55 protein-coding genes, 2 pseudogenes and 1 CRISPR repeat array (2 of these 58 cut by a window edge) are annotated in these 57,671 nt (G+C 40.2%); of the genes and pseudogenes, 32 read left to right on the top strand and 25 right to left on the bottom strand.

Features of this window, described 5'->3' with window-relative positions; translation table 11 throughout:
• On the top strand, positions 1–2,566 hold the 3' portion of the coding sequence (locus H6G75_RS14075) for a type I restriction endonuclease subunit R (protein WP_190980671.1). It extends 647 nt beyond the left edge of the window; 2,566 of the gene's 3,213 nt are visible here — the last part of the coding sequence; the start codon falls outside the window, past its left edge; it ends in the stop codon at positions 2,564–2,566.
• A gap of 12 nt (positions 2,567–2,578) precedes the next feature.
• On the opposite strand, the gene H6G75_RS14070 is transcribed toward H6G75_RS14075, so the two are convergent.
• The gene (locus H6G75_RS14070) at positions 2,579–3,031 is read right to left on the bottom strand and encodes a MerR family transcriptional regulator (RefSeq protein ID WP_190980670.1); all 453 of its coding nucleotides are present in this window, start codon (positions 3,029–3,031) and stop codon (positions 2,579–2,581) included.
• A gap of 81 nt (positions 3,032–3,112) precedes the next feature.
• On the opposite strand from H6G75_RS14070, the gene cas12k reads away from it, so the two are divergent.
• The 5 genes from cas12k to H6G75_RS14045 all read left to right on the top strand — a co-directional run bounded on the left by cas12k (position 3,113) and on the right by H6G75_RS14045 (position 9,517).
• Positions 3,113–5,032 carry a type V CRISPR-associated protein Cas12k gene (gene cas12k / locus H6G75_RS14065; RefSeq protein ID WP_190980669.1) on the top strand — a complete coding sequence of 640 codons (1,920 nt, stop codon included), beginning with the start codon at positions 3,113–3,115 and terminating at the stop codon, positions 5,030–5,032.
• Between the two features lie 452 nt (positions 5,033–5,484).
• Positions 5,485–6,098: a CRISPR direct-repeat array (repeat unit 37 nt; unit sequence GTTGCAACCGTCCTCTCAGCAATGGGAGGGTTGAAAG).
• A gap of 950 nt (positions 6,099–7,048) precedes the next feature.
• On the top strand, positions 7,049–7,261 hold the full coding sequence (gene ndhL, locus H6G75_RS14060; protein ID WP_190980668.1) for an NAD(P)H-quinone oxidoreductase subunit L: 213 nt from the start codon (positions 7,049–7,051) through the stop codon (positions 7,259–7,261).
• Positions 7,262–7,285: 24 nt separating this feature from the next.
• Positions 7,286–7,600: a DUF3007 family protein gene (locus H6G75_RS14055; protein WP_190968382.1), complete on the top strand. Its 315-nt coding sequence runs from the start codon at positions 7,286–7,288 to the stop codon at positions 7,598–7,600.
• A gap of 180 nt (positions 7,601–7,780) precedes the next feature.
• On the top strand, positions 7,781–8,578 hold the full coding sequence (gene trpA, locus H6G75_RS14050; RefSeq protein WP_190980667.1) for a tryptophan synthase subunit alpha: 798 nt from the start codon (positions 7,781–7,783) through the stop codon (positions 8,576–8,578).
• 300 nt (positions 8,579–8,878) lie between these two features.
• Positions 8,879–9,517, top strand: coding sequence for a heterocyst differentiation related protein (locus tag H6G75_RS14045; RefSeq protein WP_190980666.1), 639 nt, complete (start codon positions 8,879–8,881; stop codon positions 9,515–9,517).
• A 273-nt stretch (positions 9,518–9,790) separates the two neighbouring features.
• Here H6G75_RS14045 and H6G75_RS14040 read toward each other — a convergent pair whose 3' ends face one another.
• Positions 9,791–10,159, bottom strand: coding sequence for a hypothetical protein (locus H6G75_RS14040; protein WP_190980665.1), 369 nt, complete (start codon positions 10,157–10,159; stop codon positions 9,791–9,793).
• Between the two features lie 246 nt (positions 10,160–10,405).
• On the opposite strand from H6G75_RS14040, the gene H6G75_RS14035 reads away from it, so the two are divergent.
• The 6 genes from H6G75_RS14035 to H6G75_RS14010 all read left to right on the top strand — a co-directional run bounded on the left by H6G75_RS14035 (position 10,406) and on the right by H6G75_RS14010 (position 18,775).
• Entirely contained in the window at positions 10,406–10,570 is a 165-nt protein-coding gene (locus tag H6G75_RS14035; protein WP_190980664.1) for a hypothetical protein, read from the top strand.
• Positions 10,571–10,781: 211 nt separating this feature from the next.
• On the top strand, positions 10,782–12,110 hold the full coding sequence (locus H6G75_RS14030) for a tetratricopeptide repeat protein (protein ID WP_190980663.1): 1,329 nt from the start codon (positions 10,782–10,784) through the stop codon (positions 12,108–12,110).
• A gap of 208 nt (positions 12,111–12,318) precedes the next feature.
• Entirely contained in the window at positions 12,319–13,068 is a 750-nt protein-coding gene (locus H6G75_RS14025) for a peptidylprolyl isomerase (RefSeq protein ID WP_190980662.1), read from the top strand.
• Between the two features lie 670 nt (positions 13,069–13,738).
• A complete protein-coding gene (locus H6G75_RS14020; RefSeq protein WP_190591688.1) occupies positions 13,739–14,368 on the top strand; it encodes a helix-turn-helix domain-containing protein in 630 nt (209 codons plus the stop codon).
• A complete protein-coding gene (locus H6G75_RS14015; protein ID WP_190980661.1) occupies positions 14,358–17,087 on the top strand; it encodes a peptidase domain-containing ABC transporter in 2,730 nt (909 codons plus the stop codon). The genes H6G75_RS14020 and H6G75_RS14015 overlap by 11 nt, the downstream gene beginning before the upstream one ends.
• 173 nt (positions 17,088–17,260) lie before the next feature.
• Complete coding sequence (locus H6G75_RS14010) at positions 17,261–18,775, top strand: HlyD family efflux transporter periplasmic adaptor subunit (protein ID WP_190980660.1); 1,515 nt, start codon at positions 17,261–17,263, stop codon at positions 18,773–18,775.
• 415 nt (positions 18,776–19,190) lie between these two features.
• Here the strand turns inward: H6G75_RS14010 and trmB are convergent, their stop codons facing one another.
• Complete coding sequence (trmB, locus tag H6G75_RS14005) at positions 19,191–19,829, bottom strand: tRNA (guanosine(46)-N7)-methyltransferase TrmB (protein WP_190980659.1); 639 nt, start codon at positions 19,827–19,829, stop codon at positions 19,191–19,193.
• A gap of 417 nt (positions 19,830–20,246) precedes the next feature.
• Here trmB and H6G75_RS14000 point away from each other — a divergent pair, with 417 nt between their 5' ends.
• Complete coding sequence (locus H6G75_RS14000) at positions 20,247–21,353, top strand: metallophosphoesterase (RefSeq protein WP_190980658.1); 1,107 nt, start codon at positions 20,247–20,249, stop codon at positions 21,351–21,353.
• Between the two features lie 195 nt (positions 21,354–21,548).
• On the opposite strand, the gene H6G75_RS13995 is transcribed toward H6G75_RS14000, so the two are convergent.
• On the bottom strand, positions 21,549–22,763 hold the full coding sequence (locus tag H6G75_RS13995; protein WP_190980657.1) for an FIST N-terminal domain-containing protein: 1,215 nt from the start codon (positions 22,761–22,763) through the stop codon (positions 21,549–21,551).
• Between the two features lie 385 nt (positions 22,764–23,148).
• On the opposite strand from H6G75_RS13995, the gene H6G75_RS13990 reads away from it, so the two are divergent.
• The 7 genes from H6G75_RS13990 (at position 23,149) to H6G75_RS32790 (ending at position 30,010) form a co-directional block, all read left to right on the top strand.
• Positions 23,149–23,388, top strand: a complete 240-nt coding sequence (locus H6G75_RS13990) for a Calvin cycle protein CP12 (protein ID WP_190980656.1) — start codon at positions 23,149–23,151, stop codon at positions 23,386–23,388.
• Between the two features lie 480 nt (positions 23,389–23,868).
• Positions 23,869–24,462 carry a DUF3177 family protein gene (locus H6G75_RS13985; protein WP_190980655.1) on the top strand — a complete coding sequence of 198 codons (594 nt, stop codon included), beginning with the start codon at positions 23,869–23,871 and terminating at the stop codon, positions 24,460–24,462.
• Between the two features lie 27 nt (positions 24,463–24,489).
• Entirely contained in the window at positions 24,490–24,789 is a 300-nt protein-coding gene (locus H6G75_RS13980) for a hypothetical protein (RefSeq protein ID WP_190980654.1), read from the top strand.
• Between the two features lie 71 nt (positions 24,790–24,860).
• On the top strand, positions 24,861–25,976 hold the full coding sequence (cbiD, locus tag H6G75_RS13975; RefSeq protein WP_190980653.1) for a cobalt-precorrin-5B (C(1))-methyltransferase CbiD: 1,116 nt from the start codon (positions 24,861–24,863) through the stop codon (positions 25,974–25,976).
• Positions 25,977–26,299: 323 nt separating this feature from the next.
• On the top strand, positions 26,300–27,922 hold the full coding sequence (gene guaA / locus H6G75_RS13970; protein ID WP_190980652.1) for a glutamine-hydrolyzing GMP synthase: 1,623 nt from the start codon (positions 26,300–26,302) through the stop codon (positions 27,920–27,922).
• A gap of 445 nt (positions 27,923–28,367) precedes the next feature.
• Positions 28,368–29,846 (top strand): caspase, EACC1-associated type, encoded by a 1,479-nt coding sequence (locus H6G75_RS13965; RefSeq protein WP_190980651.1) that lies wholly within the window; start codon positions 28,368–28,370, stop codon positions 29,844–29,846.
• A complete protein-coding gene (locus tag H6G75_RS32790; protein ID WP_206757374.1) occupies positions 29,843–30,010 on the top strand; it encodes a hypothetical protein in 168 nt (55 codons plus the stop codon). Before H6G75_RS13965 ends, H6G75_RS32790 begins: the two co-directional genes overlap by 4 nt.
• A gap of 344 nt (positions 30,011–30,354) precedes the next feature.
• Here the strand turns inward: H6G75_RS32790 and H6G75_RS13955 are convergent, their stop codons facing one another.
• A complete protein-coding gene (locus H6G75_RS13955; RefSeq protein WP_190980649.1) occupies positions 30,355–30,975 on the bottom strand; it encodes a hypothetical protein in 621 nt (206 codons plus the stop codon).
• Positions 30,976–31,341: 366 nt separating this feature from the next.
• Between H6G75_RS13955 and H6G75_RS13950 the strand changes: the two genes are divergently transcribed.
• Together H6G75_RS13950 and H6G75_RS13945 are read left to right on the top strand one after the other, a co-directional pair.
• Positions 31,342–31,824: a hypothetical protein gene (locus tag H6G75_RS13950; protein WP_190980648.1), complete on the top strand. Its 483-nt coding sequence runs from the start codon at positions 31,342–31,344 to the stop codon at positions 31,822–31,824.
• Positions 31,825–32,057: 233 nt separating this feature from the next.
• On the top strand, positions 32,058–32,513 hold the full coding sequence (locus H6G75_RS13945; RefSeq protein ID WP_190980647.1) for a hypothetical protein: 456 nt from the start codon (positions 32,058–32,060) through the stop codon (positions 32,511–32,513).
• 375 nt (positions 32,514–32,888) lie between these two features.
• On the opposite strand, the gene H6G75_RS13940 is transcribed toward H6G75_RS13945, so the two are convergent.
• The 8 genes from H6G75_RS13940 to H6G75_RS13905 all read right to left on the bottom strand — a co-directional run bounded on the left by H6G75_RS13940 (position 32,889) and on the right by H6G75_RS13905 (position 37,784).
• Positions 32,889–33,551 (bottom strand): Na(+)/H(+) antiporter subunit B, encoded by a 663-nt coding sequence (locus tag H6G75_RS13940; RefSeq protein ID WP_190980699.1) that lies wholly within the window; start codon positions 33,549–33,551, stop codon positions 32,889–32,891.
• Positions 33,551–34,141, bottom strand: coding sequence for a DUF4040 domain-containing protein (locus tag H6G75_RS13935; protein ID WP_190980646.1), 591 nt, complete (start codon positions 34,139–34,141; stop codon positions 33,551–33,553). The genes H6G75_RS13940 and H6G75_RS13935 overlap by 1 nt, the downstream gene beginning before the upstream one ends.
• Positions 34,134–34,412, bottom strand: coding sequence for a monovalent cation/H(+) antiporter subunit G (locus tag H6G75_RS13930; protein WP_190593107.1), 279 nt, complete (start codon positions 34,410–34,412; stop codon positions 34,134–34,136). Before H6G75_RS13930 ends, H6G75_RS13935 begins: the two co-directional genes overlap by 8 nt.
• 3 nt (positions 34,413–34,415) lie before the next feature.
• Complete coding sequence (locus tag H6G75_RS13925; protein ID WP_190980645.1) at positions 34,416–34,682, bottom strand: hypothetical protein; 267 nt, start codon at positions 34,680–34,682, stop codon at positions 34,416–34,418.
• Entirely contained in the window at positions 34,679–35,068 is a 390-nt protein-coding gene (locus H6G75_RS13920) for a Na+/H+ antiporter subunit E (protein WP_190980644.1), read from the bottom strand. Before H6G75_RS13920 ends, H6G75_RS13925 begins: the two co-directional genes overlap by 4 nt.
• Entirely contained in the window at positions 35,053–36,489 is a 1,437-nt protein-coding gene (locus tag H6G75_RS13915; protein WP_190980643.1) for a cation:proton antiporter, read from the bottom strand. Before H6G75_RS13915 ends, H6G75_RS13920 begins: the two co-directional genes overlap by 16 nt.
• Positions 36,486–36,821, bottom strand: coding sequence for an NADH-quinone oxidoreductase subunit K (locus H6G75_RS13910; protein WP_190593086.1), 336 nt, complete (start codon positions 36,819–36,821; stop codon positions 36,486–36,488). The genes H6G75_RS13915 and H6G75_RS13910 overlap by 4 nt, the downstream gene beginning before the upstream one ends.
• 486 nt (positions 36,822–37,307) lie before the next feature.
• A complete protein-coding gene (locus tag H6G75_RS13905; protein ID WP_190980642.1) occupies positions 37,308–37,784 on the bottom strand; it encodes a hypothetical protein in 477 nt (158 codons plus the stop codon).
• Between the two features lie 235 nt (positions 37,785–38,019).
• Here H6G75_RS13905 and psb34 point away from each other — a divergent pair, with 235 nt between their 5' ends.
• Positions 38,020–38,190, top strand: a complete 171-nt coding sequence (gene psb34 / locus H6G75_RS13900; RefSeq protein WP_190980641.1) for a photosystem II assembly protein Psb34 — start codon at positions 38,020–38,022, stop codon at positions 38,188–38,190.
• A 203-nt stretch (positions 38,191–38,393) separates the two neighbouring features.
• On the opposite strand, the pseudogene H6G75_RS13895 reads toward psb34, so the two are convergent.
• Together H6G75_RS13895 and H6G75_RS13890 are read right to left on the bottom strand one after the other, a co-directional pair.
• Positions 38,394–38,960 (bottom strand): annotated as a pseudogene (locus H6G75_RS13895) (Uma2 family endonuclease); the annotation flags it as partial.
• A 42-nt stretch (positions 38,961–39,002) separates the two neighbouring features.
• Positions 39,003–40,184: an AGE family epimerase/isomerase gene (locus tag H6G75_RS13890; protein ID WP_190980640.1), complete on the bottom strand. Its 1,182-nt coding sequence runs from the start codon at positions 40,182–40,184 to the stop codon at positions 39,003–39,005.
• Between the two features lie 635 nt (positions 40,185–40,819).
• Between H6G75_RS13890 and H6G75_RS13885 the strand changes: the two genes are divergently transcribed.
• Entirely contained in the window at positions 40,820–41,296 is a 477-nt protein-coding gene (locus tag H6G75_RS13885) for a GNAT family N-acetyltransferase (RefSeq protein ID WP_190980639.1), read from the top strand.
• Positions 41,297–41,394: 98 nt separating this feature from the next.
• Here H6G75_RS13885 and H6G75_RS33780 read toward each other — a convergent pair whose 3' ends face one another.
• Positions 41,395–41,559, bottom strand: coding sequence for a hypothetical protein (locus H6G75_RS33780; RefSeq protein WP_313934846.1), 165 nt, complete (start codon positions 41,557–41,559; stop codon positions 41,395–41,397).
• On the opposite strand from H6G75_RS33780, the gene H6G75_RS33775 reads away from it, so the two are divergent.
• Both H6G75_RS33775 and H6G75_RS13875 read left to right on the top strand, forming a co-directional pair.
• Entirely contained in the window at positions 41,485–41,727 is a 243-nt protein-coding gene (locus H6G75_RS33775) for a GIY-YIG nuclease family protein (protein ID WP_313934845.1), read from the top strand. The genes H6G75_RS33780 and H6G75_RS33775 overlap by 75 nt on opposite strands.
• A gap of 4 nt (positions 41,728–41,731) precedes the next feature.
• Positions 41,732–41,938, top strand: coding sequence for a hypothetical protein (locus tag H6G75_RS13875; protein WP_190980637.1), 207 nt, complete (start codon positions 41,732–41,734; stop codon positions 41,936–41,938).
• A 146-nt stretch (positions 41,939–42,084) separates the two neighbouring features.
• On the opposite strand, the pseudogene H6G75_RS13870 reads toward H6G75_RS13875, so the two are convergent.
• Positions 42,085–42,171 (bottom strand): annotated as a pseudogene (locus tag H6G75_RS13870) (DUF4346 domain-containing protein); the annotation flags it as partial.
• Between the two features lie 72 nt (positions 42,172–42,243).
• Here H6G75_RS13870 and H6G75_RS13865 point away from each other — a divergent pair.
• Positions 42,244–42,426 carry a hypothetical protein gene (locus tag H6G75_RS13865; protein ID WP_190980636.1) on the top strand — a complete coding sequence of 61 codons (183 nt, stop codon included), beginning with the start codon at positions 42,244–42,246 and terminating at the stop codon, positions 42,424–42,426.
• A 169-nt stretch (positions 42,427–42,595) separates the two neighbouring features.
• Here the strand turns inward: H6G75_RS13865 and H6G75_RS13860 are convergent, their stop codons facing one another.
• The 4 genes from H6G75_RS13860 to H6G75_RS13845 all read right to left on the bottom strand — a co-directional run bounded on the left by H6G75_RS13860 (position 42,596) and on the right by H6G75_RS13845 (position 47,904).
• Entirely contained in the window at positions 42,596–43,234 is a 639-nt protein-coding gene (locus H6G75_RS13860) for a hypothetical protein (RefSeq protein WP_206757373.1), read from the bottom strand.
• Positions 43,235–43,246: 12 nt separating this feature from the next.
• On the bottom strand, positions 43,247–44,386 hold the full coding sequence (locus H6G75_RS13855) for a glycosyltransferase family 4 protein (RefSeq protein WP_190980634.1): 1,140 nt from the start codon (positions 44,384–44,386) through the stop codon (positions 43,247–43,249).
• A 126-nt stretch (positions 44,387–44,512) separates the two neighbouring features.
• Positions 44,513–45,298: a PIG-L deacetylase family protein gene (locus H6G75_RS13850; RefSeq protein ID WP_190980633.1), complete on the bottom strand. Its 786-nt coding sequence runs from the start codon at positions 45,296–45,298 to the stop codon at positions 44,513–44,515.
• Between the two features lie 392 nt (positions 45,299–45,690).
• Entirely contained in the window at positions 45,691–47,904 is a 2,214-nt protein-coding gene (locus tag H6G75_RS13845; RefSeq protein WP_190980632.1) for a hypothetical protein, read from the bottom strand.
• Positions 47,905–48,693: 789 nt separating this feature from the next.
• On the opposite strand from H6G75_RS13845, the gene H6G75_RS13840 reads away from it, so the two are divergent.
• The 3 genes from H6G75_RS13840 (at position 48,694) to H6G75_RS13830 (ending at position 51,760) form a co-directional block, all read left to right on the top strand.
• Positions 48,694–49,863: a glycosyltransferase family 4 protein gene (locus H6G75_RS13840; RefSeq protein ID WP_190980631.1), complete on the top strand. Its 1,170-nt coding sequence runs from the start codon at positions 48,694–48,696 to the stop codon at positions 49,861–49,863.
• Between the two features lie 30 nt (positions 49,864–49,893).
• On the top strand, positions 49,894–51,081 hold the full coding sequence (locus tag H6G75_RS13835) for a glycosyltransferase family 4 protein (RefSeq protein WP_190980630.1): 1,188 nt from the start codon (positions 49,894–49,896) through the stop codon (positions 51,079–51,081).
• Positions 51,082–51,178: 97 nt separating this feature from the next.
• Positions 51,179–51,760 (top strand): HdeD family acid-resistance protein, encoded by a 582-nt coding sequence (locus H6G75_RS13830; protein WP_190980629.1) that lies wholly within the window; start codon positions 51,179–51,181, stop codon positions 51,758–51,760.
• A gap of 44 nt (positions 51,761–51,804) precedes the next feature.
• Here H6G75_RS13830 and H6G75_RS13825 read toward each other — a convergent pair whose 3' ends face one another.
• Positions 51,805–52,176 carry a hypothetical protein gene (locus H6G75_RS13825; protein WP_190980628.1) on the bottom strand — a complete coding sequence of 124 codons (372 nt, stop codon included), beginning with the start codon at positions 52,174–52,176 and terminating at the stop codon, positions 51,805–51,807.
• A gap of 588 nt (positions 52,177–52,764) precedes the next feature.
• Between H6G75_RS13825 and H6G75_RS13820 the strand changes: the two genes are divergently transcribed.
• The gene (locus H6G75_RS13820; RefSeq protein ID WP_190980627.1) at positions 52,765–55,296 is read left to right on the top strand and encodes a choice-of-anchor Q domain-containing protein; all 2,532 of its coding nucleotides are present in this window, start codon (positions 52,765–52,767) and stop codon (positions 55,294–55,296) included.
• Here the strand turns inward: H6G75_RS13820 and H6G75_RS13815 are convergent.
• Entirely contained in the window at positions 55,293–56,210 is a 918-nt protein-coding gene (locus H6G75_RS13815; protein WP_190980626.1) for a LysR family transcriptional regulator, read from the bottom strand. The genes H6G75_RS13820 and H6G75_RS13815 overlap by 4 nt on opposite strands.
• An 85-nt stretch (positions 56,211–56,295) precedes the next feature.
• Here H6G75_RS13815 and H6G75_RS13810 point away from each other — a divergent pair, with 85 nt between their 5' ends.
• Positions 56,296–57,042 carry an SDR family oxidoreductase gene (locus H6G75_RS13810; RefSeq protein ID WP_190980625.1) on the top strand — a complete coding sequence of 249 codons (747 nt, stop codon included), beginning with the start codon at positions 56,296–56,298 and terminating at the stop codon, positions 57,040–57,042.
• A 15-nt stretch (positions 57,043–57,057) separates the two neighbouring features.
• On the opposite strand, the gene H6G75_RS13805 is transcribed toward H6G75_RS13810, so the two are convergent.
• A complete protein-coding gene (locus H6G75_RS13805; protein WP_190980624.1) occupies positions 57,058–57,321 on the bottom strand; it encodes a hypothetical protein in 264 nt (87 codons plus the stop codon).
• A 127-nt stretch (positions 57,322–57,448) separates the two neighbouring features.
• Positions 57,449–57,671, bottom strand: the end of a protein-coding gene (locus H6G75_RS13800) for a mechanosensitive ion channel family protein (protein ID WP_190980623.1). 1,400 nt of this gene lie beyond the right edge of the window; the window shows 223 of its 1,623 coding nt (coding positions 1,401–1,623); its start codon lies off the right edge, out of view — the gene reads right to left on this strand; its stop codon occupies positions 57,449–57,451.

Below are 57,671 nucleotides of genomic sequence, written 5' to 3'. Positions count from 1 at the left end.
CCACTTCCAAGAATGGAAACGTCTAGAGGAAGAGGAAAAAGGCAAAGTTGACTACCAAACAATGGTAATGGGGATGTGCCGTAAAGACAATTTCCTCGACATCATTGAAAACTTCATTCTCTTTGATGACAGTAGCGGTAAAACTATCAAAATTCTAGCTCGTAATCACCAATTTCTTGGTGTCAACCGCGCATTTACCGCCGTTCAACAAAGGGAAGTTCGAGAAGGTAAACTTGGTGTTTTTTGGCATACTCAAGGTAGCGGTAAATCTTACTCAATGGCATTTCTCACTCGCAAAGCCCACCGCCAATTACCAGGTAATTTTACCTTTGTCATCGTCACAGACCGCCAAGAATTAGATAATCAAATCGTAAAAACCTTCGCTGGCATTGGTGCTATCAAAGAGACTAATACTCAAGCGGCTAGTGGTGAACAATTAGCTGAATTACTCAAAGACAACCATCGCTACGTTTTCACGCTTATTCACAAATTCAACAAACCAGGTGAGACTTACTCCCTCCGTCCCGATATTATAGTCATCTCCGACGAAGCGCACCGTACCCAATACGGTAAACTTGCGGAAAATATGCGCCAAGCCTTACCCAATGCGTCTTTCATCGGCTTTACTGGTACACCCTTGATGGAGTCGGAAGAAGACCAACTTACCCGTCGAGTTTTCGGTGGCTACGTTTCCACCTACGATTTCCAACGTGCTGTTGAAGATGGTGCAACTGTTCCCCTCTACTACGACAATCGAGGCGAAGAATTATATTATGACGACAAAGGTAGTCAACGCCAGGTTGCAGCTTCCGAGGAACTAAATCAACGCCTCGCTACTGCTATTGAACAATTTGAACTCGACGCTGAACAGGAAGAAGCTGTCCGTCGTCGCTTGGGAGGAGAATATCTCATCCTCACCGCCGAAAAACGTTTAGATCGAATCGCCCAAGACTTAGTAGCTCACTATACCCAACGTTGGCAAACAGGAAAAGCCATGCTTGTTTGTCTAGATAAAATTACCTCCGTGCGAATGCACGGACTTATCGATAAATACTGGAAACAAGCAATACAAGCACACAAACAATTAGTCAAACAAGCTGCTGATGAACAAGAGGAAGTGGAACACCAGCAACATCTGCAATGGCTGGAGTCAACCGAATATTTAGTTGTAATTAGCGAAGCCCAAAACGAAGTTAAAACTTTCAAAGATTGGGGTTTAGATATAATTCCCCATCGCCAAATTATCAAAAGTCGCAATCTAGAAGAAGAATTTAAGAACGAAAAACACCCTTTCCGCTTTGCGATTGTCTGCGCCATGTGGTTAACAGGCTTTGATGTCCCCAGCCTTGCCACATTATATATAGATAAACCCTTACAAGGACATACTCTCATGCAAGCGATCGCCCGTGCAAACCGCGTCCATGAAGGTAAAAATAACGGTTTATTAATTGATTACAACGGTATTTTAACAAGTCTCCGTGCCGCCCTTGCAAGATACTCTCGTGCAGAAGTAGGAAGCGAAGATGAAAGTATAACACCTTACAATGATTTGAACAAATTACAAGAAGATTATGCGATCGCACTTCAAAGTTGTATTGACCACATCGCCAATCTGGGGTTTGACTTGCAAGAATTGGTAGAAACAGAAGGATTTGATAAAATTGCTGCTTTGTCTAGTGCAGTTAATACAGTTTGTACTAATGATGAATCTCGCGCCCGCTTTGAAGTATTAGCAAGGGAAGTGTTTAAGAAGAAACAGGCGCTAATTACTGAACCGAAATTAACTGCACCTTACCAAGGAAGATATAACGCCATTGAGCAAATTTACAAACACTTACACGAACAACACAAAATATCTCTCGATATCAACGCTGTTCTCCGTTCCTTACAAGGTATTGTTAGCGAGTTTATCAACGTTGATACTTCCCGTCTTCCAGGTTCAGAGTCAGGCAAAACTTACAATATCAGCAATATAGACTTTGAGTTATTAAAAGCAGAATTTGCCAATTCTCCAACTAAAAATACCTCAGTTCAAACTTTGAAAGAAGCCGTCGAACGCCAACTTCAGCGAATGATACAACAAAACCCATCTCGCATTGACTACTACACGCGCTATCAACAAGTTATGCAAAACTATAACCGCGAAACCGACCGAGTAGCCATTGAGCAAACTTTTGAGGAACTGCTGCAACTTGTCAAAGACCTGTCCGAAGAAGATACTCGTGCTGTCCGCGAAGGTTTAAGTGAAGAACACCTTGCCGTTTTTGACTTGCTTTGCTCATCTAAAGATAATTTGGATACCAGAATTAGAAACCGCCTCAAACAAGTTGCTCAGTCTTTAATTGAAGCCGTGAAATCACAATTACAGCAACTAGAAAACTGGCGAGATAAGGAATCTACAAGAGCCACAATTAAGAGTTTTATTTACGATTATTTATACAGCGAAGACACGGGTTTACCTGTAGATGCCTACGATGATAGGGATGTAGATAACCTTAGTAATATAGTATTTCTCCATATTTATCAGCAGTATAAAAGTGCTAATAAACATCCTTATGCAGCGTAATATTACTTAATATTACTTGCTAAAGCGTTTGAGATTTTGGTGTAAGAGTTCGTGAATGCGATCGCACCAAAAGGGAATCACAGTTTGTCCTTGACAAAGTGCTTCTAGGGCAGCTTGTTTATCAAACTCTGCCATTTGCAAAGGTTGTTCATGCGATCGCGTGGGTAATAACATGAGTCGCTTCATCTTTTCTTCTGGGACAGACTCATCAAATAGCCAAGGTTCCTTTTCCCGCAGTGTTTCTAATGCTGCATGGCAAACCTCAAAATTTAACCCGATTGATAGCAACTGTTCCATTACCGTTAACGCCAACAGATCAGCTTTGGAGTAGTAAACATTACGACCTTTGCCACTACTGTTAACAGTAGGTACTATAACTCCCTTCTCTCGCCAATACTGCAACTGGCGGCGAGAGCAATGAGTAATTTCTGCTGCTTCTGTGCTTGTGTAGAACTTTCCTTCCATAAGATTCATCCTATAGAAGCATCTCTTAAAACACATTAGTTTTCTGTACAACATAATGTGTTTTTATGGTATTTTATTTTTATGAGCCAGATTACTATTCAATGTCGCCTAATTGCCAGTGAATCTACCCGCCAACAACTCTGGAAGTTAATGGCAGAATTGAACACACCCCTAATTAACGAACTGCTTCAACAACTTAGTAAACATCCAGATTTTGAGAAATGGCGAAAAAATGGCAAACTGCCCTCAACAGTTGTTCACCAGCTTTGCCAATCACTGAAAACTGACCTTAGCTTTACAGGTCAGCCCAGCCGTTTGTATTTATCAGCAATTCATGTTGTGGATTACATTTACAAATCTTGGTTAACCATTCAAAAACGTTTACAGCAACAGCTTGACGGCAAAATACGCTGGCTAGAAATGCTCAACAGCGATGCTGAATTAGTAGAAATTAGTGGTTGCAGCTTAGAGGCTATTCGTACTAAAGCTGCTGAAATTCAGGCAATAGCTACACCAGAATCTGACTCTAATATTCCTGTAACTAAAAGAAGAAAGACAAAGAAATCAAAAAAAATATCTGCTTCCAATCCTGACAGGAGTTTATCTCATAAATTATTTGATGCTTATCAACAAACTGACGACATACTCAGTCGTAGCGCCATTAGCTACCTACTGAAAAATGGCTGCAAACTCAATAATAAAGAAGAAGACCCTGAAAAATTTGCTAAACGTCGCCGTAAACTAGAAATCCAAATTCAAAGACTCACAGAAAAACTAACAAGTCGAATTCCTAAAGGTCGGGACTTAACCAATGCTAAATGGTTAGAAACACTTTTCACTGCTAAAACTACTGTTCCAGAAGATAATGCCGAAGCCAAACGCTGGCAAGATATTTTGTTAACCCGCTCAAGTTCTCTTCCTTTTCCCTTAATTTTTGAAACGAACGAAGACCTAGTTTGGTCAAAAAATGAAAAAGGTAGGCTCTGTGTTCACTTCAATGGCTTGAGTGATTTAACTTTTGAAGTGTATTGCGATCGCCGTCAACTACATTGGTTTAAACGCTTCTTAGAAGACCAACAAACTAAACGCAAAAGCAAGAATCAACATTCTAGCGGTTTGTTCACTCTCAGAAATGGTCGTTTAGCTTGGCAAGAAGGTGAAGGTAAAGGTGAACCTTGGCAAATTAATCGATTGACCCTTTATTGCTGTGTAGACAATCGCCTGTGGAGTGCTGAAGGAACAGAACAAGTTCGCCAAGAGAAAGCACACGAGATTACCAAATTCATCACCAAGATGAAAGAAAAGACAGACCTGAGTAATACTCAGCAAGCTTTTATTCAGCGTAAACAATCTACACTAACTCGCATAAATAATTCCTTCGAGCGTCCTAGTAAACCCCTGTACCAAGGTCAATCACACATATTGGTTGGAGTAAGCTTAGGGTTAGAAAAACCTGCAACTATAGCCGTAGTCGATGCGATCGCAAACAAAGTTTTAGCTTACCGCAGCATCAGGCAATTACTAGGGGAAAATTACGAACTCCTAAATCGTCAGCGAAGACAACAGCGATCACTATCCCACGAACGCCACAAAGCACAAAAAAGTTTCTCTCCCAATCAGTTTGGCACATCTGAGTTAGGGCAGTATGTAGACAGATTATTAGCTAAAGAAATTGTAGCGATCGCGCAAACTTATAAAGCGGGTAGTATAGTTTTGCCTAAATTAGGAGATATGCGAGAGATTCTCCAAAGTGAAATTCAAGCCATAGCTGAAACAAAATGTCCTGGCTCCGTAGAAATCCAGCAAAAATACGCCAAACAGTATCGAGTCAATGTTCATTCCTGGAGCTACGGCAGATTAATCCAAAGCATTCAAAGTAAAGCTGCTCAGATAGGAATTGTGATTGAGGAAGGTAAACAACCTGTTCGTGGCAGTCCCCAGGATAAAGCAACAGAATTAGCCCTCTGTGCTTATAATCTCCGCCTAACTAAGCGAAGTTGACAAATATCTGAACCTTGATAATGGAATAATATTTAATAGCGCCGCAGTTCATGCTGCTTGCAGCCTCTGAACTGTGTTAAATGAGGGTTAGTTTGACTGTAGCAATACAGTTTTGCTTTCTGACCCTGGTAGCTGCTCACCCTGATGCTGCTATCTTCGGATAGGATAGGTGCGCTCCCAGCAATAAGGGCGCGGATGTACTGTTGTAGTGGCTACCCAATCACCCCCGACCAAGGGGGGAACCCTCCCCAATTCTTTATTTGACGCACCAAAGACAGGTTAAAATTCTGCTCTTGGTTCGCGCAAATCCTGAAAACCTAATCCTACAAGGAATTTTAGTTAGAAATTTTTTTTGTAGACAATTCAAAAATTAAATCCTGGGAGGATTTTCGAGAAGGTTGGCGCAAGTCGGATCTGAAAACCCTTATATGAAAGGGTTAAAGATGGCAGCCGTTGCAACCGTCCTCTCAGCAATGGGAGGGTTGAAAGACTGGACTTTCGATGATTTCGCACAAGTGCGTGACGTTGCAACCGTCCTCTCAGCAATGGGAGGGTTGAAAGTTGAATGCTTTGGGCTATGGCAGCCTACAAGATTACCGTTGCAACCGTCCTCTCAGCAATGGGAGGGTTGAAAGTATTGAGTGACACGGTATCACCTGCTGCTTTCCCGTTGCAACCGTCCTCTCAGCAATGGGAGGGTTGAAAGTGGCTATGTGGTCAAGGTGCAAAGGTGTGAAGGTGTGGTTGCAACCGTCCTCTCAGCAATGGGAGGGTTGAAAGTCCGCAGTTTCACGCATCTGTAGGTAGCGATACCGTTACAACCGTCCTCTCAGCAATGGGAGGGTTGAAAGGCCATCATTACGTAGAAAAATACAAGTATTTGCAGGTTGCAACCGTCCTCTCAGCAATGGGAGGGTTGAAAGCATTGTATGTGAACGCCTTCATTTTTGCTTGGGTGGTTGCAACCGTCCTCTCAGCAATGGGAGGGTTGAAAGAGTAGCAGTCAGCGCAATTGTGAATAAGGCAGCGGTTGCAACCGTCCTCTCAGCAATGGGAGGATTTAAAAATCTGTTAGATGTGGGATTAGTGTTAGGTTTCAGTACTTGTTAAAGTTAGGGCGGGTTGAAAGCAAGTCCCTTCACCCCCTCGTTCTAGTTGCTTTGTATAATAATTACATAGTGAACTGTTGGCGACATGAATTTGTCACCACTAACCTAGAGAAATATAATTTGTCACAACGACAGTTAATTTGGCTCAATGACAACAATTTGTCACTGATGACAAATAATTAGTCACTGTACATTAGGTGATACTAAGCAGGCTTTGTTTAACTTTGTTTTTAGTGGGGGTGGAGGGACTTGAACCCTCACGACCGTTTAAGGTCAACGGATTTTCATTCTCTTGCAGCTTTCACTACTACCTAGGATTTTTAATTACCTTTTGGTTTTGAGAATTGGACTCTCCCTTTACCCTCGCCTTTACGTTAGGGTAGCTCCCGTCGAGTCTCTGCACCTTCCTAAAACTTCGAGTATTTCAACTCAGTAATTGCTTTAGGCTTGGCTCAGGATTGCCTTGTCTGAAAACAGATTTAGGTTTCCCTGAGTTTGAGAGCTTCCACTTGAAGAATTTCTTCATCAAGGCTCAGTTGTCTAAGTCCGTAGCGTCTGCCATTCCGCCACACCCCCAAGTTTACTTAGGAGCCAGTTATTTTTTGAAGGTAACAAATACCCCCTCATCTATTCCACCATCAATTGTGCATTTTGTGAACTAGGTAAGAAAAATTTTGTCTGTGTTGGGCGATCGCATTACTTTTGGCAATCTCTCACTTCTGACAAGCATCTTCACCTTGGTGTTACAAGTACACACATCAGACACTGGCTTTGCTATTGTAGCACTATCCTAAGATTTGTCCAGTAAAAGAGCAGAATTTTTGGAAAGTTACATAAAATAGGACTCTTCAGCCTATGATGAAAAACAGATGCACCAAATGGCCTTGTCTACAAAGAGAGAAAACCTATGATCGTAGCCCTGCTGTATCTGATTTTGGCTGGCGCTTATTTATTAGTCCTTCCTGTGGCTGTAATGTTTTACATGAAGCTGCGATGGTATGCGGCGACTTCTGTTGAGCGTGCTTTTATGTACTTTTTGGTTTTCTTCTTCTTTCCCGGTTTGTTGGTTCTGTCGCCCTTTGTGAACCTGCGACCACAACCGCGCAAAATTGAAGCTTAACAAGATTGGTAGGTCATAACTCTCATGCGACGCATCGACGCTCTTGTAATTGGTTTAGGCATTTTTATTGCTGGTGGCTTGGCTTATGTGGGATTACAACTTGTGGGCTTAGATGCTCAACAAGCTGGGATATGGAGCCAAGCTGTGCTAGTGGTGATTGGCTTGGTTGGTTGGGTAAGCACTTATGTTTACCGCGCTGTGAATAAAAATATGACCTACCATCAGCAACGGGAAGACTATGAACAAGCGTTTTTCCAAAAGCGGTTGGAAGAACTTACACCAGAAGAACTAGCCAAAATTCAAGCCGAGGTTGAACAAGAAAAGCAATCTCAGGTTTAAAGTGATCATTTTATGAGTCAATAGTCAATAGTCGGTGAAGAAGGGAACAGGGAACAGGAAACAGGGAATAGTGTTTCTAGTTCTGGGATTCCAAGATATTGACTTCCATCAGTATTACCCGTTTTCTTGTTGCTGATTCATTCTTTTGACTGTTGACCCTTGACTTTTGATTTTTGACTAATGACCGCCATTTCCGATCGCTTTGAAACCTTAAAACGGAATCAAGAGTGCGCTCTGATTCCGTTTATTACTGCTGGTGATCCAGACTTAGCAACCACCGCATCCGCTTTGAAAATTTTAGATAGTAGCGGTGCTGATCTGATTGAGTTGGGTGTACCTTATTCTGATCCTCTGGCGGATGGGCCAGTGATTCAGGCGGCTGCTACCCGCGCTTTGCAACAGGGAACCAAGTTAGAAGACGTTCTGGAAATGTTGCAAGATATTACCCCCAGTTTGCAAGCGCCAATTATTTTGTTTACTTATTACAACCCAATTCTGCACCGGGGTATTGAAAATTTTCTCCAGCAAATTGCCAAGGCTGGGGTAGCAGGATTGGTAGTACCTGATTTACCTCTAGAAGAAGCAGCTGGCTTGCTCAAACCTGCGGGTGAGATCGGGATTGATTTAACTTTATTGGTAGCACCTACTAGTTCGGCTGATAGAATCGAAGCGATCGCTCGTGCTTCCCAAGGATTTATTTATTTAGTGAGTGTGACTGGTGTAACAGGGATGCGATCGCAAATGGAAACACGCGTATCTGATTTACTCCAGCAAATTCGTAATGTTACGAATAAACCCATCGGAGTTGGTTTTGGAATTTCTCAAGTTGAACAAGCCCTTCAGGTAAAAGATTGGGGAGCAGATGCCGCAATTGTTGGTAGTGCTTTTGTCAAACGTTTAGCAGAAGGTACTCCTGAAGAGGGATTAAATGCGATCGCTCAATTTTGTCAAAGCCTGAAAGTCGCTCTACGCAGTTAATCGGGAGTAGGGAAAGTCAGGAAAGAACAAATGACCGTTGACTCTTAACACATAACTTTCTTGCCACCTCAGAAAAAGTAGATTAAGAATGTATAACAGTATAGTTTTTTTACCCTGATTTAGTAGACAATTTCACCTTTATGGTCTTGAATATTAACAGCAGATTGCAGGCTGTAAAAAAACTAGCTGATACTGTCGCTTATACTTTAAGTGTTTAGGTGAATTTGAGTAAGTAAAAGATTATGAGTGTGAGAGTGTGTCAGTCACAAACAATTACGTCGCAGCTGAGGGACAAAGGCGATGAGTGAGAGTATGGCATTTATCGGTGGAGTCGCTGTGGCTGGGCTGGCGGCGCTTGTTTTGCTCAAGGGAACAAATAATCCCTTACAACCTAACTTTACTGTTACCCCCCAAATGCCCACTGTAGTTGCACCCCAGCTACAGCCGCCTATGCAGTATCCGTCTAACTACGGACAACCTTATCCGAATACTCAGCCACCTACCGCGTCTAACCCTGAGCTACGGGCAGAGTTTGAGCAGTTAAAAGCTGAGTTAAATCGTTTAAGAACCGACAATGAACAGCTAAAAGGCGCAAATCAACGACTATTGGACAATCAAAATGCCCAACAGTTGTTATTAGCACAGCAAAATAGCCAAAAAGCTGCATCTGAAGTATTACAACCTCAAAACGCTTGGTGGACTTCACCAATTGTTTGGGCTGTGGGAGGCGCAACGTTGACAGTTGGTGGCGGTATTGTAGTTGCTGGAGTCTTGGCTTTATTTGGGCCGCGCAGCCGTCCGACTCGCACAGTGCAGGTAATTCACCCGTATCAAGGTTCTACTCCGCCTTTGGTTCCTGTACGACGCGCTGAATTTCTTCCGCCTTCTCGTCAAGAAGCTAGACGAGTCGAAGCGCCAGAATACGACGAAATGCACTAGTACAAGAAGGCAAAAGTAAAAGGTCAAAAGGAAAAAGAAGGAATAGTGAGTCATACTACCAGCCTTTTAGTAATTCCAGATGGTCTGTTTATGTGCGCCAATCTATACTAGTCAGGACACAGGAATTCAGAAATATAGAATTCAGCAGACTTCACCCACCCCAGGATGAAGCTTTTACAAAGAATAAAATTTAATACTAATTTTGCCTACCAAGAGCAAGGTTTGAAACTTAATATTTCAGATACTTAAAGACGAGTTCGTGATAAATTCTTTCTAGATACTGGCTTCTGAGTTCTGAATTCTTATTTGGAAAATGCTTGCCTTGTTAGATAAAACATTTAGATAAAGCATGAGGTGAAGTTTTGCCTTGATGCTTAATTTTTTTATTTTTGTTCTAAGGATAATCAAAAAAATCAGTTTCTCCCTAATCTTCCCTGTTAGCAGGTAATGGGAGGTTTTTTGCTTGGAAGTCCCTAATGAGAATCGGCTAAGGACAAGAGAAGGAAGAAAAAGAGACATAATTAATTCTATTCTGCCGACATACTGCACTAGTAATACCGTTTCTTGATGAAGATGCAACTTATTGAGACTCATATCCCCGACTTCTTGAAGAAGTCGGGGATCTTTTGGTTCAGGAATCATTTAGAAATACTAGATATGTCTACAGAACAAGTTCTGATTATTATGCTCTGCCCTAAAATTGTTGTACCTGAAGTAGTAAATATCAACTCAGATTTTCAATTTTAGCTCCAGAAAATGCGATATTTTTGTCCCGATTTATGCTGGGAATTCTCTTGCATTTCAAGATTCAAGAAAGCATGATGTTAATAAGAAGAGACGAAACAAAGTTTCTTCGTTAAAACAACTTGAATCTTGAGGTTTATTATCATGGCTGAAATTAAAATTACTCAACTGAAATCTGAAAAAGCTGCTGATGAAATCGTTGACTTAAAGTCTAAAGCTGCAAAAGATTCTCCAGAATTTACAGCTTTCACAACTGTACGTGGTGGTGTTGCTTTTGCAGTTGCTAAATGGTCTTCTTTCTTAGCGTAAGATAAGAAAAATTTTCCCAAATAGTTCTGAAATACACAATTTTTGTTGCTGATTTTAGAACTATTTTAAAAGCAAACTTTCACAGTGACATAGTTAGTTCCATAACCTCATGTCACTGTGATTCATTTCATATCTAGTTACTTGTCTAACTGTTACTAGATTTTTGTAGTACTTCAATAGCTACATAATAATGGACATCAGGAGAGATATTATGCTAACTCTTAATAGTTCACCTATTGCTTGGTTAAATCGACAATATTTTGATTTAGGCCCTCTTAATGGCGGCAAACCTCATCATTATGGAATTGAATTTAGTTATAACAGTTTAATTAATAACACTACACTTCCTTATACAGTTCAAGTTAATGTTTCGCCTTTCTTTCGAGAATCTCTGGTAAAAGAAACTGGGATGTATCAATACCATGTTAATCATCCACTACAGTTAGCAAAAGAATTACGCACTGAGCGTTGGGAAAAGCTTTGTGAGTATTTATCTAACTATCAAGAACTACCCAATATCACCAAATTACGGGTGATGAACTTATTACGTAGCTTGTGCTTTCATCGAGTAGTAAAAGAGTATATCCCAGAAATATCTAATGATGAAATTGCTAGTAATGTGGAACTTGCTACTCTTGCATGGTGTAGGGCGCTTTCTAGCTTGATTACGCACTTTGACGATCGCACCTTTGATTATATTCAAGAAATTGCTGCGATCGCTACTCATGCGCCATCGGGAAGTAAGGTAAAAATCAACGCTGGCTTACAAATGGTAGTTGAGTATTCCAAAATATTTGGCGATTTAGCTGCGGCTGAGTTTTGGCGTGAAGAAGTTACCAAAGATATTGAAATATTAAAACCTTCACTCAATGAGTTTGAATATAACTTGTTGATGAGTATGTACTATCGTTCTGTTTCTTTTGTACCATTTTTACGCAGAGATAAACAGAAGGTAGTTGAAGAAATGGATTTATGCGAGTCTTACGCCAGAAGTTTAAAACCTGAAAATGAATTGCAACAAATTGTTGCACGGGAAAATCTCAGCTTGTGTATGGAAAGCCGTTCTAAAGAGTCTATATGGCTAAAGGATCTTGATTTAGCAGAAGAACGAGTACGTCTGATAGTCCAGCTAGAGCCTCTAGAACCGAGATATCATTTAGAATTGGCGGAAGTTTTAACCAAACGTGGCAAACTCGAAGAAGCTGCTAAATACTATCGTTCAGCCACAAGATTAGGCCCTCCAGGAACTCCAGTAGCTTGGTTTATGGCTGGTCAATGTCATGAAAAAATGGGCGAATTAGAATTAGCTAGTGATTGTTATCTGGCTTCTCTAGAAATCGAACCAGAGGCTATCTCAGTTGTTCAACACCTAGCTAATATAGCACCTAGTTTGGGAAATCCTGGTCTGGTAAATTGGAGTAATTTACGTTTAGCAGAACTGGAAGAACAAAAGCAACAATTACAACCAAAAGCCGCACCTAACTTCCAAAGTGAATCCTTATCTGCATTAAAGCGATCGGCTGATAAAGTATTAGTTTAAGATAACAACTAAGCTATGGCAGTCCTCAATGATTAATAATTGTATTTGTCAGAGTAAACTGCCATACTGCACCCTTACAAATTTATAAATCAAAGAGGACTCCTATAGTAATTTACAAACATCTCTACCTTGTCCACCTTGTCTCCCTTTCCTCTTTTGTCTCTTTCATTCACCTACCAAATAAAACTTTTATATATCCCTATTTGAAATGACAGACTCTATCTTAATTACCAGTCAGGATATTTTACATCAACTAAAACTATCTTGTAAGCTGCCAGAAATTATTGAACAAATTACTGCTGATCATGTTGTGAAAGCTGTGGCTTTAGAAAATGGAATTAAGATAGAACCAGAGGAACTGCAACAAGCAGCAGATAAAATTCGGTTAGCAAACAATCTTGATAGTGCGGCTGAGACATGGCAATGGTTGGAAAAAAATTATCTTTCTATTGATGATTTTGAAAAAATTACTTATAGTAGTCTCATTTTTGGTAAGTTAGCAGCACATCTGTTTGAAAATAAAGTTGAAGAATACTTTTTTGCACACCAACTCGACTATGCTGGTGTGATTATGTACGAAGTAATTTTAGAAGATGAAGATTTAGCATTAGAACTTTATTACGCTATTAAAGAAGGTGAAATTAGCTTTTATGAAGTGGCTCACCAATATATCGAAAATATCGAGTTACGTCGTGCTTGTGGATATCGCGGGTTAGTTCGTCGCCGAGATTTATTACCAGAAATATCTGCGGCTATTTTTACAGTTCAGCCACCCCAACTTCTCAAACCAATTTTTACATCAAGAGGAATTCACTTGATTTTGGTAGAGGAAATTATTCAGCCAGAGTTAAATGCTCAATTGCGTCAACAAATTGTGGCATATTTATTTGCAGAATGGCTAAAGCAGCAAACGCAGCAAGTTACATATCAGCTTCAGCTTGAGTCTGTAGGTGGTTAGGAGATAAGGGAGACAAGGTGGACAAGGGAGACAAGGTGGACAAGGGAGAGTGGAGACTTTTCTATAAATAACTGATCAATTGTATCTTCATCTAGAAAGGTTTTAGGATAAACTAAAGAGTTTTTATTTGTACTTTATTAGTATAGGCGTGCTGTAACGCATGTACACATTAATAAAAATTATGCTTGGATAGCATATTAATATCAGTTTGTAAATAATAGAGATACAAAAATAATTTTTATATCTAAATATCGAAGCTGTTTAACTGCGGAATTATCTGCTGAAAAAGTGTCGTCGTTCAATCGTGAAATCTGGCAAAGCTAAGTCTAGCAAGCTAATACAGCTATAAATATGTTGATGCTGAGGTTAATTCAAGCGGTTAATTTAATCAATTTTCGGGACATAAATACTTTAATTGATGTCCCAAAAAATTTTGTTTGCAGATGCGATCGCCTGATCGTTTACATCAGAGATATCACATAGACTTCATCGTTGAATAAATATTCCATCGAGAAAAATATTTAATTGTTTTTACGGAAATTAATTTTTTGTATATGTATTTATAGCCCGGTGCAATTTAATCTGCACCGCTGATTGTCATTTACCTGCTGTCTAATTTGCATTGGGTAAATAACAACAGACATACCATTTGTAGTGCATTTTTACCGTTATGTCGTACAACCAAGCACAATATGACATTGACAGGGCGCAAGCTCCTACAGGTAAGTATTTAACAAAGTTTCAACGCAAACTACTGCAAGAAAATTTACAAAAAGATTTATCTGATTCCTATCGTCAGCGCATTGAAATTATGTTGTTGACAGATGAAGGAAAGTCACAAACGGAAATTTGTCAAATTTTGGGATGTTGTGCGGCTACAGCACGACATTGGATGCACATTGCGCGAATCGGTATGGCGCATCAATGGCAAGATTTCCCCATTGGTCGCCCAAAAGCAGTGAACGAGCAGTATTTAGAGCGATTGAGAGAACTTGTCAGTAATAGCCCCCGCGACTATGGCTATTCTTTTCGGCGCTGGACAGTTAACTGGCTGCAAAAACATCTCGCCAAGGAATTAGGGATGGAAATTAGCGATCGCCATATTAAGCGACTCCTCAAACAAATGGGGTTATCTACATTACCAAAATCCCAAAATGCTGAAGCAACCCAACCTCAGCAAACTCATGGTGCCAAAATTTTGATTAAAGATTTGCGATCGGCAAGATTAACCGATGATAGCGACTTTTCGCCGATGAAGTTCACAAAATTAGGAAGAAATGTAGATATCTATGGTGCATAATCTATCCGTTCAGTTGATCACTCCCGAACAACTCAACGAGACTTTGGGCTGTTCCCTATCGGTAGAAGAATTTCAGTACTGTCTTCAACAAGCTAAATCCCTAAATCCAAAAGTTGGTAAATTCTGGCAAGGCGCAAATGTAGAACCTGGTATCTATATTGTGGTGACAGGCAAAGTCAGGCTACTAGATGATGTTGATGAATTAATTGCCACATTAGAAACAGGAACTTCTTTCGGAGAATTTACCTTATTTCCAGAAGCTAACCTCATACCATATTCCGCCAGAGCTTCTGTTAACTTGCAACTATGTTTTATTCCTGGTGATGTGTTGCAGTCATTGATGGCGAAATACCCCCAAATGCGGGATCATCTCTGGACTAAAGCCTTATCCCGTTCGCCACAACCAACCAGCGCAGATACTTCTTCTCTTCAGACATCTGAGGTGCATCCACACCATCAAATAGATATTGTTGCGCCGCCTATTGAACCTCCAGACAGCAAAAAGATTAGTAAAGCTTACTTCCCCAACCCTAGCCAACGAGTCGGACATTTATGGCAGAGGGTAACTCGACGCTATCCGTTTTTTGCTCAACAAAGTGCTTCTGATTGTGGTGCTGCTTGCTTAGTGATGGTGTCGCGTTATTGGGGTAAACGTTTTAGTGTGAATCGTTTACGAGATATCGCCAATGTTGACCGCAACGGTGCATCGTTGCGAGGATTAGTCATGGCGGCGGAAAGCCTCGGTTTTAACACTAGACCGGTGAAAGCTAGTTTTAATCAGTTAGCCAAGCAAAAATTACCTGCGATCGCTCATTGGGAAGGCAAACATTATATAGTTGTTTACGAAATTACCCCCAACGATGTAATTATTGGCGACCCCGCCATCGGTCAAAAAACCCTCAGCCACAGCGAATTTAAAGCTAACTGGACTGGTTATGCTTTGCTGTTGCAACCAACAGCCGCTTTTAAAGATGCCAAAGAAGCCTCTACACCTTTTTGGCAATTTTTTGGATTAATGAAACCTCACTCGTTGGTGATAGTTGAGGTGTTGATTGCTTCTGTATTTATCCAAATCTTTGGCTTGATTACCCCTTTATTTACCCAGTTAATTTTAGACCGTGTGGTTGTGCAGCGATCGGAACTGACATTAACAGCCGTGGGTTTAGGGTTGCTGATGTTTAACTTGTTTCGCGTCGCCATGATGGGGTTGCGTCAATATCTCTTAGACCACACAGCCAACAAAATTGACTTAGTATTAATTGTTGGTTTTATTCGCCATACATTGCGACTACCTTTGAGTTTTTTCGAGTCGCGCTATGTGGGCGATATTGTCTCCCGCATTCAAGAAAACCGCAAAATTCAAAGATTTCTTTCTGGTGAAGCATTATCTATACTCTTAGATTTATTCACCGTTTTTATTTATGTCGGCTTGATGTTTTGGTATAGCTGGCGTATGGCTTTACTAGTATTAATCATTGTGCCGCCATTCGCCTTATTAGCATTCATCGCCACACCATTTTTACAGAGAATTTCACGAGAAATATTTAATGCTATTGCTAAAGAAAGCAGTTACTTAATTGAAGCTTTAACTGGTGTGCGAACAGTCAAAGCCACAGCAGTGGAACAAAATGTGCGTTGGCATTGGGAAGAGTTATTAAACCAAGAAGTAAAAACCAACTTTGCCAGTCAAGTTATTAGTAATCGACTGCAAATTATTAGTAATACAATTCAAGCTTTGGTAACTACTGCCTTGCTTTGGTTTGGAGCATACTTGGTAATTCAAAATCAATTAACGATTGGGCAGTTGGTAGCATTTAATTTGCTTTTAGTCAATATTATTACCCCATTTCAAAGATTAACGGTTTTGTGGAATCAATTGCAAGAAGTCGTGATTGCTGTAGAACGGATTAATGATGTTTTAGATGCCGAGCCAGAAGAAGATTTACAACATCAATTAAGGCAAAATATTCCTCAACTCCAAGGTAGTATCCGGTTTGAAAATGTGACCTTTCGCTATCATCCAGATAGTGATGTGAATATTTTAGAAAATCTTTCATTTGAAATCAAACCAGGGCAGATGGTAGCTTTAGTAGGGCGGAGTGGTTCAGGTAAAACTACTATTTCCAAGTTAGTTTTAGGGTTGTATCCGCCTACTGATGGCAAAGTCTTAATTGATGGACAAGATATTACTAGTATTTCCTTACGTTCTCTACGTTCTTGTGTGGGAGTAGTTGACCAAGATACCTTTTTATTTGGTGGTACAATTCGAGAGAATATTAGTTTAGGATATCCAGGAGCTACCTTAGCAGAATTAATCGAAGCTGCTAAATTAGCTGGTGCTGATGAGTTTATTAAAAAGCTACCCTTGGGATATGAAACTCAGATAGGTGAAGGTGGTGGTTTGTTATCTGGTGGACAGCGACAGCGAATTGCGATCGCTAGAGCTTTGTTAGGTAATCCACAGCTATTGATTTTAGATGAAGCCACATCCCATTTAGATACTGAATCGGAAAGAATTATTCAACAAAATTTAAATAAGATTCTCAAAGGAAGAACCACATTAGTTATCGCCCACCGCCTTTCTACAGTACGAAATGCAGATTTAATTTTAGTCCTAGATCGAGGGCTATTAATTGAAAGTGGAACTCATGCAGAACTAATGGCTAAACGAGGACATTATTTCTATTTAAATCAACAGCAAATGCAAATTAATGCTTAGTTTTTAATCATTGGTAATAATAACTTACGCAAGATTATGAAAAAACTAACCGCAAAGGACGCAAAGGACAAGAAGTTATAAGAGTTTGAAAGAGTTATTGTATAAGTCTGAATAATTTGTGACTTGTTTAATTATCTCTTCATTTATAACCCCTACTCTCCCAGGAAAAAACTATGACAAATACATTGAATGGTAAAGTATCACATTCAAAAGATATATCTGAACAAGAAATTTTTGATGAAACTTTATTACCAAAAACTGATGATTGGTCTGATGTTACCAGAGAAACTCTTGATAACTTACCCCAAGTTTGGACACGAGGAATACTCTATTTTTTAGTTGTGTTTGTCTCGATAATTTTGCCTTGGACAGTGTTTGCTAAAATTGACGAAACTGGGACAGCGAGAGGTAGAGTAGAAACTCAAGATAAAACAGTTAAACTAGACGCGGCTGTTTCTGGAACGGTTGCTGAAATTCGTGTCCAAGAAGGAGATAAAGTCAAAGCTGGGCAAACTTTATTAATATTAGACTCAGAATTAATCAAATCAGAATTACAGCAAGCCCAAGATAAATTAGAAGGACAGTTAAATCGACTGACGCAATTAAATTCCGCTAAAAATCAACTTTTGGTTTCTTTAGCTACCCAAGAGCAACAAAATCAATCACAACAATTAGAAAAACAAGCACAAATTGAGCAATTCCGGCAAAATCTTCAACTATCTACTAATACTTTTAATTTACAAAAAGCAGCAGGTACAGCGCAATTAAATCAAGCGAAACAAACTATTATCCAAAACGAAAAAGCGAAAAAGTTAGCAGAAGTTAGCTTGGCGATCGCTCAACGGGAACTAGAGCGTTATCAAAAAGCTTTTAAAGATGGAATTGCGGCGGAAGTTAACGTTGTCGAAAAAGAAGATGCTCTGCAAGAACGAATAAAACTTTATGAACAAACAAAGGCAGATATTCAACAGGCAAAATTACGTTTAGCTGAACAACAAAGTAGTTATGAACGGAATATTCGTCAAGCAAATGCCGAAATTGAACAAGCCGAGTTACGGCTCAAAGAACAAGAAAGTAGTTATCAAACTTTAACTCGTTCTGGGAAATTAGCTATTTTAAGAATTGCCGAACAGGAAAAAAATCTCGAAACCGAAATTACATCTTTACAATCAGATATTGCTCAAACTAAAAGCCAAATTGCATCTTGGCAATTTCAATTACAACAAAGAGAAATCAAAGCTACTAGCAACGGAATTTTATTTCAACTACCAATCCAAAAACCTGGAGCCGTTGTTCAATCTGGCACAATGTTAGCAGAGATAGCACCTGCAAATTCACCTTTTATCATTCGCGCCACAATGGCCACAACAGAAAGTGGTTCTTTGCACACAGGATTACCAGTAAAACTCAAATTTGATGCTTACCCATTTCAAGATTATGGCGTAATCTCAGGTGAGCTAATTAAAATTTCTCCTACTACTACAGAAATAGACACACCCAATGGCAAAGTTGCAGCTTATAACTTAGATATTGCCCTCAAACAAACTTGTCTACCTGCTGCTAATAAATGTATACCCTTGCGCCCTGGTGATACAGCCACAGCCGAAGTCGTTATCCGCCAACGCCGAATTATTGATTTTCTACTTGATCCATTTAAGCAGTTGCAACAAGGAGGGGTAAAGCTTTGAAGAAGGCAGGAGTGGAAAGGCAGGAGGCAGGAGGCTGATTAAGCTATTCGGCGTTGCATAAATGCGGGATGAAATCATAAAATTCCACTTTTAAAACTCTTGCTCTTTGCGCCTTTGCGCGGCAGTCGCTTCAAGTCGGGAAACCCGCCCAACGCGCTGCCTTGCCTTTGCGTGAGACAAAAATCATCCCCGTAATCAGCAACGCCAGCTATTCAACACCTAATTTGTAGTGTAAATCGCAGGGGTGCAGATGTGAATTTACCTTTGACGCGTGAAAAAACTAAAGTATGTAACTAAAAGTAAAGTTGCCCCAAACCCTCTTCCCTCCTGCCTGGTTGGTGAGTGAACTTGTACTGAGCGCAGCCGAAGTAGCCGAACCACTACCTCCTGCCTCCTGCCTTCTCACAACTACATATCACCCTTGTTTAACAAACAAAGCGCGATAAACTGGTTCACCTTTATTTTGAGTCGCAATTTCTCGTTCTGTGGGGACTGGTAGGGGATTTTCGGCTAACCATTCATCTGTACCGACTTTTGTAAAGGCTAAGTTTTCCGCAAAGCGATCGCACATTTCTACAGCGATAAACTTCATATCTGATTGCAGAAATACCACTCCACCCACTGCCAAATATTCTGCTAATTCTGCCACTAGTTCTGGTTGGACTACACGCCGTTTAGCATGACGAGTTTTAAACCAAGGATCAGGAAACTGAATTGTCACCCGTTGTAAAATTCCTGGTGCTAAACCAGATAACAAAGGTTGTAAAGAGTTGTTTGCATTGCAGTACAAATAATGCAGGTTGGTTAAACCCAACTCAGAACGCAACTGATTCGCTTCCACTACCAATGGTTCCCGAATCTCTAAACCCAGAAAATTCCAGTTAGGTTCTACCTGCGCCATTTGCAACACAAATCTACCTCTAGCACAGCCAATATCTAAATGTAGTGGTTGGTTTGGTTGTGCATAAACCTTTTCCCACTCTAGGGGATTAACTGGTGTACGATATTTGCGGGCTAATGGGTTAACGTGTTGGCGGACTCTCACAGGGGCCAAAGCTGATACTCCTCGTCAGGATATGCAGATAGAAAATTAAGTATACAATTATATAATAAATTTAATTAAGTAGTTAAATAATTAATACACTATACAATTTTAAAATTATTAAATAGCGCCTAATTATCAAGATAAATTTTGACAATCATCAAAATCATCAGGTGAAATTTCCAGAGATTTGTGAACATAATTAATATTGAAATTTAGGTTTCAAATTTTTGGAAGCTAAAAAATATATTTCTGCTCAATCTTCGGTGGATAAATAGATCCCCGACTTCTTAAAGAATTCGGGGATCTGAATTTTGGTGTATTTACAAATGTTAAGAAATCATTTTCCAGCCGAGTAGACAAAGCAAAGGTTATACTTTGTGGAAAAGGCTTTTTTTAACCTGTATTTTTAAATCTGTCTGCAAATCAATGGCTCTCAATTTTCGCTTTGCTGTAGTCAGCGACTTACACATTGCACTTCCCCATACAATCTGGGATCATCCCAGTCGGTTTCATTTGGTGGAAGTTAGTATCCCAGCTTTTGAAAGTGTCATCGAACATTTAACACAACTTGATTTAGATTTTCTGTTGCTTCCAGGCGATTTAACCCAGCATGGTGAACCAGAAAATCATCTTTGGTTACAACAACGCTTATCTAAGTTGCCATTTCCGGTTTATGTGGTTCCGGGTAATCATGATGTACCTGTAATCATGGCAGATGAGCAATCCATTAGTTTTGCTGATTTCCCGCACTATTACCGCAAGTTTGGCTATGACAATCCTGAGCAAATTTACTACTCTCATCAAGTGTTACCGGGAGTGCGATTAATTGGGTTAAATTCCAATTCTTTTGATGCAGAAGGTAAGCAGTTAGGACTTTTAGATCAGCAACAACTAACTTGGTTAGAAAATGTTTTAGCAACAGCAACAGAAGAGTTAGTGCTAGTGATGGTTCATCACAATGTAGTTGAACATATACCCCAGCAATCGCGTCATCCAATGGGGAACCGCTATATGTTGCAAAATGCACCGCAACTGTTAAAACTGCTGCGTCAATATCAAGTCAAGTTAGTATTTACAGGGCATTTGCATGTTCAGGATATTGCTTGCTCAGATGGAGTTTACGATATTACGACTGGCTCTTTAGTGAGTTATCCTCATCCTTACCGGGTGTTTGAGTTTCGCCAAGATAACTACGGCAGAGAATGGTTGCAAGTATTATCACATCGTGTGGAATCTGTACCGGATTTTCCCAATTTGCAGCATTTATCAAAACAATGGATGGGCGATCGCTCTTTCCCTTTTTTGATGAAATTTCTCACTCATCCACCGTTAAACTTACCATCAGAGCAGGCGCAAGCAATAGCCCCTAGTTTACGTGACTTTTGGTCAAAAATTGCCGATGGGGATGCTGTATTTGACTACCCCCAATTTCCGCAAAATGTCCGTCACTATATTCAAACTTACAGTGCGATCGCTCGTTGTGGTACTCCCCACTTTATTGATAACAACAGTACTTTGTTGTTGGAGAAGTAGAAGAGGCAGGGGGCAAGGGGACAAAGGGACAAGGGGGACAAGGGGGACAAGGGGGACAAGGGGACAAGGGAGACAAGGGAGACAAGGGAGCAATTTTTCTACCTTGTCTACCCCCTCTACCTTGTCTACTCCTACTCAGACTACAGCACTCAGCACTTCGACTCCGCTCAGTGTACAACACTCAGCACTCAGCACTTAAAACTCCGACTGACGACAAATGCCGAATACAGAAGTGTAACCATGTAAAAAAGTATTACCGCCTACAGGGCCAATTTCGCCACCGCAGAAAAAGCCGCCGATGGGAATATTTTGGAAGTAGCGCCTAAATAATGAGGAATCAAAATTAGGTTTACCATAAAGTCCTTCGCCTCGACCGACGCAAGCAAACATTAATGCGGCAATTGCTGAGGATGAAGGCTGTTCTTGGTTGTGATATCTTTCCAGCAGCAACTCTAAGTCTTCTGCGGAAGCTTCAGCATCACGTAAATGAAATTGTAAACGTTGACCGGGACGGACGCGATCGCCAATTGCGATCGCGCCACCTGTGGGATCTACTCCTAAAATACTGCGAATTAAAAAGTCTCCTTGCTGCAAAGACATTTTAAATTCATCCATCGCCACCCCAACAAATAAAGAATGTTGGGCTAAAGTGCGTTCTTGATCACTCAGGCTATTAATTAAATCACGCAACACCACCAAAGGCACTTTTTCATCTAGTTCTAAAATAATGTTGCGTTCGGCTTTGGTAACTTGCATTGGGTTCCCAATGGGGCGACAGCCTTGAGCCACAATGGTTTCTAACACAATATTACCAGTTAAAGCCAAGCCGACAGTGCCTTCGCGGTAAAGGCGATCGTTACAAAATAGTGCCTGTCTTCCACCCATACCGCCACCACTAGCTTGTCCCCCCACAATTACCGAACCGGGATAAGCAAAGTCTAATCCTTGCAAAAGTTCATTAATGCCGGAAGAAAAAGAACTAGACAGCAGGATAAACTGTGGTTTGGCAGATGGTTCCACACCAATTAAATTCACCCAAGCATCTGGCGAACTGTCCAAATCGGGTAATTCATCCGCCAAAATATGAAAAATGCGGAGATTCACCCCCGGTAAATGTGCCAATGTTAAACTTAAAGCTGCTTCTGCTTCAATCTCTTGAGCTTGTCCATCTGATGTAGTTCCAATTACCCCACCACCGCTACAACCAATCATGACGGGTACAGACAGTTTTTCTGCCAATAAAGGTAAAAGCCGAGAATATTCACTAGCAAAAGCAGATGAAATAAATACCAGCCCTAAATCCGCCGGTGCTGTTAATGAAGACGTAGTTTGTTGCACCGCATCTGTAATGGCGGCTTCTAGAGAAGGACGGGTTGATAGGGCATTAGCCCACTGCATTTGATCTGCCATGAAATTTCATCTCTTCCTTTTTCATCGTGCTTTTAGCCCAAGGTTTTGACAAGGTAAAGCGTCTTACCGACTGCCTCACTGCCCTGCTTTACCTCCTGTTAGCGGCCTTTAAAGACAGATATTCATCAAGAACCATTACATGCAATAAATCATGCAATAAATATAGTTTATAGATGCACTTTCGCAGTACTGACTCTATAAAATCTTAAAAGATAGATAAAAATACAGCCTGAATATCCTAATATACCGTGGTTGTCTATCATCAGGCGGCCATAGATACTAAGTGGCTCAACTAATTAGGTAGAATGATGAGTGATAGTAGAGAAAATAGCAATTTTTGAATTTTTCTATACTAGTATTAACAACACACAGCAAAACGAAAGTTATGAGCGAAACCAAAGCAAAAGTTGATCTCGAAGAACAAATTCAAGCAGAAGTAGAACAAGCTCGTGCTGTCTGCGACATTTCAGGTAGCAATTCTGCTGAGTGTGCAGCCGCTTGGGATGCAGTTGAAGAACTGCAAGCTGAAGCCTCTCACCAGCGCCAAAATAAGCCTAAAAATTCTCTAGAACAGTACTGCGATGACAACCCAGAAGCAGTAGAATGCCGAGTTTACGATGAATAGACATTGAGTGGGTAAATTTCTATTCATCCAACAAGCAAGCAACCAAAATCTGTTTACTGCGACCTTGTGCTTGATACTCTTTAGGGTATGTTTTTTAACTCATCCTGAATCATAAGTTGTCAGTTGGTACAAGTTACAAAAGTAAGAGATACACAAGTTGCTTGTTTTTTTACCTCCACAAAAGTACACTTCACCCCAATGAAGGATGAAGTGAGTATCTAGTCATAAATATTATTGAGCCATCGGAATCCGATTTGATAGCTGAACATGCTCGTGTAGGTAGGGAACAGGACAAAGAGATTAGAAGTGTAGCGAGTGTTTTCCCCCAATCAAATATGAGTCCTACATTTAAATATTTTTCAGTTATATAACTACTGCTTGATTAGAGTTTTATAGTTATTTCAAGTATTTGCAGAAGTATCCGTTATAGTAAATATCTGTTCTTCATGCAAACTTTTTATTGATCATCTGGCAAAGATAATGGAAGATGTGTGGTTTCGCCCTTATGTCTGGGCTGATTATCGACTAGCAGTATTATTTACACTGATTATTCCTTTAATTCTACTGATTTGGGCATTTGTCCAGAGGGCAGAAGGAATACAACGCCTGTTAATGATTTACTGGCGTGTGGCAAGTCTGTTGGCAATTACAATTTATTTAATGATTGCTGAGTATCCAGTTAGCTTTGTTTCTGGGTTGATAGCGCGTATTCTGATTCCGATTTCTCTGTGGTTTTGGGTGGATCTCAATGATGAAATTGAGTATCAACAGAGTGGGCTGTTAAAGCTAGTTTTTACTTCTTGGCGCTGGGCTGTAACAGTTTATAGTTTACTCGGTGCGATCGCCTTTGTTCCTTTTATCGGTTGTGCCTTTTCCGAAACAGCCATTAAAACTCCCTATTGTCGAGTTTGGTTTGAAGCCCCGTTAATCTTTAAAGACTACTTCCATCACAATACCAAACCTGGATTTCTCGGTTTTCTGGGTATTACCTGTTTAGTAATTTATGTACTTTACTTAAGCTACTTTGTTCTGATTAAGCTGGGCAAACAAGGACGTTCAGCAACACCTCAGTAATTAACTCCAAGACAAAGTTCCAATTTGATGAATAATTCCATTGGCAAGCGCCTAGAACAATACACCAGTAAACGCCCCCAAGAAGTTTTATTGATTACGGTGGAAATAGGCGATGAACAAGACAAAATTGCAGTTTTCAAAGGTTTTTCTAGTTCTTTGATGCGTCCTACAGCTTTTGATCCTGATGTCCCAGTCCTCTTAGACGAGGCCACAATTCTCAGTATCGATCGCATCGCCAGCCCTTATAATCCTGAATCACCCCGTTACATCGAAAAAGGCATCTCTTGGGAAGCAATGCAAGCTTTGTTGGCAGAAGTGGGAGTCTAAAGTATGAAGTATGAATTAATTTTGTTTTTTAACCTTCTGCCTTCTGCCTTCTGTCTCCTGCCTCCTGAACAATGACTAAAGCTGGATACACTTTACCTGTGTTTGCTTGTGCGGCGGCGATGGCGGCGTTACATTGGTTACGCCAAAATCAGCCTGTGCAAACTGTGGTGGTTGACTTAATTACACCAGCGCAAATCGCGGAAATCCCGATAGAACAAGTGGCGGGGCTATCGGAAAATTTAGCGTTAGGAATTACTCGCAGTGATCCTGGTGATAATCTTGACCTGACACGAGAGACACCAATTTGGGCAATGGTGGCTTGGGGTGGCGAAACAGCACAAGCAGTCACAATAAAAGGTGGCGAGGGAATTGGCAAAATTCTGGATGCAGATAATCAACCTGCAATTTATCGTTATGCCCAAAATTTATTGCAAGAAAACTTGCAACGGATGTTAGCACCGGGGGAGAAAATCACAGTCACGATTATTTTACCTGAAGGGCGATCGCTCGCCGTCCGCACTTCTAATGCTGCCTTTGGTGTAGTAGAAGGACTGTCACTATTAGGAACAACCGGAATTTCCCAACCTTTAAGTTCACCTGATCAGTTAACCGTGTTTCGGGCAGAATTACAACACAAAGCCAGTCGCTTTGAGAGTTTGGTATTTTGCATTGGTGAGAACGGTTTAGATTTAGCGCAGAAAATCGGGATTAATCCCGAACAATTGGTAAAAACGGCTAACTGGTTGGGGCCGATGTTAGTTGAGGCAGATGCTTTAGGCGTTAAAGAAATCTTATTGTTTGGTTATCATGGTAAGTTGCTGAAATTGGCGGGAGGCATTTTCCACACCCATCATCATTTGGCAGATGGGCGACGGGAAATTTTAGCAGCCCACTGCGCTTTGGCAGGAATGCAGTCATCAGATATACAAGCAGTATTTCATAGTCCAACGGCGGAAGCAGCCCTGAAATATCTGCGAGAATTGGATACTGACAGTGGTAGTGATTGGGTAAATCAAGTTTATGGTGCGATCGCCCAAACTATAGATACTCGTTCTCAAGAATACATGCAGTCCCATAATAACCGAGGTACGACAGTACCAAAATGTGGCTCAATTCTCTTTGATCGCGATCGCAAAATTATCGTAAAGAGTAAAACTGCTTGTTTCTTAATCGCAAAATTATGTTAACTTAATATGAATAATCATTAATAATCTAAATAAATAGCTTTTTCAGTAACCACTCTAGGGTAATTTATTCCTTCTAATACCATGTCAGACTGAATGGCCAAGCAAACGCTTTATAACCCGCGTTTGTAGGGGGTTCCTTTACCATTTACCAGCCTCAGAAGGCAGAGATAGTAAAGTGCTGAGTGCAGAAAGCAAAGTATAAACCAAGTACTGTCCAGCTTTCAGCAATCAGCGCGATTCTCATCTAAGAAATTCCGGCGATAAGTGGTATTTTTGTCAAACCACAGTGCAACCATCTACTACTTCATTCACACTTCCCCATCATGAATACAGCGGTGACTCTACTAACCGAACAAGCACCTCAACCAGTAGAAGAATTGAGGCAGCTTGAGCGTCAAATGATTATTATTTTAGACTTTGGCTCTCAGTATTCCGAACTGATAGCGCGACGCATTCGTGAAACTCAGGTATATTCTGAAGTTTTGTCTTATCGCACCACAGCCGAACAATTGCGGCAACTTAACCCCAAAGGCATTATTCTTTCTGGCGGGCCGAGTTCAGTTTACAGCGAAAAAGCTCCCCACTGTGACCCAGAAATTTGGCATTTAGGTATTCCCATTCTGGGTGTATGTTATGGGATGCAGTTGATGGTAAACCAACTCGGCGGAGAAGTGGCAAAAGCCGATCGCGGTGAGTATGGCAAGGCATCATTATATATAGATGATCCCACAGACTTATTAACCAACGTCGAAGATGGCACAACCATGTGGATGAGTCACGGCGACTCCGTGGTGAAAATGCCAACTGGTTTTGAAATCTTGGCACATACAGAAAATACTCCCTGTGCGGCTGTTGCTGACCACGAAAAGAAACTTTATGGTGTGCAGTTCCACCCCGAAGTTGTACATTCCATTGGTGGTTTAGCCTTAATTCGCAACTTTGTTTATCATATCTGCGAATGCGAGCCAACTTGGACAACCGCTGCCTTTGTAGAAGAAGCAATCAGAGAAATTCGGGGTAAAGTTGGCGATAAACGGGTACTTTTGGCATTATCTGGCGGTGTGGATTCTTCTACCCTAGCCTTTTTACTGCATAAAGCGATCGGCGATCAATTGACTTGTGTATTTATCGACCAAGGCTTTATGCGGAAATATGAGCCAGAAAGGTTAGTGAAATTGTTCCAAGAGCAGTTTCATATCCCTGTAGAATATGTCAATGCCCGCGATCGCTTCTTAGATACTATTGCAGGTGTGACAGATCCCGAAGAGAAACGCCGTCGCATCGGTCATGAATTTATTAGCACCTTTGAAGAAGCATCAAAGCGCCTCGGCCCCTTTGATTATTTAGCTCAGGGTACACTGTATCCAGATGTTATCGAATCTGCCGATACCAACGTTGACCCCCAAACAGGCGAACGGGTAGCAGTCAAAATTAAAAGCCATCACAACGTCGGCGGTTTACCCAAAGATTTGCGATTTAAATTAGTCGAACCCCTGCGGAAACTATTTAAAGATGAAGTACGCAAAGTTGGTCGTTCTATTGGTTTACCAGAAGAAATCGTTCAGCGCCAACCTTTCCCCGGCCCTGGTTTAGCAATTCGCATCATCGGCGAAGTCACCGCCGAAAGGTTGAATATTCTCCGCGATGCTGATTTAATTGTGCGCCAAGAAATCAATCAACGTGGATTATACAACGAAGTTTGGCAAGCCTTTGCTGTCTTGTTACCCATTCGCAGCGTTGGCGTGATGGGAGATCAAAGAACTTACGCCTTTCCCATAGTTTTGCGAATCGTCACCAGTGAAGATGGTATGACCGCAGATTGGGCGCGTCTCCCCTATGATGTGTTGGAAGTAATTTCTAACCGGATTGTGAACGAAGTCAAAGGTGTGAATCGTGTAGTTTACGATATTACTTCCAAGCCACCTGGAACCATCGAATGGGAGTAATTAAGTGAATGTTTAAATGAAAGATTGAGGTGGGTATTTCCCACCTTTTTTTTCAACAATTATTGCTGATAAGACAATGAGAAAGATTTGGGGGATTCTCCCCCACGCCCCCGATTGGGGGACGGTTGCGTCCCCCAAACCCCCTCCAGAATCATTTTTTCGTTTTTTATTGAGTTATTCGTCATTATTTGTTGCTTTTGTTGTAATTTAGGGTTCTTATCTAAACTGTATTGGCTGATATGCCAGGAGGTAGAGAAAAGAAGAATTTCTAGATTTAATTCTTTTGCGGTGTACCTTATTGAGTTTCAATGCTGTATCTGGAAAAAGTTATGCGCCAGAAGTAGAAATAAATAGGAGGAAACTTAGGATTAAGGCTGATAGTCGTCAAAAATTAGTAGTAAAAATTGAGCCATCTCAAACATTTGTAACAGGGTAACTAGCTAAAATGCCAAAGTTAGCTTTACTAATTGGTGTAAGTGAATACACACAAGGGTTAAATCCCTTACCTGCTGCGACAAAAGATGTGGAAGCTGTACAGAGGGTTCTCCTACATCCTGAAATGGGGAATTTTGATAGTGTGCAACCACTGATTAACCCTGAACCATTAGCAATGCAGGAAGCAATTGAGAACCTTTTCGCTAACCGTAAACGAGATGATTTAGTGTTACTCTTTTTTTCCGGTCATGGGATTAAAGACTCTAGTGGAAAACTTTACTTTGCTACTCGTCTCACCCGCAAAACATCTCAAGGAGAATTAGTTAAAGCTACGGCTGTTCCTGCAACTTTTGTACATGACATCATGAGCAACAGTCGCTCACGACATCAAGTTATTATTCTTGACTGCTGCTTTAGCGGAGCCTTTGCAGAAAACTTGTTAGCTAAAGATGATGGTTCAATCAATGTGAACAATCAGTTAGGAGGTGAAGGGCGAGTTGTACTGACTTCCTCAACTTCTACTCAATACTCTTTTGAGCAAAAAGGCACAGAACTGTCAATTTATACCCAGTATTTAGTAGAAGGAATTGAAACCGGGGCTGCGGATTCCAACAGCGATGGAGCGATCGCAGTAGATGAATTACACAACTATGCTAAACAAAGAGTACAAGAAACTGTCCCGGCAATGAAGCCCGAAATTTATGCAGTCAAAGAGGGCTTCAAAATTTTGCTTGTTAAAGCTGGGATTCGTGATCCACAACGAAGATATCAAAAAGAAGTTGAAAGAGTTTTGACTGATGGCAATATTTTTCCACCAGATCGCCGCTATCTTGATGAATTATCAAGTCAGCTAGGAATTTCTCAAGTTGAAGCTAATTATATTGAAATTGCAGTATTAGAAGCCTATAAAAACTATCAAAATAACTTGGAACAATACAAGCAGATTTTCTTAGGTCACATCCAGCGTGAATCTAGTTTAAGTGAAATAACTCGTCACAAGCTCAATCAATTCATAGAACGCTGGGAGCTTAAATACGAGGATATTTTACTAATAGAAAATCAAATTACGCAACAATTAAAAGTTACACCAATAGCTGAAAACTCTTATAATTCTGTTCCTGCTTTTGCCAAAACATCAAATATAAGGTCACAACCCAAAAGCTCTAATTCCTGGATTGGTGTAGTGATAATTTTCATTGCTCTCAGCTTTCCCTTAACAGTTGGGTGGGGAATATTTCGTTTTATTACATCAATTTTTCCAGAAATTTCTATCCAACAAGAGTCGGAAATTACACAAGCTGAGTATGAAGCAGTAAAATATGGAATGACCTACGAAGAAGTTGTGAAAATCATTGGTTCACCGGGGACAGAAGATGGTGGAAGTCAATTGAGTTCTGACACAACATTTACCTATTATAAGTGGAAAAAAGGCTTTCCAGAACCCGACGTGACTATGAGATTTAAGAATAACAGATTAATAGACAAATGAATGTGGTGGTAAAGTTCACTTTAATTCCGATAAACATCTTCAGTATGTTGGATGGGGTAACAAAACCAAACATTACCCAGAATTTTTTGGGTTACGCGATCGCTCCAACCGACCTACGAATTGGTATTACTTATTCACAAAATAATGTTGTTGAAAATAATTGATGACTTCTCTAGGAGTAGAATTATAATCAGATTCTCTAATCCAGTCATGAAATTTATTAGCTTCTCCCTGCAAAACCTCAAAATAATGAACTCTTAGCGCCACTCTAAATGGCATTTCATGGTGATAAAAGTCATCATCATGTATGTTTGAATTTTTTGTATAGTAACTGTTGATAACTTCTACAGCTAAATCATCTGTATAGAAGAAGTATTTCTTGAGACACCAAACAACTATTTGAAATAATCGTACAGTATCTGCATCAGTCTGAAATGAGAAATTCATTATTTGTCATTCCAACTAAATATAATTATTTTGGCGAAATTTTTAATTATTTCCTAACCAATCAAAAATCAATAGAATCTGAGAACTCGATAATACAGCGCCTATTTGTTAAAGCTACAAGTAACCATTCTTCATCATCCAATTCATTGTAATGTACGTAACCATCACAAAACGGGTGAACATGATTAGGTTCCAGCAGCAGTAATTCCCAAAATGCTTTGGCAATAGATTGATATACTTCCGTTAATGAAGTATCTGGAATAAACCGTAACCCAACACTTAAATCATAGTCTTCACAAACAAATGGATATGCTACCCAATCATTATTTACAGAAGATTGCTGACAAGCCATGAATGTTTGCTCTAGCAGCGCGTATTTATAGTCTGCAAATGGCAAACTTAAAGGTGTAAAGCCAAATATTGGCGGAATTCTACCACGCACCCACACAGCATCAGCGATTTTGCCGCATTTGTGACGACAACGCTCGATAATTTTTGGTAGTTGATTGTCTATGTAGTCTGTTAGCGGAAATGTGGGAGTTTCTTCTTGTCTACGATAAGGTCTAATGTTGATTCCGTCGTATAATTCGCCTAAAACCGGGACAAACACAAATCTGTTATATTCAGCAGCTCGTCCCAGAACTCGCCATAAGTATCCATATTTGATAGTTATAGAAACCATTGATTAAATTAGGTTTATTAACTTGCCGTGATTAAGCAAACATGATACGGGGTAAAGTTACGCCTTTGAAACCTATACAAGAGAGTTTTGTCCGTTTAGCTGAGGCTTCACTTCAGTTCCTTGGTACAAGATATATAACAACGGTGAGATGTTAGGACAACTTGAAAGCTTGAATGACTGGCATAGTAATACTTTTACCTCCTGCCTTCTGCCTCCTGGCTTCTGCCTTCTGCTATATAAAAAAGTTTACAAAAAAAACAAAAGCATCTGTGTTTTTTCGTATTTTTTTGGGAATGCTAATGTGGAAGCGATTTCCAGCCTTAGAGATTGCTTTTTGACGCAGTATCAAACTTTTATAGGATTTTTATGTCTAGACGTTTGCCTAAAGGCCGTAGCGCCAGTTCAGTAGCTTTAGAACCAGAAGTTGCGATCGCTCTGATCGGACTATTTTCCGCCGCATCTGATGGTGAAGGTATTTCTAACGCAGAAGAATATGCCTTGAGCGAAATGCTAGGCGAAATTGCCCAATTTGAAGATTATGAGGAAGAAGATTTTGACGAATTAGGCGAAACCTTAACCAGCCTGCTAGAAGAAGAAGATCCAGAAGAATTAATTGTCAAAGCCATTGAATCCTTACCCAACAGAGGTTATCGGGAAGCTGCATACATCACTGCCATTTTGGTAGTAGGTATTGATCAAGAAGTACCTGATGAAGAACAAAATTATATTTCGGAGTTACAAGAGGCGTTGAATATTTCCAACGAACGCGCTCAAGAACTCATAGATGAAATATTTGGCGCAGATGAAGATGAGGAAGACGACGAAGAATGTGAAGATGACGAAGAATAAATCTTAAATTTTTAATCTTAACAGGGATGGGTTAGGCGATCGCTAACCCACCGCAAACAAAATTAAACTCCCATCATCCGCAACCTTCAGGGTGCTTTCTACCATTTTTTCACAGTCAGATTATTTCTGAGCGATCGCTCCTCAGAATTTACCAGTTGTTTGGAGATGTTGTTTAAAGAAGTTTGCAGTTCAAGCAGTATGATTCTTAGAGAGAACTTTTGATTAATAAATTTATGTCTAAAACAAAACTATTCTCTGGACTTACTCTCAGTTTAATAATAGCTTTATTCTCCAGTCCTCCAACTGTTGCTCAAGAAATATACATTGACAATAACTGTAAACAAAATCAGCAATTAAATGAATTTGACAGGTTTACTGTTTTCTATAAATCCGAATTTCAAACCAAAGGGCAAACATATTGGTTTTACTCAGGTAGATATCAAGATGGAAGTACTATTGTTTGTATTTCAAAACCAGGATTTAAACAAGCAAAACCTTTAGACATAAAACAAATACAGTCTGGTTACATTGATAAAATCAGCAAAGACCCACGCAATAAAACAGCTTTTCTCGTTACTGTCCGCGAGGGTAATGGTTCCTATGTCCCAATATTTCAATACCGACTCAATTTGTCTACACCTTCTAAACCTGCACTAACTAAACTACGAAGTTGGACATCAGGACAGTAGTTACTTTATTCCGGCAGGCAGGTATGCGATCGCACATTTACTATGTATTTTTGAGTATGCTAATTCAAGTTATTTTTTCATTAAAAATTTTAGTCTTATTTTCCATAATGTAGCATTGATATAAATTTGTATATCAATGCTACATTACTGCACTATTGATATGTGCCGTACAAGCATATAGGTAATAGAAACTGGAGACTAAGTAAGTCGGTAGGAAAAAACCTAACTATGTGGCCAAAGATTAACTAAGCTAAAAGCCTCTTTACTCCTGCCTCCTGCCTTATCCTGATGATAAATATTCATGACGACTTACTTAGAAGAACATACCTCACTAGGATGAAAGTCCCTGTCTCTGTGATTGTCTGAAATTTTGTATTACAACAATCCTCGATAACGAATAAAAATCAAAATCACCGCCCAGGAACCCAAAGCAACTTTGACTGCAACTAACAAATTGAGTAGAGGAATAAAACCGCCACTAATTAGTGCGCCCATCTCCCCGTGCGGTAATTCAACACCAGACAAATTAATCACCGCCAAAACCACAAAAACTAATACCGAAATTTTCTCCCATGTAGCAGCTTGCCAGCGTTGGTAAATTGCTTGCATCCACTCTGGGGATGAGGTAATTGCCACTAAGCCAATTGCTGTTCCACCAGCCACCCCGGCGGCAAAACCACCACCAGGGCTGAGGTGTCCGCGAATCCCTAGTTCGATACTGACTAAAGCAGCGATAGTCGCACCCAACCTGGCCAATACAATTGAAGGTTGATCGGTGAAACGATAAACTGTGGTCGATGGTTTCTCATTCGCCAGTAAAAAATTAGCTCCCATGATGGCGATTGTAAATACCACCACTTCAAAAATAGTGTCATACAGGCGATTGCGAAAAATAATCCCTGACACGGCATTTGGTATGCCACTATCTTGAACAACCACTTCCAATATTGAGATATCTGGTAAATCCAAGGTAGGATTAGCAATAAACAGAAATTTGCCAAACAAAGCGATTCCGGCAATAATGTAGAGCCATTTCATCATGAATGCTCTCCCAAAACAGGTGTTTTTAAATCTGGTGTGTTGGTTGGTGATGTACTGACATAGCTCAAACTGCTAATTGGTGATTTCAGTTGAGTGTGCATGATGTCATAAATGCGGCGGATTCTGGTGATGGTTTGATATGGTTGCGTTTCTTCATCTTGAGGATCATGTTTTGCCTGTGGTAGACAAATTGCATGGACTTCTTTGTTGTTTAATGCCTGATTTAAGGTTTCTATATCTGTGTATGGCACTAGTTCTAGGCGGAGATAATAACGTTTGCTAAAAATTGTGCGGAAACTCTCAATCAGTGGCTTAAAGTCTGCATTTTCATCTTCCTGAAGTAATCCCAGACGCAGAACTAGTGATGAACGTACTGCGATCGCATACAGCGTAATCGCCAACATTGTCCCCACCAAGGCCTCAGTCAAAGCCACATCAGCCGCCCCTAAAATGGTATATACAAATGCAGCGATCGCTCCCAAGATTCCCCGCATTACCAAGGCATGGTAGGGATTGGATTGAAAGATCACCATAGATGCAGCCAAGGGCAGCAGAGGAATGATCACATAGATATAGTTATCAGTCATGGCTTTCCTCACTACTGGAACAGTAAGCCAAAACATATCCCAGCATAGTATTCCACATTGCCAGGGAAATGAACGCCAAAAGCAGTAGCGGCCACTCACTGGGTATCTTCAGTAACAATCCGACAATGATACTCATCGAGCCGAGGGTATCTGCTACTGTCAGACCATGCAGTTTGAATAATACCGAGCGATCGCCCAACAAGGGAAAAGTCCCCCAAAACCAAAAGAAAACGCCTAAACCAATGCAGAAATAACTCAGTGCGTTGATCATAATTCACTCTTGCAAAACATCACTCATCCGTTTGATGACTTGGGCTAACAGCATCAAGGCCGCATTTCCCACACTCAGGATAATCACCCCCACCACACCAATCATCCAATCATCACGCAAGACAGAAACAACTAAAATCATGATGGCTGCTTTGGTGGAAATACTGGCAAATGCCAACATTTTTTGCCAAATATCATCTTCCTGCCAAGCCTCATACATGGGGATGAGTAGTGCCGCCATCATGGCAAACAACAGCAGATTCAAAATCATACCTTTTTCCTCCGGCGTACCCAGTGAACTTCGTACCAGCCTGCTTCGTGATATTTCAAAACAATGGTCTTAGGTGTAAAGGTAATCAAAAAGATATCGAGGAATATCAGTCCGGGAGTGCGGCGTGGTTTGACTTGTTCGAGTGTTACTTCTTCGTAGTTATGGGGACGGAAGATAATTTCAAAGGCTTCTACATAAGCTTGGGGAATGGCGACAATAATTTCCCATAGCACACGTAGCCAATCTTTTAACGTGCCTGAGACTTTAGGCAAACCGGGCAGTAACAGGGCGATGCTTACGCCAATAATGATATTTGCCACACTGAAGTTAGCAGTCAGCAAAAACCAAATCGCCAATCGCAATATCAGATTTAGATAGGCAACCATGCAAATCCCTTCCAGAACAGCAGCATTAACACTAAACTCATCACACCAATCAGATGATCAAATTGCTCCAGTACACGCGGTAGCTTAATTACTAAGCGTTTAAAAATTAGCAGGTAAGCTAACCAGCCAATACCAATGGTTACCAGGGGTTTGATGATGTTCTCAACGGTGTAAGCCTCGTAATAGGCAATATTGGCGATAAACAGCCCACCAATTAATAAACTCATAGCTGCCCAAAAACTGGCTTTTGTCTTGCCTTCTCCCCCAAAGGGCAGAAAGATGAATTTGGCAAAAGAGATTGCTGTTCCGAGGGCGGCTAGATTCATAGCGATCGCTTGCCAAGGTAAAAGATTTTTTGTTGTCAATACCTTCGCCCCAAACCCAGACAACAAGGGAAAGCCAGAAATTGAGAAACTAGCGATGACTAAAGCAATCCACACAGCCGTATTGATTGGTCGATTTTGCAATTCCTTGAAGTTGCGACTGGGTAAGCTACCAGCAATCAAGAACAATGCCGCCTTCACCAGTCCGTGAGTCAGGGCATAAAAACCACCGACAATTGGCGCTGCGAGAATAAAACCCAACTGGGAAACTGTGTGAAACGCCAGCATTCGCTTAGTATCTTTTTCCAAGACGGCATAAAACACGCCCAAAAGTGCAGTACCAACGCCAAAGATTCTCACTATCGGGTCAACTTCTGCCACCATCAGCGCACATCGCACCAAGGGATAAACGGCAGCTTTCACGACAACTCCCGACATCAATGCCGATACTGGTGTTTCTGATTCCGAGTGAGTCAATGGCAACCACAAGCCTGATACAAAAATTCCGCCTTTTGTCAAGAGTCCCAAAAATATCAATGCCAGTGCTTCTGGCGGTGCGACTCGCAACCCTGTAAAACTAAAGGAATGATCAGCCTGATAGACTAACACCGCACCGATGAGATAAAATAGCATTGCCACGTTACTGACAAACAAATAGCGCAAGCCTACCCAAATCGAACGATCAGTGCGGGGATAGGCAATCAACAGAAACGCTGCAATGCCACTTACCTCTAGGGCGACGTATAAACTAATCAAATCTGAACCGACAAAGGCAGCATTCACACTACCATGCAAAATGATTGTCTGGGCGTAAAAAAAAGCTGTTTTGTCGCTTTGCCAACAATAAAGAATGACTGCGGCTGTTACCAAAGCATTGGTCAAAATAAAGTAGCCGCTTAATTGGTCTACTGTTAAAGTTACACCAAAATTATCTAGTAACTTGAGAGTTATGGGCGGTGTGATAAATAGCTGTAAGGCATATCCCGCCGAAGCAAAAGCCATAGCCAAGGCGAGATAGCGGTCTAGTTTGGGCAGCAAATAAATCACGAACCCAATAAAAAATGGTAAGCCAATCCAGGCGATAGTTATGGTATTCATGGGGTGTTGTTATTCTCGATTTCATTACTTTCCAACGTTGGGTTATCCCGTGCTAGTTTCATGACACCAACCAGCATTAATGCTTGAATCGAAAAGCCAATCACGATCGCAGTTAAGATTACAGCTTGCGGCACCGGATCAGCATAAGCCCTTTGTTTAACATCAGAAAGAATCGGCGTAAACAAACCATCCCGTGAAGCAATCAGCACGTAATAAGCAATCACCCCCGTACTCATCACATCCATCGAGATGATTTTCATTACCAAATTTTTTTTGAAAATTATGCCAAAAAATCCGCAAAAAATGGTTGCGAGTATACATGCTTCTAACACGATAATTGCCTGTGGTGTGAGAGTTGAATGTAATTTCTTTTTTAAAAATCAACTATATGATGTTTATTTAATTAGTTTTTGTTCTCAACAGAAAATCAATTGCATCAAATAATATTTGAAGTATGCAGAATTTTGCATACTCCTCACTTTTCCCTAAACGAAAAGTGGTTGAGAACATAATTTTCCTTAGACTATGCTCAAGCGTGAATTTAAAATACAATTCACTTTCAATAAGCATTTTCGCTTATTTTGGCATTTATTTGTCAGAAACTACCATCTTAATTTTTAATAGATAACCATTGATATTTTTCTATATATCAATTTCACATCATTACACTAATAATATATTAAGAGAAACAATATTTATATTAGGACTTACACACAAGAAATGGGTGTAAGGGTGTGAGGGTATAAGAGTTGTTAACACCTACACCCTAGTTACTGAGCGTGAAGTACACCCTTCCCCAAATATTTGATTTGTAAGTTCTATGATTGAGTCGCAGAGGGTTTATTACGTTGCTGCTGATAAAAAGCCACAACTTTTCGGACGTAAGCAGCAGTAAAAGCACTATTGCAACCGGTATAGTTGCCAGTCATCCACCAACAGGCGACACCATTAACCGCAGCAGTTTCATTATTGTTAGTAGCGCGTAATTGTTTGTCTAACTCCCGGCGTGTGATGCAAGAAATAATTTGGCGAGCAGTTGCTGGATTATTTTCAAACTGTGTGGGTGTAATTTCTTTTTTCAAACAAAATTTCGACCAAGCTTTGACTGTACCAGGTTGCACTTGCCAGTCGCTGTAAAGTCCATCGTTGACTTTACCTGTTTGGGGTGCAGCTTTTCGCAATGCTTCTACCATCGCTGCGACTTGAGTTGCAGAAACCGACTGTTGTGCGGGGACAGGTAATGCAGACAGCCCAAGGCTAACACTGGCAACTAATGTACTAATTAACAATCGCATCAACTTTTTCCTCATCACTCCAGATTTCAGTTTAGTACCACACGCACAAAGGTTGTCTGTGAAGAATGGGTGTGAAGGTGTCCAAACCCTTGATTTTTCGTCTTACTGCGTCAGCCCTCAATTTGATAAGTCAGTGTAATGAGATGAATAAAATTATTTTTGTCAAGTCTAGTTGACGTTTTGTAACAAACTTGTTAAATTTATTTACATAAGTTAACAAGCAAGGAAAACAACTATGTATACCACCGTTAATGAAGATGGCATTTTAAACAACTATGCAACCGAACCCCAGATGTACTACGCTGAATACCCAGCAATTTGGGAACAGCGTCGTTACGTTATCCAAGGCGCAGTTGCAAGTTTGTTTGTAACAGGTTTGGTATTATTTGGTTTTGCAGTTAGCTAAGAGTTTTAGACTTCGGTATCGGTATCTTCCATCGACATTCAGACCTTCTCGTTGAACCTCGGTTAGTTTCGCCGAGGTTTTTTGTTATTAAACAGAATTCAGGAGTCAGAATTCAGAATTAAATTGTATGTGACACTTCGACAAGTTCCCTTAGACAAGCTCAGGACATCGCTCCTAAATTCGTCAATCACTGATAACAGTAGGAAAATCCGATTCAAGTCCAAGATAATATCTTCAAACCCAGGAATGGCGACGGAATGATGAGGTAAGGAAATTTGTTTGCTGAGATAGTTAAATTTACCTTGAGCATTTTGATAAGGTTGATTGTAACGCTCAAGCTGACGCGCATTTAAATTGACAATCCAATAATGAGAAATTCCGGCTTCTGCGTAAATTTCTAGTTTTGTGGTTTGGTCGTAATCTAAGGTTGTGTCTGAGATTTCAATCACCAAGAAAATATCTTCGGGATAGGGATGATGACTGAGATAATCTTCATCCATTCCGCGTGCGATCGCTACATCTGGTTCAGGTTAACTTTGATTTGGTAAAGTAATTGGATCTTGGCCGCGAATGTCGGCGCGATCGCCAAGCGATCGATCTAGCTGCCGACATAAAATAGAACCACAAACTGTATGCGGCGTTCCCTTCGCTACTATTTGGATCAATTCTCCGCGAATTAATTCAATGTGATCATTCTCCTGCAAAAATCCCAATGCAATCAGCCGATGATACTCATCAATAGAGAATCGCTTGGTTGTTACAACACTCATGACCCATCACTAATATTAGTGTTACTTGTACCCTAGCTCAGATTAAACAGACTCAGAACTCAAAGCCGCAAATTGTTGCCAACACAGGTATAAAGCGCGGGGTACATGAAAACATCCCTTCCATTTACCGCCTTTGAGATTTAATAATACTTCTCCACGCCGATTGAGATAGCCGAACCACTCTCCATATTCGGGATCTGCAAAGTGCTTCCAGGCGTAATCGTGCATTTTTTCATACCATTCCCAGCAGGCTGCACGCTTTGTTAAGCGATAACCCATTGCTAATGCAACTAACGATTCTAGATGCACCCACCACAACTTTTGATCCCATTCTAATTGCTGTGGCGGATGTCCATCTGCATCCATAAAGTAATACAAGCCGCCGTATTCTTCATCCCACGCAAAATTTAAGATATTCAGTACCACATCAACAGCTTGATTAATTGTTTGAAGATCATTTTTTCGGCGGGCGATGTCCATAATAAACCACATCGCTTCAATACCGTGACCGGGATTAATTAATCTGCCCTCAAAACAATTGATGTGGGAACCATCGGGGGCAACATTTTCATACATTAGTCCTCGTTCTTGGTCGAGGAAATCACTCATCACTTCCTGAACGGTTGTTGCTAAAACACTCTCTAAAGTTTCACTGGGAAGTAACCATTCCATTTCGAGAGTTAAGTTAGCTAAAATCATCGGCACAGCCAAAGCTTTCATTGGTCTTGTACCGGGATAAGTTTTAGTATATTTACCTTTAGGATTATCTTTGCGACGCAACACATTATTGTAAGCTTGCATTGCCACATCTTTTGCCCACTCTTCACCGGAGGCTAAAGCATATTGGCTAAATGCCATAGCCGCAAAGCAATCAGAGAAAATATTGTAAGGCTGGACTAGGGGTTGACCTTCGCGGGTGAGGGCAAAATACCAATTTCCTTCGTCATCTCTGCCATGTTGAGAAAGAAATTTAGCACCATTGCTGGCAATGTTCAGCCAGTTTTCCCGTTTTTCTAATTGGTTGCACAACATTGAAAAAGTCCAGACTTGGCGGTTTTGCAACCAGATAAATTTGTCGGTGTCGTAAACTTGGCCTTCCCGATTTAAGCAGGTAAAGTAACCGCCTTGTTCCGAGTCTAAGGAGTGGTTTTCCCAAAATGGGAGTACGTCATTCAGGAGTGCGTTTTTGTACAGTTCCGCCAATGCTTGAAAGTCGTACTCCATAAATTTCCGCCCTTGTATCAACACCAACAGGGTTAAATTATCTCACGCAGAGAGTTAGTAAATGTGGCTCTCCTAGACTAGCTATAACAAATTAATACTTGATATCTGGTTAAATCCTTACATAGTCTGGGATTTAAAAGAGATAAAGTAAATTTTTATTAAATCTTTGATTCTATTTTAGGCAAACCTTGTTATATCAATTGTTTTAGCCATTTTTTAGTGTTAATTTATCAACCCAAGTCTGGGAGAGCCGTAAATGTAAGTTTTCTCTGTTTGGTAAGAATAGTGTTTAAGCCGAATAACATCTTGTACTTGTTCAAGCAGTTTGTTTGGGCGTTGTTCCATCAGTGTTATGCAGAAAAATTCCGTTTAATACTCTAAATAAGGATATTATGCGGAAAAATTCTAGATAAAACCAAGGGATATACGAAAAAATTCCATATAATCCTCCCGTAAAGGGTGGTTATACGGAAAATTTCGGTATAATACCCAAATAAGGGGGTAAAAAAGAAGTTTTCCGTATATTCAAACAGGAGTTCGTTGTAATGCTTGATATATTAGGATTGAAAAAAGATTATACGGAAACTTTCTGTTTAATAAATAGTTAGACCGATATTTGTGAAGTAAATCTTGGTATGCAAATCCGAAAGCTTTCTCATCAGGAAATCGAAATAGTTGTTGAATATCTTCAAGCAATGCTCGATGATATGACATCTTTCGGTAGTCATTATGTTTTTCAAGACTCTGATTCCGGTTCCAATTGGTTGCGTGATTGCATCCAACAGCAGATCGATTCCCCCGATCATCTTTTTCTTGGTATACAACTGGACGCTGCATCAAGTCAACTGATTGGCATCATCGAAGCTAGCATTGCCAATTTACTTTCTGTATACTTACCAAAATCATCCCTTCACATCCACGCGATTTATGTTGTTCCTACGTATCGACGATCTGGAGTTGCGCGATCGCTCTTTGAAGCAGCATTTCAGTGGGGTCGAGACAAGGGTTGTACAGAAGTTGACCTTCATGTCTTGCAAAATTCACCTGCAAAATCGTTGTATGAAGGTTTGGGATTTGAAGCTTTTCAGATCGAGATGCGGCGAAAACTATGAAGGTGCAGAATTTGTGAGAGCATGGCTTCTGTGCAATTCCTTTTTTTACTTTCATGCCACCCAACGATTCTGACCTGCAAATCCAAGCTCGAAGGATTCTAGACACGATCGCTTTCACCCCATTTGAGCAATGCCAGTCCTTGAGCCGTGGATTTGAGAATATTCCTCCTCGTCCTGGCATCTACGCGATCAGACACAAGACTGATGGACTGCTCTACATCGGTAAAACTAAAAGCTTGCGGGGTCGTTTCAGTGGTGGGCACAAAGCGTTTCTGTGGGCATGGCTCGATAAATATGACGATGAGGATGTGCGGATTGCGATGCAACTGATTTCGCATTGGGAAAACCCTGCGTTATTATTAGAGCTAGAAGCGATTATTCTCAGAGCCACCGAGCCGCCTTACAACGTGCAAATCCCAACGGAGATGTAAAGTTATGCAAGCTAAACTTCAAGAACAGCTTTCTCTTGCCGATGCAGAAGCCATTCTAGAACGCTTGCCTGAACGGATTCGTGCCGCTCTTGTTGCTCGTGCTGCTGAGATTGAATATCCTATTGAGGCGGTGGTAGAGATGGCGATCGCCAGTTTTTTGGATACAGAGGCGTTAGGTTTTGCAGATTGTAAACCAGGGCGTGGTCAGTAAAAGGGGCAAGGAGCCAGTCAATGAGACGGCGATCGGTGAGCTACGGTCTAACAGCCGTGTTGCAGCGGACGGAACAGAGGTTATCGATGGGTGGCAAAGGTTACTAGCCGCCGCTGACCAGGAACGTTAAATCATCACAAACCTATTTAATCCTGTACGTAGTCTTGTCCTGTCACCAATGCCAATTCCGTTCGCATAAACTCACATCCCAAGTAAGCCGTATGATCCAATCGGCGGTTGAATAGTTGTAGCGATGGTTAAGATTAGAGCAAAACGTAATTTATAGTCTAGTAAGGAGAGACATTATGCAAGAATCTGTGATTTACCGTTCAATTCAGGAAGAAGCAGAGGCAAGAAAGCAAAGAGAAATTGCCAGTAATTCTTTACGAGAAGGTTTTCCAGTTGAAGTTGTGGCTCGTATTACTGGATTGTCGATCGCAGAAGTCCAACAACTTCAGCAGCAACTACATGAGTCTCCACAAAATTAGCCCCAATTGCGTGGCGATCACTTTGGGGCATAAAAAATAATCAAACGCGAAATCCAGATTTTTTCGTTGGTTCTTAACATAGAAGACACTCATGTGTCTTTATTTATAATCTGCCTCTATCTCGTTTGAAACGAAATTTGTAACAAATTTTCTTTAGTTACAAATCTGTTTATAATTCATTGACACCAATGATGTCAGAGCTTAAAATTTGATTAGTTTCCGCATCAAAAACAAAAAATAATTTAGCTTTTTTAATTCTTGTAGACTCTGGTTGAGGTTCGTTCATATCTCTGCCGTCAACACCAATTCTTGGCTTAAGTTTCATATGTCTTGTAGAAATTTCTAAACCTGATGGTGCATCGATTTCCACTAAAAATACTTGTCTATTGGGGTGTACTTGTAAGTTTTCAATAACATCTAAGTTACGTTTTCTCCTCTCTTCTAAATACTCGTTATATTTAACTAAACGAATTGACTTGTATTGTAAACCTGCTTTTAGCTTGCGCTGTTCAATTTTCCTTCTGTTGATGTCAAATCTGCTGATGTTGATTAAAGAATTGTCAGGATAAACGTAGATTCGTGGCGAACTATTTAATTTAGGGGTTGATAGTTCTTCTTTCGTGTTATCACCAGCAGGTATGGACTGGAGATTATTTTGAGCAACAGCAGTACCACTGATGGTCAATAGTAAAAGTGTTGTCAAGATGATGTTTTTTCTGCTCACGTCTTTATAATTTGGTTGTTTGATTTTAAAATGACATACACCAGAATCTAGTAACAGTGTGGTGAAAGTTTCCAGCGATGCCAAACTTCAGTTAATTCAACGCATTGGGGCGGTGGGAGTTTTGATGAGTAAGACTTCTTGTGTATTCATAACGCTACGGGTGCTATAGTTTTTGACTAATTCACGATACACATTCATTGTTTCTTCATGCACTCGTGCTGCTTTGAACCGTTCTAAATTTTGTTTGGCGCGGTTTTGCCAATAGTGGAGTTGTACAGGATCACCAAGTAATTGCGTGAGAACATTGGCTAAGGTTTGACTGTCTTTTGGTGGTACAAGAATGCCAGCTTGACGATGATCTAATGTTTCGGGAATGCCGTCTACATCACTGGCAACAATGGCACAGCCAGCTTCTCGCGCTTCTGTTAAGACTAAACCAAAAGATTCGCAGTAGGAAGCCAAAACAAAGATATCACTAGCCAGCATATAACGTTGGGGTTCTGGCTGAAAACCTTCAAAATGAATGCGTTGACGTAGTTTGCCGCAGGGTATGTTGTTGACTATTGCTTCAAAGATAGAACGATCTGGGCCGTCACCAACTAAATATAAGTGTGCTGCGGGGAAGTTAGGGGCAATTTTGGTAAATGCGGTGATTAACTCTGCAATGCCTTTACGAGTATACATCCCGGCAACGGTGGTGATGGCTGGACTATGTAAGGGTAGGGGTTGGTAATCTTGAATGCTGGGGTGGCGAGGACTACCTAATGTGCCGTTGGCAACTACGCATAATTTATTCTCAGGGATACCACGGCGAACCATAGAATTATATACGGCTTGGCTGACAGCGATGACTCGATCTGCCAATCCCATTAAGACAGCACTACGTTGAAACTCATTGTGAACTGTAGAAACTAAATGATAGTTGTAAGCTTTGCGTAAAACTCCTGCGAGTACAACACCTGTCATCATGTGTGCATGAACAATATCTGGCTGAAATTGCTGGATAATCTCTTTAAAACGCCAAGCCGCTTTAATTAAGTTGAGGGGTTGTCTGCATTGATTGAGGTGAAAGTGTTTGACGTTATGTTGTGCTAGTAAAATTTCAAATCCACCGCCAGCAGAAGCAACAGCTACATCATGTCCATCTTGTGATTGTAGACAGGCTAAATCTACGGCTACGTTCACAATGCCATTACCAATTTTTTCTACGTGATTTGTAATATGTAAGATTTTCATAGGATTTTTTCTCTATAGATGTAATTGATAGTAGAAGGCAGTGGTTCGGCTGCGGTCACTAATCGGAGACAGGAGTAAAAATATTATTTTTCCTGATACAAAACGGTCAGAACTAAGCCAAAATAATTAAGATTCAACTTTAAAAAATATCTCATAAGCACCTAAGAAGCGATTGACAAAACCAGGCGGTAAACTTTCAAGTTGAGAGGTATATGCTGCGATCGCTTGATTTTTCTTCTGCTGTACTGAGGTAATTGAAAAACTGTAGGCGGCGGATATATCTGATAATTTGAGCATAATAAATAATGGCGCTCTCCAGAATAACCAAACTGGATACTGGAAAATTTCAACATTAATTTCTGCTTGCTTAATTGCTGCTTTTACTAAAGGATATGTTGCTTCATGATCTCGGTGACAGTCTTTACAATGAGGTAGATAAACTTCCTCTGGCTGATAATGTTGGAGGAGTGCAGAAATTTGGGCGATCGCTGCTTGTTTTTCGTCATTGTTCAAAGCTTGTAAATACCCATCTGCTTTATCTAAAAAGTGAATTGCTGATGTCTCTACACCCAATATATTTAAGGCTTTAATTGCTTCTTGTTTACGGGTTTGAATAATTTTGTTTCTTGATTCTGTGTCTCTATCTCCTGAACCTTGTCCATTGGTGAGAAACACTACTATTACGGGAAGATTCTGCTCACGCTTATAAGCAATCATGCCGCCACAACCAAATGTTTCATCATCTTGGTGGGGAGAAAATACCATCACAGATTTTTGGTTAAATTTTAATTGCTGACTGCCTTGCAGTAAAATCCAACGTGTTATTAAGTTGGAATGAATATATTGCATCCGTTCCAGCAAAATACTCGGTACTAGTTTTTGTAATTGTTGTAAATAAGGTTTAATTTTCATATACATTTAGGTAAATAATCTGGGTATATTAATTTTCGATGCTTTCAATAACTGATAATCTATGATGATTGGCAAATTAAATTAGAGCTATATCATCTATACTTTTTATTTCTGCTTTTTCAGCTTGTTTTTGGCAACTGTACATAAATTTTATGCAGTGGTTATAGTGAAATGTATTTAGTATGATAATTCACTTATGATATAGAAGGAAGGTAATTTGTTTATTTATTTGATGAAAAAATAGCGTTCAATGTAAAGCAATTTCTATTATTAATAAATATTGAGTTTTGGTAGAAATATAATACAATTTTTATAGATTGGGTTGCAGAAACAGATCCCCGACTTCTTTAAGAAGCCGGGGATATAAAACACACTAATTTTTACCAGAAAAGCTAACTTTTGAAGCGATACATAATTACTTTCCCTTTCCAATTTTCTTCTACAAACACTACATATTCACCATTAGAACGTCGCAAAGCGCGGATACCTTGAGGTATATCAATCCAACCACTTTCGCCTGCAACTTCTGTTCCTGGTTTTAATGTTTTGACAGTAGCACCTGTTTTGGCATTGTAAACATAAACTTCTGCGGTTTTCATTTTCACTGTAAATACATAGTCACCAGCAACACTCATCGCAGCAGTGGCTACTTCGCGCTTACCTGTAGTGTCGTGGGGAACAACAACGCGCCAACGCAGTGTGGGATTATTACCTTTACGCCAGTTATCAAAGCGGAGAATTTCGGAACCGACGACTCCGCTATCATCACCAACGGCTGGATGATCAACCGTAAAGCCTGATAAGTACATCGTATCGGTTTCGGGAAAGTATTCGATGCGGCGGACATCGGTAATCATGCTAGGAGTTTTCTGCTTCTGCATAGAACTGTAGCTATAGATGGGATTACCATACTTATCGAGTCCTTGTAGGGGATAGTGGCGAATCCCAATTCCATCTTGAGTGCGTAAAGTTTTCCAAATATCACCTTTACTATCAACCCACCAACCACCCAAGTAGGGATAATCTTCACTTTGATCATATTCACCTTGATCAAATTTACCGTTACCGTTGCGATCGCCCCAAATCCATTCTCCTTTATTTGGTTGATAAGGCGGCCAAGTTCCGCTAACTGATTTTTCTCCACCGCCATTTGTCCCTGCAAACATCCCAGCCGGAATCGCAATCTTACCATCCTTTGCAGAGTCGAAGCGGTAAATTTGCATAAAACTAGCATACATATTTGTTAGGTACAAAAACCGCTTACCTTGAATGCGGCGAACAAAGGTAGCGTCTGGGGAAGTGTGTAACCTGGGATCTTGGGGATATTTGAAGGGATTTAAAGTGTAAGCTTGATAAGTCCATTGCTTACCTGCTGGTTGATTGTAGTCCATCAAAAAGTGTTCTTGTTTAGTGAACACTTCTAAACCATCCGTTTTGGGATCTGCGTCGGCGTTATCCACAAATAATAATCCGTGTAATTGCCATATTTGTTTCCCTGATCCAGAAAACTTACGTAAGTCTGTACCTGAGTTGTTAAATCCATTGCTATTAATATAGATATTCCCAGAACTATCAGCACCGACTCCGGTAATTCCATATAGTTTTAAGGGTTGCACTTCTCCCGGCGTACCCGCATAAACGCCGCCTTTCATCCCAAAAGTACCAACCTGTACAGGCTGATTTTTGATGTTGTAAATTAATACTTGCTGACGTTGACTGTTGTCTGCAATTAAAAGTCTACCTTGATGATCAATGGCGATCGCCGTTGGTTTAGGAATATTGGTAATTTGTGATGCTAATAACTTACCTGTGGGGGAATAGTGGGAAATTTTGTCTTGGTTGTGAATCACCCAGAGATTTGCTTGTTTATCAATGGCGATCGCACCAGGACGAACTACACTAAAACTACGTAGTTCTTGCATAGTTTCGCTATTGTAAACACGAATTGTATTCGTTGCTGAATCACTCACATATAACTCATTTCCCGCAGTTGCTAATCCAGTAACTTCACTTTGATTACTGATAATTAACATACTTTTATCCCAACCCCTTCCCCCATTAAAAGGTGCTGGTTTTCCTTCTAAGTTATAGCGTCTGACAGTGTACCAAGTCGTCTTATCTGGTGGATAATCTTGATCTGTTTTGCCAACTGAACCTTGTGCTAAGGCAATATAAATATATTTACTATTGGCTGTAACTGCTTTACCACCAGTGCGACTCCAGCCGTGAGTATCTTCCACAATGCCAATTACATTGCCATCTTTATATATACCTGCTTCTCTACCAGCTTCATCCCAATGACTGTTAGTATAAACTGTGCCATTGGGCGCAACATACATTGCTTCAATATTATTTTGTACCCACTTATTACCACCACCAAAACTATTACCTATCCAAGAAGTTTTATAGCTACTTGCTGCTACACCTGTAACGCTGGTTTCAGTGGTAATATCAAGGGAAAAAGCCAGAAATATCACAGCTATTCCCATCAGCATAAAATAAATTGGTTTGAACTTTCGATGATTACCTAACTTGAATATTCTCTGAATATATTTATGTAATTGTTGACGAATTTTGCTCAAGTTTTTATGTGTATTTTTTGGCATAATCTACTTAAGATTTAAAGTAAAAATAGATATCAAAAATTGCACCACTCTAATAGTTTTGGCGATAAATTAGCGGTTAAAAAATGGCGTACAGATATTTTTGTGTTGACTGATACAATCAACACAACTAAGTATCAATAGATAATGCTCAAAAACCCTGGTTTATTACTGTCGATGGTAGGATGTTATGGATTTTTTCACCTGATATGAGTCTGCCTGTGGAAACTGTCAAAAATTAAGACTATTATTTCAGCTTAATTTTTCCAAGACATATTACATAGATAACAAACACTGGGTATTTGAAAATTGATATTTACCTAAAATTCATGAAAAACACACAGATTTTTCAAGTAGTAAAGCGTAATTCCTAGAAGAATCTTCATAGTTGTAGCAAAACTGACTGTTAAATAGTTCAAGAAAGTAAAACTGAATACATCGAATCAATAATATTACCCAAAATAAATATCTTTAATGACTTAAGGATTGTTTAACACCAGAAATCATGTAATTTAAATCACAAATTTTTGCCTTGACACCACAATCTAAATAGTTTATAAATTATTGTCCTCTGCAAAAATACTTGTCTTTGATGATTGGCTTTTGAAATTTTAGTAGTTAGATATATAAAATCAAAATCTGCATCTAGCAAGACCTAAAGAATGCTGATTTTGGTAAAAATTACTGGATATAAATATTAGTCTGATTAATCTACTGCAAAATTAAAAAAGGAATAAATTCGAGAGTGATTGTAATTAAACACACACTCAATCAATCATAGGAGAGTAAAAAGTGGGATGTAAAAACGAAAATTTTAATACTAAGTCTGCATCTATACTTACACTGGGTTTAGGTTGGTTTCCTAAAACACCAGGAGGATTAGAAAGATATATTTATGAACTAACTCATCAATTAGCCAACCGTCAAGACCAAATAGAGTTATGTGGAGTTGGTTTACCAGAAATTGATTTAAATTCACCAATCAAATTAACTAACTTAGCTTCTCCTGATCTGCCAATTTGGCAAAGATTTTGGTCTATTCGCAATAACTTTAAAAAAAGCAGAATCGGCAAGCCAGATGCAATTAATTTACATTTTGCATTATATAGCTTTCCGATTATGGATATTTTACCGCAAGATATACCAATTACCTTTAACTTTCATGGCCCTTGGGCATCAGAAAGTGAGCAAGAAGTAGCTACTAATAAATTGAGTGTTCTAATTAAGCGTTTGTTAATTGAAAAAAGCACTTATAATCGCTGCGATCGCTTTATTGTTCTGAGTAAAGCATTTGGTAATATTTTACATCAACAATATCAAGTTCCTTGGGAAAAAATTCACATTATTCCTGGTGGTGTGAATATTCATCGCTTTCAGCCAAACTTTTCACCAAAAGAGGCAAGACAGCAATTAGGCTGGCCAGATAATCGTCCGATATTATTTACATCTCGCCGCTTAGTTTATCGTATGGGTATTGATAAACTATTACAAGCTGTAGCAATGATTAAACCTAAAATTCCTGATGTTTGGTTAGCAATTGCTGGTCGTGGTTATATGCAAGAAGCATTAAAACAGCAAGCAAAAGAATTAGGACTAGAAAACACAGTTCAATTTTTAGGTTTTCTCCCAGATGAACAATTACCCATAGCCTATCAAGCTGCTGATTTAACAGTTATGCCTAGCCAATCTTTTGAAGGTTTTGGTTTAGCAGTAGTTGAATCTTTAGCTTGTGGTACACCTGTTTTATGTACACCTGTGGGGGGAATGCCAGAGATTTTAACACAATTTTCACCAGATTTAATTACTAGTTCCATAGAAGTTCATGACATAGCTGAAAAGTTAGAAAATATCCTCTTAGGAGCAATTCAAATTCCTTCTCGTCAAGCTTGTCGTGAGTACGCTATGACTAATTATGACTGGTCTTTAATCGCGCAAAAAGTCCGTAATGTTATCTTATCTTAAAATCTATAATTTAAAAATCTTTAATATTTTATGAAAATTCTATTTTTAGACCAAAGTGGTAAACCTGGCGGTGCAGAACTTTGTTTAATTGATATTGCCAAACCATACCGCGATCGCGCTTTAGTTGGTTTGTTCGCTGATGGTGATTTTAAAACTTTACTTCAGCAGCATCAAATACCTGTTGAAGTATTAACAACAAAACCAATTCAAGTTCAAAAAAAAAGTAGTTTATTGCAAGCAGTAGCCAGTATTAAGCAATTAGTACCTTTATTAATTAAAGTTATAAACTTAGCAAAAAAATATGATGTAATTTATGCCAATACACAAAAAGCACTAGTTATTGGCGCACTGGCAAGTGTTTTAGCAAATCGTCCTCTAGTTTATCATTTACACGATATTCTTTCTTTAGAACACTTTAGCCCAATTAACTTACGAGTTGCTGTCACCTTAGCTAATAAATTTGCATCATTAGTTATCGCTAATTCACAAGCTAGTCAAACAGCATTTGTCCAAGCTGGCGGTAAGCCGGAAATCACAGCAATTGTTTATAACGGATTTGATAGTAAAAAATATCAAATTCCTGAAGTTGAAATTCAAAAAATCCGACAAGATTTAAACTTAGAAGGTAAATTTGTTGTTGGACATTTCAGCCGTCTCGCACCCTGGAAAGGACAACATATTTTACTGGAAGCATTAGCACAATGTCCTCCCCAAGTCACAGCAGTTTTAGTTGGTGATGCTTTATTTGGCGAACAAGATTATGTAGAAGAATTACATCGCCAAGTTGCCAAACTAGGGTTAGAAAATCGCGTTAAATTTTTAGGATTTCGTGCTGATATTCCACAATTAATGTCAGCTTGTAACTTAGTGGCTCATACTTCCACTGCACCAGAACCCTTTGGTAGAGTAATTGTTGAGGCGATGTTGTGCGGTACACCTGTAGTTGCAGCTAAAGCCGGCGGCGCTATCGAATTAGTCGAACATGGTATCAATGGTTTTTTAACCACACCCGGCGATTCCCAAGAACTAGCCAACGTAATTAACACCTGTGTTCAAGAAATAGAAATCACTACAGCGATCGCTGATTATGCCAGAAATATTGCCAGTCAGCGTTTTGATATTGCAACTATTAATCAGCAAATTTCCCAATTATTGAGTTTAGTGAAAATAGGACTGAGTAATACTAAGGTAGTAAATTTTGAGGATGATCAGGATTAATTTACTACCAAGGTGTCTACCTTAAGGCTCTGTCTAGTCTGAGAAAAAATTTTTAACCTAATCTTAGAGTTCGCTGAAGATTAAGGAAAAATTGTGTATGACAAACGATATTACTACTAATAGCAACCAGTCCAGCGATATTAACAAGCAAATCAATACTTCAGTTGTAATTGGCGCTCTCTTAATTATTTTAGGGATTATAGCGATCGCCTTACCTGTGTTTACAACCATATTTGCTGAGGCTTGGGTGGCGCTGATTCTGATGTCTGCGGGATTTGCCAAGCTCGTTTATGCTACTCATACCCGCCGCGAAGGAGGTTTTCTGTTGAAAATTCTCTTAAGCGGACTTTATATTGCTACAGGTGTGATGCTGTTAGTTTATCCTCGGACTGGGATTCTCACACTCACCTTGTTAATCGGTAGCTTCTTACTCACAGAAGGTACATTCGAGTTAATTTTGGCATTCCGTTTACGTCCCCAACAAAACTGGACATGGGTATTAGGTAATGGCATTATTACCCTATTTTTAGGCGCACTTATTTGGTTTCAGTTTCCCAGCAACGCACCTTGGCTACTCGGCACATTGTTAGGTTCTAGCATTGTGGTGACAGGGATTTCTCGCGTTATGCTGTCGTTAAATGCGCGTTCTAGCTTACCTGAATCTAATCAAGCTGCATAATTCCTTAAGTAGAGACTTTGCATTGCAAAGTCTCTACTTATAAACTACAAACCGACTAATTCCCGTGATTCATAATCAGTCAGTTGTTGAGCGATCGCTAATCTTGCCTCTAACTTCGCTACACTAAACTGATTACGCAGATATTCTAAATGCGCGATCGCATTAGCTTTTTCTACAGTCAGTTGAATTTGGGTATCCACCGCCTTTTGATATTCGTTGTTCAATAGTAATACCTCAAACCGCCGCGCCTTGCGTTGAGCATCATTTTTCAAATCCACATCAAAAGCCGCCGCGCGGTCTGCATTCCCTTCAAAGCGGTTAATTTGCTGCTGTACAGCCATCAACTGCGAGTCTAGTTCATTTACACGTTGAGCAGCCTGAGCGATCGCAGATGGATAATGATTCATTTGCATCATCAAATAATCTTCCTCTAAAAATCTCAATTCATCACATCGCAAAAGAGATATCAGAAGTATGTCTAAATACTTCTATTTCTCTGCTGTCAAACTTCTTCTGGAGTAGTGAAAAAATAGTCACATCTTGAAATCAAAAAGATGCTTTTTGGCGTAGAAGACTATAACCTGTACTTGATATATCTATTATAGTAAAAATGTACTGAAACTGCCACAAAATACCGCATTTTTAGACGAGATTTATACAGAACTTAGCTTAAATTTTCGCTCAAGCCATTCCATCTCTCTTGTCCACCTTGTCTACTCTGTCTCCCTTGCCTACCTTGTCCCCCTCTTCAATCACAGCATAGAAAAAAGACCAATTACGTAATCTTACTTAATATTCTCTGAAAAGAGTATTAGTAAAATCTTAATCATCACCTAAATTTATTGGGTTAAATAAATTTTCAGGATGACTCTTAAAACCAGTGCTTATCAACTCCCAAACCAAATACCCAAAAAAGCACTGTTCGTAACAGTGCTGTCATTTTGTGTGTTTAGCGAAAGCTCATATTGCTGACACAACCAAAACCAATAGGAGTAAGATAAACAATGGCTACCTTTAACGTCACCAACACTAAAAGCAGTGGTCTTGGTTCATTACAGCAAGCAGTTTTAAATGCCAACGCCTCAGCCGGTAAAGATTTAATCAGATTTACAGGCGGACTCTTCACCGACAACATCGCCGATACTATCAGCCTTGGTGGTAGTAGTTTGTTCATCACCGATGACTTAAGTATTGATGGTAGAGGTTCAAACTTACTCACCATCAGTGGTAACTACAATTTTGCTCAAGACAACAACATATCTCGTGTATTTGAAATTGCTAACGGCATCACTGTTGACATTGAAGGGTTAACAATTGCTAATGGCTATGCCACAGATGCAAGAGGTGGTGGCGGCGTTTACAATGCTGGCAATCTGACATTAAGAAACGTCACCATTAGGAATAACTTTTCTGGTGGTCAAGACAGTTCCGGCAACAACGGTGGTGGCATTTATAACTCCACCTCTGGAGTTTTAAAGCTCAACAACAGCACCGTTACAGCTAACTACGCAGGCCAAGTTGATGCTGAAGATTTCTTTTATGCAGGCGATGGCGGCGGTATCTACAACGCTGGTATCCTCACTCTTAACAAAAGTGCCATCAATGGAAATTCTGCCGGATACTACAATGACTCCTACTCCCCCAATAACTTTGGCTACGGTGCAGGTATATATAACACTGGGACTTTAACAGCTAAAAACAGCACCATCAATAATAACCGAGGTGTAGCTGGTGGTACGGGTATCTACAGCACTGGCACCGTAACCTTGAGTTATAGCAGTGTTGATAACAATCAGTCAGAAAACCAAGAGTACATTGCATTCAGCGGCATTGTGAGTAATGGCAGCCTCACCATTAAAAATAGTAGCGTTAGTAATAATGCAGCGATCGCAGTTGGTGGCGCTGGGGCTGGCATTGATAGTTCAGGTACATTGATTATCAGCTACAGCAAAATAGATAATAATTCTTCTTATTGGTCAAGTGGAGTCATCCATTCAGGGACTCTAACAGTAACTAACAGCTCGATTAATTACAATAGCGGCAGAAATTCCAGTGGACTTATTGCTACTGGCACCAGCAAAATAGACAGAACCACCATCAATGGCAACTATTCATACTACGACTTTAGTAATGCTGGTCTTATTCTTTATGGTATAGCAACGGTAAGTAATAGCAGCATCAGTAACAACTCGTCAGACTACGGCAGTACAGGTCTCAGTAGTATAGGTCTGAGAGGCAGTAGCAACGTCATAGTGAGCAACAGCACTATCAGCAGTAATATAGGAGGTTTAGACGTAACAGGAGATATTAACAGCAACGGCATCTATAACTCTGCATCTGGCAATCTGACAGTTATTAGAAGTACTATCACAGGTAATTCTAATGCAGAGGGAGCCGCAAACGGCACGATTGTTAATGATGGCACCATAACCATAATTAGTTCTACTATCAGCGATAACTCAGCAGGGTTAGGAGGTGGTATTCTCAACAACGGCACTGCATTTGTAATTAACACCACTATTAACAACAACACCGCAGGGATTGGCGCAGGCATTAACAACTCTGGCACTCTAACTTTAGTTAACAGTACCATTAGTAGCAACCAGTCCTACTCCGAAGGTGGGGGAATTTATAACTCTGGCACTTTAACCGTTAGCAATAGCACGATCGCCTTCAACAAGTCTTACTATGATGATGAAAATACTGTATCTAACGGCGCAGGTATCTACAACGCAGACACAGGTACAGCCACCATCAACAACAGCATCATAGCAGGCAATAACGATAACATTCCTGGTGCAGTTAACCCCGATGTCTTCGGTAACTTTATCAGCAACGGCTATAACCTAATTGGCAACCTTAATGGCAGCACAGGCTTTAACCCCAACGAACAATTGCAAGTCAGCATTTCCCAAGTTATCGATACCATCCTGCGTGACAATGGCGGCCCAGTCAAAACCCACGCCTTAGTTTATGGTAGTCCCGCCATTAACGCTGGTAATAACGCTGATGTCCCGGCCGACATTGCAGACTTAGACAGAGATGGCAATACTACCGAAAGAGTACCTTTTGATCAACGTGGTAGTGGTTATCGACGTATTTTGAATGGTCGAGTTGATATTGGAGCTTATGAAGCATCTGTAATTAATGGCACAGCATATTCTGATAATCTCCAAGGTACATCTGTCAACGATTTGATTGCTGGCTTGAGAGGCGCAGATATGCTGACAGGCGGTGCTGGTGCAGATAGCTTTGTTTATACCAACCTTGCCGACAGCGGCGATACAATTACAGACTTTGCCGTTGGTACAGATAAAATTGTCTTACAAGCACTCTGGCGGAGTTTAGATTTGAGCAACTTGAACTTTGCTACAGCCATTGCCGGCGGTTATTTGCAGTTGCAAACAGCAGGAACAGACACCTTAGTTTTAATTGACTTAGATGGTACTGCTGGTCAACGTGTGGCTTTGGAATTGGTGAGGTTACGCAATGTATCTGCTAACGCTTTGAACGACTCCAAGAATTTTGTGTTTTAAATTTCCTCGCAAATACTCTTGAGCATCTGTCTTAACCAACAATTTGCCTGATCTTGATCTGTTAGTCGGCTCCACAACATTGAAATCATCCACGGTTGTGTTTGTATAGGCAGTTCAAAAATTTCTACTGCTCCTTCATCTGCTAAGGATGTTACTAACCGTGATGGCACAGCAGCCACTAAGTCACTAGATGAAATAATTGCTGGTAGCACTAGTAAATGGGGAGTCGTCAAAACAATGCGACGTTTGAGATTGGACTGAGCCAAAACTTTGTCAATTTCGCCAACTTCATCTTGTCTGATGGTAAACAGAGCATGGAGCAGATTAGCAAAACTTTCTGGTGCGATCGCATCTTGACTAATCACAGGATGCCCTCGGCGACAGATGCCAACAAAGTGTTCTGTAAATAACGGCATCTGTATGGTTTGCCTGGGTGGATTTTGGAACACACCCAAGGCTAAATCAATCTCTTGATTTTCTAATAGTTCTCCTACCGAGTCTTTGGCAAAACCAATCAAGCGAAAATTAATCTTTGGTGCTATTTGATGACAAACTTGCAACAGTTTGGGCATCACAACATAGCTGCTGTAATCTGAACTACCAATTGTAAACGTGTTTTGAGAAGTTGTAGCATCAAATGTTTGGCTGGCGGCTAATGTTTGCCGAATTTGTTGTAAAGCTGCTTTGATATCGGGTGCAATTGCTACTGCTTTGGCTGTAGGCTGCATTTCTCTACCAATTCTGATAAATAAATCATCTTGAAATAATGTGCGTAATCTTCCCAAAGCCGCACTCATGGCTGGTTGTCCTAAATACAGTCTTGTAGCTGCGGCTGTCACACTTTTTTCTTCAAAAAGTGCTTCAAAGGCAACCAGCAAGTTGAGATCAACGGCAGATAAATCTATTAATCCCATCGATGAAACACATTATTTCAATCAATTTGATTAATTTATAACATCTCAGTAAAGTAAAACTAACAGTTGTTTAAAAATTATCAACATGACAAATCAAAGCAAGATTGCCGTAGTTACAGGTAGCAATCGGGGCTTAGGATATGCTATCTCTCGCAAATTAGCTCAAAATGGTATTCATGTTGTTTTAACCAGCCGTAATCAAACAGATGGACTGGCAGCAAAGCAGCAGTTATCTGGTGAAGGGCTAGATATCAACTATCATGTACTCGATGTAAATAGTGATACTAGTGTTACAGAATTTACCCAATGGCTACAGCAAACCTACGGTAAGGTAGATATTCTAGTGAATAACGCTGGTATTAATCCTACCGCCACACCGGAAGAATCCAGCTTATTAACTGTTCGGCTAGAAACAATGCAAGCTACATTTAACACTAATGTTCTGGCGGTACTGAGAATTTCTCAAGCTTTAATACCCTTGATGAAACTCAACAACTACGGTCGCATTGTTAACGTTTCTACTGAAATGGCTTCTTTGCATACAATGGGCAGTGACTACTACCCATTAGCACCTTCCTATAGAATTTCCAAAGTCGGGATCAATGGGCTAACTATACTTCTGGCTAGGGAACTCCAAAATGAGAATATTCTCGTCAATGCCTATTCTCCTGGTTGGATGAAAACTGATATGGGCGGTGAAAATGCGCCATTCACCGCAGAAGAAGGCGCAGAAACAGCAGTTTATTTAGCAACCCTACCAGATGGAGGAGCGCAAGGACAATTTTTTGCAGAGATGCGGAAGTTTGGTGGGCCAATTCAATTACAGTGGTAAGTTTCTCGTCCCCCTTTATGCCGCTTCTCTCATCGGTGGTTGAACAGCTACCTCTGGAAAAGAAAGTGAAAGTTGTTCAGCTTGCGGTACTGCCGCTTGTTCTAATACCTGTATTTCAATATTTACGCTGATTAAATAACTTCCTGTATCAGCACCAACTGCTTCGGCAATTAATCGGGAAAAGTCTGGACGTTTTGCAGTCAGTGGGTCACGTAAAATACAGCGATCCCATTCGTGCTTGGCAGTTGGATTGAGGTTGAGAATGTAATGCTTGATCATAGTTGCACTGCACTAGGATTTCTGGACGCTATATCTATTATAGTACAAATGTACTGCATTGACCAGAGGTGGGCAAAATCTTGCCCACACTACTATTGACTATTGACTATTGACTATTGACTATTGACTATTGACCATTGACCATTGACTCATTCCCCTTGCCATTCATCTGTGCATCATTCACCCAGATGGCTTGTTGTGGTACTGGGATATTAATTCCGGCTTGGTCAAGGGTGATTTTGAGGCGACGGCGATATTCGCGGGCGACATCCCATTGTTTAAGAGGTTGGGTTTTAATCCAAACACGGATAATTAAACCGCGATCGCCAAAATTATCAATACCCAAAACC

Source organism: Nostoc sp. FACHB-280 (assembly GCF_014697615.1).
GTDB lineage: Bacteria > Cyanobacteriota > Cyanobacteriia > Cyanobacteriales > Nostocaceae > Nostoc_B.
The sequence above is the reverse complement of the archived record's forward strand: the minus strand, read 5'-3'. Positions and strand labels throughout refer to the sequence as shown.

What these genes read in the sequence shown, in the direction of transcription:
- psb34 (WP_190980641.1), top strand. Translation starts at nt 38,020, where the DNA reads ATGTATACCACCGTTAATGAAGATGGCATTTTAAACAACTATGCAACC.
- H6G75_RS13985 (WP_190980655.1), top strand. Translation starts at nt 23,869, where the DNA reads ATGGAAGATGTGTGGTTTCGCCCTTATGTCTGGGCTGATTATCGACTA.
- H6G75_RS13875 (WP_190980637.1), top strand. Translation starts at nt 41,732, where the DNA reads ATGCAAGCTAAACTTCAAGAACAGCTTTCTCTTGCCGATGCAGAAGCC.
- H6G75_RS13825 (WP_190980628.1), bottom strand. Translation starts at nt 52,176, where the DNA reads ATGATGCAAATGAATCATTATCCATCTGCGATCGCTCAGGCTGCTCAA.
- guaA (WP_190980652.1), top strand. Translation starts at nt 26,300, where the DNA reads ATGAATACAGCGGTGACTCTACTAACCGAACAAGCACCTCAACCAGTA.
- cbiD (WP_190980653.1), top strand. Translation starts at nt 24,861, where the DNA reads ATGACTAAAGCTGGATACACTTTACCTGTGTTTGCTTGTGCGGCGGCG.
- H6G75_RS13935 (WP_190980646.1), bottom strand. Translation starts at nt 34,141, where the DNA reads ATGACTGATAACTATATCTATGTGATCATTCCTCTGCTGCCCTTGGCT.
- ndhL (WP_190980668.1), top strand. Translation starts at nt 7,049, where the DNA reads ATGATCGTAGCCCTGCTGTATCTGATTTTGGCTGGCGCTTATTTATTA.
- H6G75_RS14010 (WP_190980660.1), top strand. Translation starts at nt 17,261, where the DNA reads ATGACAAATACATTGAATGGTAAAGTATCACATTCAAAAGATATATCT.
- cas12k (WP_190980669.1), top strand. Translation starts at nt 3,113, where the DNA reads ATGAGCCAGATTACTATTCAATGTCGCCTAATTGCCAGTGAATCTACC.
- H6G75_RS14020 (WP_190591688.1), top strand. Translation starts at nt 13,739, where the DNA reads ATGTCGTACAACCAAGCACAATATGACATTGACAGGGCGCAAGCTCCT.
- H6G75_RS13830 (WP_190980629.1), top strand. Translation starts at nt 51,179, where the DNA reads ATGACAAACGATATTACTACTAATAGCAACCAGTCCAGCGATATTAAC.
- H6G75_RS14015 (WP_190980661.1), top strand. Translation starts at nt 14,358, where the DNA reads ATGGTGCATAATCTATCCGTTCAGTTGATCACTCCCGAACAACTCAAC.
- H6G75_RS13865 (WP_190980636.1), top strand. Translation starts at nt 42,244, where the DNA reads ATGCAAGAATCTGTGATTTACCGTTCAATTCAGGAAGAAGCAGAGGCA.
- H6G75_RS13890 (WP_190980640.1), bottom strand. Translation starts at nt 40,184, where the DNA reads ATGGAGTACGACTTTCAAGCATTGGCGGAACTGTACAAAAACGCACTC.
- H6G75_RS13850 (WP_190980633.1), bottom strand. Translation starts at nt 45,298, where the DNA reads ATGAAAATTAAACCTTATTTACAACAATTACAAAAACTAGTACCGAGT.
- H6G75_RS13845 (WP_190980632.1), bottom strand. Translation starts at nt 47,904, where the DNA reads ATGCCAAAAAATACACATAAAAACTTGAGCAAAATTCGTCAACAATTA.
- H6G75_RS13915 (WP_190980643.1), bottom strand. Translation starts at nt 36,489, where the DNA reads ATGAATACCATAACTATCGCCTGGATTGGCTTACCATTTTTTATTGGG.
- H6G75_RS13835 (WP_190980630.1), top strand. Translation starts at nt 49,894, where the DNA reads ATGAAAATTCTATTTTTAGACCAAAGTGGTAAACCTGGCGGTGCAGAA.
- H6G75_RS14000 (WP_190980658.1), top strand. Translation starts at nt 20,247, where the DNA reads ATGGCTCTCAATTTTCGCTTTGCTGTAGTCAGCGACTTACACATTGCA.
- H6G75_RS13855 (WP_190980634.1), bottom strand. Translation starts at nt 44,386, where the DNA reads ATGAAAATCTTACATATTACAAATCACGTAGAAAAAATTGGTAATGGC.
- H6G75_RS13965 (WP_190980651.1), top strand. Translation starts at nt 28,368, where the DNA reads ATGCCAAAGTTAGCTTTACTAATTGGTGTAAGTGAATACACACAAGGG.
- H6G75_RS13925 (WP_190980645.1), bottom strand. Translation starts at nt 34,682, where the DNA reads ATGATTTTGAATCTGCTGTTGTTTGCCATGATGGCGGCACTACTCATC.
- H6G75_RS14040 (WP_190980665.1), bottom strand. Translation starts at nt 10,159, where the DNA reads ATGATTCCTGAACCAAAAGATCCCCGACTTCTTCAAGAAGTCGGGGAT.
- H6G75_RS13930 (WP_190593107.1), bottom strand. Translation starts at nt 34,412, where the DNA reads ATGATCAACGCACTGAGTTATTTCTGCATTGGTTTAGGCGTTTTCTTT.
- H6G75_RS13945 (WP_190980647.1), top strand. Translation starts at nt 32,058, where the DNA reads ATGTCTAAAACAAAACTATTCTCTGGACTTACTCTCAGTTTAATAATA.
- H6G75_RS13950 (WP_190980648.1), top strand. Translation starts at nt 31,342, where the DNA reads ATGTCTAGACGTTTGCCTAAAGGCCGTAGCGCCAGTTCAGTAGCTTTA.
- H6G75_RS14035 (WP_190980664.1), top strand. Translation starts at nt 10,406, where the DNA reads ATGGCTGAAATTAAAATTACTCAACTGAAATCTGAAAAAGCTGCTGAT.
- H6G75_RS13990 (WP_190980656.1), top strand. Translation starts at nt 23,149, where the DNA reads ATGAGCGAAACCAAAGCAAAAGTTGATCTCGAAGAACAAATTCAAGCA.
- H6G75_RS13885 (WP_190980639.1), top strand. Translation starts at nt 40,820, where the DNA reads ATGCAAATCCGAAAGCTTTCTCATCAGGAAATCGAAATAGTTGTTGAA.
- H6G75_RS13955 (WP_190980649.1), bottom strand. Translation starts at nt 30,975, where the DNA reads ATGGTTTCTATAACTATCAAATATGGATACTTATGGCGAGTTCTGGGA.
- H6G75_RS13810 (WP_190980625.1), top strand. Translation starts at nt 56,296, where the DNA reads ATGACAAATCAAAGCAAGATTGCCGTAGTTACAGGTAGCAATCGGGGC.
- trpA (WP_190980667.1), top strand. Translation starts at nt 7,781, where the DNA reads ATGACCGCCATTTCCGATCGCTTTGAAACCTTAAAACGGAATCAAGAG.
- H6G75_RS14025 (WP_190980662.1), top strand. Translation starts at nt 12,319, where the DNA reads ATGACAGACTCTATCTTAATTACCAGTCAGGATATTTTACATCAACTA.
- H6G75_RS13820 (WP_190980627.1), top strand. Translation starts at nt 52,765, where the DNA reads ATGGCTACCTTTAACGTCACCAACACTAAAAGCAGTGGTCTTGGTTCA.
- H6G75_RS13805 (WP_190980624.1), bottom strand. Translation starts at nt 57,321, where the DNA reads ATGATCAAGCATTACATTCTCAACCTCAATCCAACTGCCAAGCACGAA.
- H6G75_RS14045 (WP_190980666.1), top strand. Translation starts at nt 8,879, where the DNA reads ATGAGTGAGAGTATGGCATTTATCGGTGGAGTCGCTGTGGCTGGGCTG.
- H6G75_RS14070 (WP_190980670.1), bottom strand. Translation starts at nt 3,031, where the DNA reads ATGGAAGGAAAGTTCTACACAAGCACAGAAGCAGCAGAAATTACTCAT.
- H6G75_RS13815 (WP_190980626.1), bottom strand. Translation starts at nt 56,210, where the DNA reads ATGGGATTAATAGATTTATCTGCCGTTGATCTCAACTTGCTGGTTGCC.
- H6G75_RS13995 (WP_190980657.1), bottom strand. Translation starts at nt 22,763, where the DNA reads ATGGCAGATCAAATGCAGTGGGCTAATGCCCTATCAACCCGTCCTTCT.
- H6G75_RS13980 (WP_190980654.1), top strand. Translation starts at nt 24,490, where the DNA reads ATGAATAATTCCATTGGCAAGCGCCTAGAACAATACACCAGTAAACGC.
- H6G75_RS13940 (WP_190980699.1), bottom strand. Translation starts at nt 33,551, where the DNA reads ATGAAATGGCTCTACATTATTGCCGGAATCGCTTTGTTTGGCAAATTT.
- H6G75_RS13905 (WP_190980642.1), bottom strand. Translation starts at nt 37,784, where the DNA reads ATGCGATTGTTAATTAGTACATTAGTTGCCAGTGTTAGCCTTGGGCTG.
- H6G75_RS13920 (WP_190980644.1), bottom strand. Translation starts at nt 35,068, where the DNA reads ATGGTTGCCTATCTAAATCTGATATTGCGATTGGCGATTTGGTTTTTG.
- H6G75_RS32790 (WP_206757374.1), top strand. Translation starts at nt 29,843, where the DNA reads ATGAATGTGGTGGTAAAGTTCACTTTAATTCCGATAAACATCTTCAGT.
- H6G75_RS14030 (WP_190980663.1), top strand. Translation starts at nt 10,782, where the DNA reads ATGCTAACTCTTAATAGTTCACCTATTGCTTGGTTAAATCGACAATAT.
- H6G75_RS14055 (WP_190968382.1), top strand. Translation starts at nt 7,286, where the DNA reads ATGCGACGCATCGACGCTCTTGTAATTGGTTTAGGCATTTTTATTGCT.